Source organism: Edaphosphingomonas fennica (assembly GCF_003034225.1).
Lineage (GTDB): Bacteria > Pseudomonadota > Alphaproteobacteria > Sphingomonadales > Sphingomonadaceae > Sphingomonas_E > Sphingomonas_E fennica.
In genome coordinates this window covers 56,068-110,239 of record NZ_PHHF01000065.1, presented here as the reverse complement: position 1 = coordinate 110,239, position 54,172 = coordinate 56,068, and the positions used below count along the sequence as shown (strand labels likewise).

Genomic DNA, 54,172 nt, shown 5'->3' with positions numbered 1-54,172 from the left:
AGAATTCACCAACCGGCGCGGCCACCTATCGGCCATCAAAATTGACGCCGACCGGACTCCGTAATCGTCGCGCTACAATCGGGGCTCGCCTCGACGATGCGGCCGGATGCCGGCAATTCCAGCGAGGCGACGAAATAGGATGCGGGATCGTAGCGCAGCACGCGATCGCCGATCAGCACCTGCTTGGCGCCTTGCAGGACCAGGCACAGCATCGGCCGGTAGAGCGTGGCCGTGGAGCATGTCTGCCCGCTGCAGGCATAGAGGGCGAGGCGGGGGAGGGCGGCTTCCCGGTGCGGGTTGTGGAGGTGGCGCTCGGCAAGGGCGAGCATCTGATCGAGCTGATGGCGCATGGCCTCGAAGATTGGCGCGCGCCGATCCGGTGGCAAGGGCGGGCCTGCATCCCGGCCCGTGCTTTGATAGGATCAGGCAAGAGATCGACACGATCGGGCGCCCGGAAGTGGGGACTGCCATCCATATCGGCCCCGGCTTCGAGGGGGCGATGGGCCTCCTCCACGGAAATGGAGAACAGCCATGACCATATTCGGCGCGGAATCGACGACCGACGAGGTGCTGGAAGGCGTCGATCTTTCCGGCCGGCGCATCCTGGTGACCGGCGTTTCCGCCGGGCTGGGCGTGGAGACGGCGCGGGCGCTGGCGGCGCACGGCGCGGACGTGGTGGGCGCGGCGCGCGACCTCGCCAAGGCGGAAGCCGCGACCGCAAGCGTGCGCGCGGCGGCGCGGGACGGCGGCGGCAGCCTGGAGCTGATCCGGCTCGACCTCGCATCGCTGGCGAGCGTGCGGGCGGCGGCCGACGCGCTGATCGCCGATGGCCGGCCGCTGGACATCATCATCGCCAATGCCGGCGTGATGGCCTGCCCCAAGGGGGTGACGGCCGACGGCTTCGAAACGCAGTTCGGCACCAACCATCTGGGGCATTTCGTGCTGGTCAACCGGATCGCCCCGCTGCTGAAACCGGGCGGCCGGCTGGTGAACCTTTCGTCCGCCGGCCACCGATATTCGGACGTCGACCTGGACGACCCCAATTTCGATCATACCGCTTACGAAGAGTTCGTGGCCTATGGCCGATCGAAGACCGCCAACATCCTGTTCGCGGTGGAGTTCGACCGGCGCCATCGCGACCGGGGCATCCGCGCGGCGGCCGTGCATCCGGGCGTGATCCGCACCGAGCTGAGCCGCCACATGACCCAGGAGGCGCAGGACGCGCTGATCGCATCCATTACGGCGAACCAGCCCGAGGGCGCGCCCGCCTTCCACTGGAAGACGGTGCCACAGGGCGCCGCCACCTCGATCTGGGCGGCGATCGTGGCCGCGCCGGACGAGATCGGCGGACGTTATGCCGAGGATTGCCATGTGGCCGAGATCGCCACCGGCACTTCGCGGCGCGACGGCGTGCAGCCCTACGCCCTCGATCCCGAGCGGGCGAAGGCGCTGTGGGCCAAAAGCGAGGAAATGGTCGGCGAGCGTTTCTGACCGACCCGCAATTCAACACCACACATCCACCATCACCCGAGGAGTGAAGATGAAGACCACCGGCTATGCGGCGCTGAACGCCGAGACCCCGCTTGCTCCCTACAGCTTCGACCGTCGCGAGCTTCGTTCCGATGACGTGGCGATCGAGATCCTCTATTGCGGCGTATGCCATTCCGACCTGCACCAGACGCGCAGCGACTGGCCGGGCACCATATACCCCTGCGTTCCGGGCCACGAGATCGTCGGCCGGGTGATCGAGGTGGGCGGCGACGTGACCCGGCACAAGGTGGGCGATGCCGTCGCGGTCGGATGCCTGGTCGACAGCTGCGGCCATTGCGACCAGTGCCTCGCCCATGAGGAGCAGATGTGCCGCGAGGGCGTGACGCTGACCTATAATGGCCGCGACCGGATCACCGGCGACGTGACCTATGGCGGCTATTCCAAGCATGTCGTGGTGCGCGAGGAATTCGTGCTTTCCATCCCGGAAGGGCTGGACCTGGCGCGCGCCGCGCCGCTGCTCTGCGCCGGCATCACCACCTATTCCCCGCTGCGCACCTGGAATGTGGGGCCGGGTAGCCGGGTGGGCGTGATCGGCCTGGGCGGGCTAGGCCATATGGCGGTGAAGCTGGCCGCGGGCCTTGGCGCCGACGTGACTGTCATCAGCCGCAGCGACGCCAAGACCGCCGACGCGCTGGCGCTGGGCGCGGACAGGGTGCTGGTTTCGACCGACGCGGAAGCGATGGCGGCCGCCGCCAACGCCTTCGACCTGATCATCGATACCGTGCCGGTGCGGCATGACCTCCGCCCCTATATGCCGCTGCTCGATATCGATGCGACGCTGGTGATCGTGGGCCAGCTGGGGCTGGTGGACGAGATCAGCACCCTGCCGCTGCTGATGGGACGGCGGCGGATATCGGGATCGCCCGTGGGCGGCATCGCCGAGACGCAGGAGATGCTGAACTTCTGCGCGAAGAAGAACATCCTGCCCGAATGCGAGATGATCGCCATCCAGGAGATCAACGGCGCGTTCGAACGGATGGAGAAGGCCGACGTGCGCTACCGCTTCGTCATCGACATGGCGACGCTGGAAGGGCCGGCGGCGGCATAGGTTCGCCAATGCGGCGCCGCGCAACCTTGGGGTGCGCGGCGCCGCATTCGTGATGCCCGCCCGGAAGGACGGGTGCCGCGCCAATCGATCTTGCGGCTGGAGCGGCACGATCTTCGAGGGGGATCACCGCTTTCCGGTGGTGATCCACCTTGGGGAGGACGGGAGGCCCCGCCGGCTGACATGACGATCCCTGGGGGGCCGGATTATGGCGCTATCGGCGGGTCGGGCGTGATCGCCGGCTGGCGATGGCGCTTGCGGCGGATCATAATCCGGCCATGACCGATCCGCTCTTTTCGCCGCTGGCGCTGGGTTCGCTGGCGCTGCCCAACCGCATCGTCATGGCGCCGATGGGGCAGGGCAAGGCGCCCGGCGGCCTGCCGCATCCCGATTATCCCGCTTATTTCCGGCGGCGGGCCGAAGGCGGCACCGGCCTTATCATCAGCGGCGCGACGGCCGTTGGGCACGACAATGCCGCCTTCGACGAGAATGAGCCGCGCTTCCACGGGGCCGCGCTGGCGATCTGGCAGAAGGCGGCGGAGGCCGTGCACGGGGCCGGCGGGCGGATGATGCCGCAGCTTGCCCATGCCGGCCTGCAGGGCATCGCGCAGGTGCCGCCGCCCTGGCGCGGCATCGGCCCGTCCGGCATCTGGCTGGCGGGGGCCGAGGTGGGCCGGCCGCCAGCGCCGGAGCGGATCGAAGGCCCGCCGATGACCTTGGCGGAGATCGACGCCGTGATCGCGGCCTTTGCCGAGGCCGCCGCCGCCGCCCGGCGCATCGGCTTCGACGGCATCGAGATCCACGGCGCGCACGGCTTCCTGATCGATCAGTTCCTGTGGCACCGCACCAACCGCCGCGACGATGCCTATGGCGCCGATCGCGTGCGCTTCGCGGCCGAGATCGTCGCCGCCTGCCGCAAGGCCGTGGGGCCGGATTTCCCGATCGCGCTGCGCTTTTCCCAGTTCAAGATGACGGATTATGCCGCGAAGCTGGCGGAAAGCCCGGCCGATCTGGAGGCGCTGGTGGTGCCGCTGGCCGATGCCGGCGTCGACATGTTCGATTGTTCGCTGCGCCGTTTCTGGCGGCCGGAATTCGCAGGCAGCGGCCTGAACCTTGCCGGCTGGATCAAGCATATCACCGGCCGCGCCACCATCGCCGGCGGCGGCATCGGCCTGGCGGCGACCGCGCTCGAATATGGGCAGGGGGACGTCTATGGCCGCGTCGCCGAGCCTTCGGACCATTATCTCGACGACGTGCGCGGCCGCATCGATCGCGGCGAATTCGATCTGGTGGCGCTCGGCCGATCGCTGCTGGGCGATCCGGCCTGGCCGGCCAAGGTGCGCGCCGGGGACCATGAATCGCTGCAGCCTTATCGGCCGGAGCTGCTGGCCGGGCTCAACTGAACCCGGCCGGGAAGGCGATCAGTAGGCCAGCGCCACGCCGTCGGCGCGCATCTCGCTTGCCGCCGCATAGACGCGCTCGCCGTTGCGGTCGATCCGCTCGACGCACTGGTAGCGGCCGAAGCCGCCGTCCGACGCCCCGATCTTCCAGCCCATCGCGGCAAGCCGGGTGCGGGTGGCCTCGGGCACGCCCTTTTCCAGCCGCAGCGTGCCGGTGGGGCCTTCGTCGCCCGAATCCTCGCCCATGCTTTCGGACGACCCTTCATGGTGCCAGCGCGGGCTGTCTCCGGCGGCCTGCGCGTCGAGGCCGTAATCGGTGCGGTTGAGGATGATCTGCGTCTGCCCCTGCGGCTGCATGTCGCCGCCCATCACGCCGAAGCTGAGCCAGGGCTTGCCGTCCTTCGTCGCGAAGCCGGGGATGATCGTCTGGAACGGGCGCTTGCCCGGCGCATAGATGTTGGGATGGCCCGGCTGGAAGGAGAAGAGCTGGCCGCGATCCTGGAACATGAAGCCGAGGCCGTCGGCCACCAGCCCCGATCCCATGCCGCGGAAGTTGGACTGGATCATGGAGATCATCAGCCCGTCCTTGTCGGCGCAGGTGAAATAGGTGGTGTCGCCGCGCGACGGCGCCTTGCCGGGCTGCACGTCCGTCATCAGCCGGTCCGGGCGGATCAGCCGCGCGCGCTCCGCCGCATATTCCTTGGAGGCGAGCCACTCCATCGGGACCTTGGCATATTCCGGGTCGGCGTAATAACGGGCGCGATCCTCATAAGCGAGGCGCTTGGCCTCCGCCTGCAGGTGGATCGACAGCGCCGACTGGAAGCCCGCGCCGGCCATGTCGAAATGCTCGAGGATGTTGAGCATCTGCAGGGTGGCGAGGCCCTGGGTATTCTCGCCGATCGCCTGCACGCCGATGCCGCGATAGGTGGTTTCCAGCGGCCTGGTCCATTTCGCCTGATGGGCGGCGAGGTCCGCGCGGGTCATCCAGCCGCCGATGCGCCGGAAATAACGCTCGATCGTGTCGGCGATCGGGCCGTCATAGAAAGCGTCGCGCCCGCCCTGGGCGATCAGGCGATAGGTGCGGGCGAGATCGGGGTTGCGGAAGGGATCGCCCTCCTTCGGCGCGGCGCCGTTCGGCATCCACACCTTGCGGGCATTGTCCACTTCCTCGATGCCGGCGCCGGGCTTGGTGAAATTGGCCATGGCCCGGCCGATATAATAAGCGATCATCGGCGCCACCGGCACGCCGCCTTCCGCCATCGCGATCGCGGGCTCGAACAGCTCCGCCCATTTCAGCTTGCCGTGGCGCTGGTGGAGCGCCCACCAGCCGGCGACCGTGCCGGGCACCGAGACCGAGGCGGCGCCATAAGCCGGCAGGTGGCCGTTCTTCGTGCGCGACTGGGCGATATCGAAGGTCAGCGCGCGGGGCGACCGGCCGGAGCTGGCGAGGCCATCGACCTTGCCCTGCTTCGGGTCCCACAGCAGCGCGTAGAGATCGCCGCCCACGCCGCAGGCGGTCGGCTCCAGGAAGCCTAGGCAGGCGTTGATCGCGATGGCGGCATCGACGGCGGAGCCGCCCTTCTTCAGGATTTCGATGCCCGCCTGCGTGGCCAGCGGCTGCGCGGAGCCGGCGGCGCCCGAAAGCCCGTAGACCACCGAGCGCGAGGCGAAGCTCGCCCCGACCGGGCGATCGCCGCCATGCACGTCCGGCCGATCGAACCGCACCTCGCCCGGCGTCCAGATCGGCGCGGGGGCGGGGGAGGGCGCTTGCGCCCGCAGCATGGCGGGGGCAGCGGCGGCGGCGGGAATGGCGGCAAGGAATGTGCGGCGGCGCATGGACGGCTTTCCTGAAAGGGCTTGGACCCGAATGGGATAGCCGAGCGCTTGCCGGGAATCGACTCCCCTCCGCATGTCGGCAGGCGGTTTGCCGATCAGGAGGGGGGCCGCCGGTGCCGTTCTGCCGGCGGCAGCCGTTCTTGTCCGTCAGATATCCTGGGCGAGGCGGCCGTAAAGGTCCGGCCGGCGATCGCGGAAGAAGCCGAAGGCGGCGCGGTGGCGCTTCACGCGATCGAGATCGAGCGTGGCGGTGAGCACGCCGGTTTCGCTCGCGCCGAATTCGGCCACCAGATCGCCGCGCTCGTCGGCGATGAAGCTGTGGCCGTAGAAGGTCATCGTCCCTTCGGTGCCGATGCGGTTGGATGCGATCACCGGCACCACGTTCGACACGGCATGGCCGATCATCGCCCGGCGCCAGAGGCGGCTGGTGTCGAGATCGGGATCGTGCGGCTCGTTGCCGATCGCGGTGGGGTAGAAGAGCAGCTCCGCCCCCATCAGCATCATCGTGCGCGCGGTTTCGGGATACCATTGGTCCCAGCAGATGCCGACGCCCAGCGTGGCATGATCGGTCGGCCACACCTTGAAGCCGGTGTTGCCGGGCCGGAAGTAGAATTTCTCCTCATAGCCCGGCCCGTCGGGGATGTGGCTCTTGCGATAGACGCCGGCCACCTTGCCGTCCGGCCCGATCATGGCGAGGCTGTTATAATGGTGCGGGCCGTCCGCCTCGAAGAAGCTGGTCGGGATATGGACCTTCAGCTCCTCCGCCAGCTTGCGCATCGCCAGCACCGCGGGATGGCGATCGGTGGGCCTGGCGCGGGCGAACAGGCCCTCATCCTCGATCTGGCAGAAATAATAGCCCTCGAACAGCTCGGGCGGAAGGATGACCTGCGCGCCCTCGGCCGCCGCCTCGCGCACGAGTTCGGACACGGCGGCGATGTTGGTATCGACATCGTCGCTGAGCGCGAGCTGGAGGGCGGCAACGGTCACTTCGGTCATCAAAGGGTCTCCACGGGCGGCGGGCTCAGATAAGGATGCGGGGCCGCGAAGCCAAGGCCGGGGCCGCCGCGCCCATTTTAGGGGCTGGGCACCTGCTGGCTGATGCAGTGCAGGCTGCCGCCGCCGGTCAGCACATGATCGGCGCGGATGCCGATCGCCCTGCGGCCGGGGAAGAGCGCGCCGAAGGCGGCCACGGCGGCATCGTCATTGGCGGCGCCGTAGACGGGAACCACCACGGCGGCATTGCCGACATAGAAGTTCATATAGGATGCCGGCACGATCGCCCCGTCCCGCTCGACCTTGCCGGGGGAGGGGACGCCGACCACCTCGAGCCCGAAGGCGCGGGCGCGGGCGGCGGCATCGCGATAGACCGCCTCGTTCGGATCGTCCGCCGTCGGCTCCGGTATGGCGATCCGCCCTTCGCCCACGAAGCGGGCGAGGTTGTCGACATGGCCGTCGGTATGATCGTTGAGCAGGCCGCTGCCCAGCCACAGCACCCGATCGAGCCCGAGATCGGCCTTCAGCCGCGCCTCGATATCGCCGCGCGACAGATAGGGGTTGCGGTTGGGATTGAGCAGGCACTGCTCGGTCGTCACGACCAGCCCGGTGCCATCCACGTCGATGGCCCCGCCCTCGAAGATCCAGTCGCACGCCTTCACCGGGAAGCGCGCGGCCTCCGCCAGCGTGCGGCCCACGGTATCGTCGTTCGGCAGGTCATATTTGCCGCCCCAGCCGTTGAAGCGGAAATCGAGCGCGGTCGGCACGCCGCCGGCGCTGTCGTGCACGATGATCGGCCCGGTATCGCGCAGCCAGATATCCCCGAACGGGGCCACCACCACATCGACATTGGGGCCGGCCGAAGCCAGCGCCGCCTTGGCGGCCGTCTTGTCCGCCGCGACCAGCACGACGCGTTCGCCCGCGCCATCGGCGTCCACCGCGCGGGCGAAGGCGATCACCTCCTCCCGCGCCGGCTCCAGATCGTCCTCCCAAAGCTCCGGATGGCTGGGAAAGCCGATCCAGACGCGGTCGTGGCGGGCCCATTCGGGCGGTTGACGATAGGTCATCGGTTCTGCCCTGCCTTACTTGCCGGCGCGAGACTTGTCGCGGACGGCGCGGAACTCCGCCGTGGGATACCAGTTGGGCCAGGCATCCGAATCCGCCAGCTCGCGACCGATAGTATAGAAAAGCTTCAGGTCGGAGACCGCGCCGGACCAATCCCAATTGGGATCATATTCGTCCTTCGGCCCGTGATAGCGGTTGGTGATATAATCGGCCGCCAGCTTGCTGCCGCGCTCGCGCCCGCCATTCACCAGATCCTCGCCGCTTTCGAAATAGATCATCGGCACGCCGAGCTTGGCGAAGCTGAAATGATCCGAACGGTAATAATAGCCCTTTTCCGGCGTCGGCTCGGGCACCAGCACGCGGTTCTCGCCCACGGCGGCGCGCTTCAGATAATCCTCCAGCTCGGACTTGCCGGGGCCGACGACGACGATGTCGTTGGTCTTGCCGATCACGTTCAGCGAATCCATGTTCACGCCGCCCACCGTCCGGGCCAGCGGGTAGATGGGATTGGCGGCATAATATTCGGAGCCGAGCAGGCCCGATTCCTCCGCCGTCACCGCCAGGAACACCACCGACCGATCCGGCTGGCCGCCCGCCTTATAGGCTTCGGCCAGCGCGACGAGGCCGGCGGTGCCGGAGGCGTTGTCCACCGCGCCGTTGCAGATATTGTCGCCGTCCACCGGCTCGCAGATGCCGAGATGGTCCCAGTGCGCCGAATAGAGCACATATTCGCCGGGGCGCTTCTTGCCGGGGATGATGCCGACGACATTCTTCGATTTCTGGCGGCGGATCGACTGGTCGAACGACAGCGACGCCTTCATCCCCGTGAAGGGGACGGCGTGGAAGCCCTTTTGCCCGGCGGCGGCGACCAGCGCGTCATAATCCTGGCCGGCGGACGCGAAGATGCGGCGCGCGGCATCGTTGGTGATCCAGCCGGCGGCGGCCGACTGGTCCATATGGTTGCCCGGCTCGTCGAAGCCGAGCTTGCCGCCGCTGTTGGAGGAGACGACGACGTTGAAGCCGTAGGCCGCGGGCTCGGTATCGTGGATGATGATCGCGGCCGCCGCGCCCTGACGGGCGGCCTCCTCATATTTGTAGGTCCAGCGGCCATAATAGGTCATCGCCCGGCCGCCGAAGGGGCCATCCAGCGACTGCATCTTCCAGTCCGGATCGTTGATCAGGATCAGGACGGTCTTTCCCTTGACGTCCAGCCCGGCATAGTCGTTCCAGCCGCGTTCCGGCGCGTTGATGCCATAGCCCACGAACACGATATCGCTGCCCGCGACGTCGATCCGGGGCTGCACCTGGTAGGACCAGGTGATGTGATCGGTCTTGTAATCCAGCGTGATCGGCGTCTTGCCGCCGGTGATGCTGATCGGGAAGGCCGCGTTGGGCGTCAGCTCCACCAGCGGCACGTCCTGATACCAGCTTCCCTTGTTGCCCGGCTTCAGCCCCGCCCTGGCGAAGCGATCGGCGATATAGGCCACCGTCTTGTCCTCCGCCGGCGTCGCGGGCGCGCGGCCCTGGAAGCTGTCGTCGGAAAGCGTCCTGGTGATGTCCTTCAGCGTCTCGACATTGATGGCCGGCACGGGGGCGGCGGCAGCGGCCGTGGCGACCGACAGGGCAAGGAGCGAAGCGGCAAGGGCGAAGCGCATATCGTTATCCCGGGTAATGATGTTGCGTGCCTCATGGCAGCGCTACGGCCGGCGGGCAAGGGTGGGGCGGGAAAGGGAAAAGCGAACCAGATGGCGGCTTGTTTCTTTACCGAGAGGAGATAAATGCGAAGAGGGGAATATATACGGGGGGATCGATGCTGCGTTGTTCTGCGCCTATACTTGGCGCCATGTTCTTTTGTGGGGTTGCGTCGGCGCAGACGCTGCCGCCGGAAGCGGCTTTCGGCGCGCGCGAAGGGGTAAGCGGCGCGTCGCTTTCCCCGAATGGGGAGCGTGTCGCTTTTCTTGCCCCCGGTAAGGGGCAGAGCAATGCGCTCTTTACCGTGCCGATAGATGGAAGCGCACCGCCCACGCGCGCGCTGCTTGCCAGCGGCAATCCCGAACGGATTTCACGCTGCGATTGGGTTTCGGACAAGCGGTTGGCGTGCCAGATATATTCGGTTCAGCGCGGCGCCGGCCAGGTCGTCAACACCAGTTCCATGATAGCCATCAACATCGACGGCAGCGATCCCAAGCTGCTTTCGCGTCGGACAAACGGAGATGCGCTATATTTCAATGGGTTCGGTGGAACGATCGTGGACTTGCTGCCGGGGCAGGACGGAGCGGTGCTGATAGGCCGCGCCTATGTTCCCGAAGCTAGGATCGGAAAGCTCGTCGAAAGCCGCCTCGAAGGCTTCGGTGTCGATCGGGTGGATACGACCACCCTGGCTTCGAAGAGGGTCGTCAATCCCATGCGGGATGCCTCGGAATTCATCACGGACGGCCTCGGCACGGTACGGATAAAGGGTGCATGGGAACTCAAGGGTGATGGCTACACCACGGGCGTCACGCGCTATTCCTACCGGTTGGCAGGCCAGGATGGGTGGAAGGATCTGGGGGAGTATAATTCCCTGACCCGCCAGGGCTTCAACCCCTATGCCGTCGATCCCGAGGAAAATGCCGCTTATGGCTTCATGAAGAATAACGGTCGACTGGCCCTATACAAGCGATCGCTGGACGGTTCTCTACGTGACCAACTGGTTTTCAGCCATCCAGAGGTGGATGTGGATGGTCTGATCCGGCTCGGTCGGAAGAGGCGGATCGTGGGTGTGTCCTTCGCAACCGACCATCGCCAGGCGGTTTATTTTGACGAAAACCTTAATAAGCTCGCCGACGGCTTGAGCAAGGTTTTGCCAAAACAACCAAAAATCAATTTCGAAAGCGAAAGCGCCGATGGACGGAAGCTGCTGATCTGGGCCGGCGGCGATACCGATCCAGGCCAATATTACCTGTTCGATCGAGGCACCAAGCAGCTGCGGCCCTTGATCCTGAGCCGGCCCGAACTGGCGGATTATCCGTTGGCGCCCATGCGATCGGTTCAGGTGCGGGCTGCCGACGGGACGTTGATACCGGCCTATCTGACGCTGCCGGTCGGATCTTCGGGCAAGGGCGTGTCGGCCATCGTGATGCCGCATGGAGGGCCGGGCGCGCGTGACGAATGGGGCTTCGATTGGATGGCGCAATATTACGCCAATCGCGGCTATGCCGTTCTTCAGCCCAATTTCCGCGGCTCGACCGGCTATGGCGATGAATGGTTTCGTAATAACGGCTTCCAATCCTGGAAGATTGCCATTGGCGACGTGGTGGACAGCGGGCGATGGCTGGTATCCGAAGGTATCGCCGACCCGAAGAAGCTTGCGGTGCTCGGCTGGTCCTATGGCGGCTATGCCGCGCTCCAGTCCGGCGTGCTCGCGCCGGATCTCTACAAGGCGATCGTGGCCATTGCGCCGGTCACCGACCTTAACGGTCTGAAGGAGCAGTATCGCAACACCGCAACCTTTGTGGAGATACAGCGATTTGTCGGAAACGGCCCTCATATCCGCGAGGGATCGCCTGCCCAGAACGCTGCGGCGATCCGTGCGCCGGTGATGCTGTTTCATGGAGATGTGGACAGCAATGTGGAGGTGCAGGCTTCCAGGCTGATGGCGGACCGGCTGACGGACGCCGGAAAGAAGCCTGAGCTCGTAATCTATCCGGCGCTCGACCATGATCTCGAAGACTCGGCGGTTCGTGCCGATATGCTCGGGAAGAGCGATGCATTCCTCCGAAAAGCGATGGGAATGTAAATATGGGCGGCGATCACGGCATCAGAACGAAACGGTCAGTCCGGCGTGGGTGGTCTCTGTTGGCGCTGCTGGCGGCGGGGCTTTCCTCCGGCACGGCCCATGCCGCCTGGCTGAAGGCCGAGACGGAGCATTTCCGCATCTACAGCGAAGGCGGCGAGGCTCAGTTGCGGACCTTTGCCTCGAAGCTGGAGGATTATGACCGTATCCTCAGGCTGGTAACGGGAACGAAGCTGCCGCCGGCGCCGGGCAAGCTCGACATCTATCTGGTCGGCAGCAACGCGGACCTGCGCCAGGTCCGCCCGGTCAGCGCCAGCGTGGCCGGCTTCTATTCGGCGACACCGGGCGCGATCGCGGCCTTCGCGATCCGCAGGGATCGTGGGGGGCTGGATGGCGACGAAGTGCTGCAGCACGAATATACACACCATTTCATGCTGCAATATTATCCGATGGGTTATCCCGCCTGGTATGTCGAAGGCTTTGCCGAATATATGATGACGGCCGACATATTGGAGAAGGAGTTCCATGTCGGCCGTTACAATGCGGGGCGCGGCTATATGCTGGTGAACGCCCCATGGCTGCCGGTCCAGCGCATTCTGGACGGCAATGCGGAGGGCCTGAACAGTCTCCAGATGGCGCAATTCTATGCGCAGAGCTGGCTGATAACCCACTGGATGTTCGGGCAGAAAAAGCATCTGCAGTTGAAGCGTTATCTGGCGGCCCGCAACAGCGGCGAAGACAGCCAGGCGGTCTTCCAGCGCGAATTCGGCATGAACTATGCCGAATTCACCAAGGCCCTGAAGACATATGTGTCGAGGCCGCTCACCTATTTGAAAATAGGTCGGCCGGAGGATTGGGGGCCTGCCTCCGTCACGATCACGGCCCTGCCCAAATCGGCGGACGACCTGCTGTTGCCCGGCGCGGGCATATCGCTGGGGATCGATGAGGAGCGCGGCAGGCCGATGCTGGCGCGGGTGCGCAAGGCGGCCGCCGCTTTTCCGGGCGATCGGCTGGCGATGGCGACGCAGGCGGAGATCGAGCTGGACGTCGGCGATGTCGCCACCGGCCGGACGCTTGCGGAAAAGCTGGTGGCCGGCGAGGGCGCGCAGGATGCGCGTGCGCTGTTCCTGCGGGGCTATGCCGATCTCTCCGCCGCCCGGAAGCTGGAAGGGCAGGCGCGCGCGCCGCTTTACGATAGCGCCCGGAAATGGTTCGTCCGGGCCTTCAAGGCGGACAAATATTATGTGCCGGCGCTCTGGGCCTATGTGGAAACCCGATCGCTGGAGCCATTGTCCGATAATGACCTGAACGTCCTGCTCGAAGCGCAGCGGCTTGCCCCGCAGGTGGACGAACTGCGCGGGAGCGCGGCCGTCGCCCTGATGCAGAAACGCTATTTCGACGAGGCGGCGCGCATGATCGAGCCGCTGGCCGCCGATCCGCACGGCGGCGGCTCGGCAGCGCGGGCGCGTGCGTTGCTCGCCATGGCGAAGAAGCGCGAGCCCTTGTCCGGCGCGGTGCAGTCCTGGGAAGGGCTGGCCACGACGGCGGAGGCCGATGCCGGCGATGAGGGGACGGACAAGAGCCCCGCGCCGCAGGACAAGGCCAAGGCGCCGCCGGCCGGTTGAGAGAGGCGGCGGGCGGGAGCCGCCTGCTCGCGGCCGTCCATCACCAGCAAACAAAAAGGGCGGCCCCGATCGGGACCGCCCTTTTTGCTCGAGCGATGGAACGCCGGATCAGCGCGAATAGAATTCGACGACCAGGTTCGGTTCCATCTTCACCGGATAGGGCACTTCGTCGAGCGAGGGCACGCGGACGAAGGTGACCTTGGCGGCGCCGTCGGCGGCCACATATTCCGGGATGTCACGCTCGGACAGGCTCTGCGCTTCGAGCACGAGGGCCATTTCCTGCGCCTTCTTGCCCAGCGTGATCTCGTCGCCCGGCTTCACGAGGCGCGAGGCGATGTTGCACTTCACGCCGTTCACATAGACGTGGCCGTGGCTGACGAGCTGGCGGGCCGAGAAGATGGTCGGCGCGAACTTGGCGCGATAGACCAGCGCGTCCAGGCGGCGCTCCAGCAGGCCGATCAGGTTCTGACCGGTGTCGCCCTTCATGCGCGACGCCTCGATATAGGCCTTCTTGAACTGCTTTTCGGTGACTTCGCCGTAATAGCCCTTCAGCTTCTGCTTGGCCTTGAGCTGGATGCCATAGTCGGACATCTTGCCCTTGCGGCGCTGGCCGTGCTGGCCGGGGCCGTATTCGCGGCGGTTCACCGGGCTCTTCGGGCGGCCCCAGATGTTCTCGCCCATGCGGCGATCGATCTTGTACTTGGCGCTGTTGCGCTTCGACATGTCACTTCCTTCAATTGCTACAGGGTCGGCCATCCGCTTGGGGACGGCCTCGTTCCCGGTATCGCCTGCACGGATCGGATCCGGCAGGGCCACCGCTTCACCGGGATGCGGGGCCAATCGCGAAGCGGCGCCTATGGCGGGATGGTGCCGGCGAGTCAAGTTCGGCGGGGCGGGGCAGCGCCCCGCGCGTTCCGCACCGGCGGATTTCCCTCCGCCCCCAAATCGATCTAGGGAGGCGGCATGACCGACATACTCGCTCCCGAAGACTGCACGACCATGATCGAGGTCCGCGCCGGCGTCGATGCGCTCGACGAACAGATCGTCACGCTGCTCGGCCGGCGCATGCGCTACATGGACGCCGCCGCCCGCATCAAGACGACGCGCGGCGCCGTGCGCGACGAAGCCCGCAAGGCGCAGGTGATCGACAATGCCGCCGCCGTGGCCGCGCGCGTGGGCGTGCCGCCCGCTCTGGTGCGCGCGCTCTACGAACAGCTCGTCGAAGGATCGATCGCCTACGAATTCGACAAGTTCGACGCGCGCTGAGCGTCAGCGCGGCCGGGGCTTGGCGAGCGCGCTGAGCACGCCGCGCATGGTGCGCACCTCCTGCGCGGTCCAGGCCGGCTTGGTCAGCATGGTGCGCAGCGTGCGCCTGGTCGCGGGCACGCGATCGGGCGGGAAGAAATAGCCCGCCCCGTCCAGCATGGCTTCGAGCTGGCCGATCATGCCGTCGAGGTCGCCCTGCGGGGCTGGGGGATCGAGGTCCGTCGCGGGCGGGGAGGCGAGCGCCTGGCCCTTCGACCATTCATAGGCGACCAGGATCACCGCCTGGGCGAGGTTCAGGCTGCCGAATTCCGGGTTGATCGGCACCGTCAGGATCGTGCGGGCGACCGCCACGTCATCGGTTTCCAGCCCCGAACGTTCCGGCCCGAACAGGATCGCGGACCGGCCGGGCTCGCCATGGATGGCGCGGGCGGCTTCCTCCGGCGTCACCACCGGCTTGGTCACGCCGCGCTTGCGCACGGTGGTGGCATAGACATGCGCGCAATCCGCCACCGCATCGGCGACGCTCTCATAGACCTTCGCATCGGCCAGCACGATATCCGCGCCGGACGCGGCCGGGCCGGCATCGGGATTGGGCCACCCGTCGCGCGGGGAGACCAGCCGCATCTCGGCTAGCCCGAAGTTCAGCATGGCGCGCGCCGCCTTGCCGATATTTTCGCCAAGCTGCGGGCGGACGAGGACGATGACGGGGGGCGGAGCGGATTCCCTGCCATTTTCCCGCTCATCCTGAGGAGAGGCTGAGCCTGGCGAAGCCTCGTCTCGAAGGGGCGTTCCGCCGCGCGCCAGCATGCGGATCGCTTCCCAGTCGCCCCGGATCAGGGCTTCCTTCTTCGCGCGCGACCATCCCTTGATCTGCTGTTCGACCGCGAAGGCCTGATCGCGATCGGCAAAGCTTTCCGACCAGACCAGTTCCACGGGACGCCGGTTCGCGGTGTAGCCGGGGATCCCGCCCGATTGGTGCTGCGCGAGGCGGGTGTCCAGATCGTCGGTATGGCCGACATAATAGCTGCCGTCCGAGCAGCGGAGGAGATAGGTGTGGAAGGTCAAGGCATGTCCTTCGATACGGGCCTTCGCCGAGGCTCAGTCCCTACTCAGGATGAGCGGGTGGGGGAAGCGGGCGATCCTTCGAGACGAGGCTTCGACAGGTCGGCCTCCCGCTCGGGATGGGCGAAGCAAGGGATGGGCGGGCGGCAAGGGGGAAGCGAAAGAAACCCCCTATCCGTCCTTGCCCGCCTCCGCCACCGCGCCGGCGAAATCCTCGAAGTCCTTGGCCTCGGTGAAGTCCTTATAGACGCTGGCGAAGCGGATATAGGCCACGCTGTCCATCGCCTTCAGCCCGTTCATCACCATCCCGCCGACCTGGGCGGCGGCGACTTCGCTTTCGCCGCTGGTTTCGATCTGGCGCTGGATGGCGGAGACCAGCCGGTCGATCCGGGCGGGATCGATCGGGCGCTTGCGGCAGGCGACGCTGATCGACTGGGCCAGCTTGTCGCGATCGAACGGTTCGCGGCGGCCGTCGCTTTTTATCAGCGTCAGCTCGCGTAGCTGGATGCGCTCGAACGTGGTGAAGCGCGCGCCGCAGCCTTCGCACTGGCGCCGGCGACGGATCGCCGCCCCATCTTCGCTGGGGCGGCTGTCCTTCACCTGGCTGTCTTCATGGCCGCAGAACGGGCAGCGCATTATCGCGCCCTCCGGGCGAGCGGCACCAGCCCGCACCCCCACCCGCGAGAGCGGATCGAACTCACTGGGCGGGGTAGATCGGGAAGCGGGCGCAGAGCGCCTCGACCCGGGCCTTGACCGCGGCTTCCACGGCCGGATCGCCATGCTCGCCCTTGGTGCGCAGGCCTTCGAGCACGTCGGCGATCATGTCGGCGATCTCGCGGAATTCGGCCGGGCCGAAGCCGCGCGTGGTGCCGGCCGGCGTGCCGACGCGGATGCCCGAGGTCTTGACCGGGGGCAGCGGATCGAAGGGGATGCCGTTCTTGTTGCAGGTGATCGACGAACGCTCCAGCGCCTCGTCCGCATCGCGGCCGGTGACGCCCAGCGGGGTCAGATCGACCAGCGCCAGATGCGTGTCGGTGCCGCCGGAGACGATCTCCGCGCCGCGTTCCTTCAGGCGGGCGGCCAGCACCTTGGCGTTTTCGACCACCGCCTTGGCATAGCTCTTGAATTCGGGCTGGAGCGCCTCGCCGAACGCCACCGCCTTGGCGGCGATCACGTGCATCAGCGGGCCGCCCTGCAGGCCGGGGAAGACGGCCGAGTTGATCTTCTTGGCGATCGCCTCGTCATCGGTCAGCACCATGCCGCCGCGCGGTCCGCGCAGCGTCTTGTGCGTGGTGGTGGTGACGACATGGGCGTGGCCGAAGGGCGTGGGGTGCACGCCGCCCGCCACCAGGCCGGCGAAGTGCGCCATGTCGACCATGAAATAGGCGCCCACCTCGTCCGCGATCGCGCGGAAGCGGGCGAAATCGATGTGGCGCGGATAAGCGGAGCCGCCGGCGATGATCAGCTTCGGCTGATGCTCCCTGGCCAGCGCCTCGACCTGATCGAAATCGATGAGGTGATCGTCGCGGCGCACGCCATATTGCACGGCATTATACCATTTGCCCGAAAGCGCCGCCTTGGCGCCGTGGGTCAGGTGGCCGCCGGCATCGAGGCTGAGGCCCATGATCGTGTCGCCCGGCTTGGTGAGCGCCAGCATCACCGCGCCATTGGCCTGGGCGCCCGAATGGGGCTGCACATTGGCGAAGCCGCAGTTGAAGAGCTGCTTGGCGCGCTCGATCGCCAGCGTTTCCACCACGTCGGAGGGCGCGCAGCCCTGATAATAGCGCTTGCCCGGATAGCCTTCGGCATATTTGTTGGTGAAGACGGAGCCCTGCGCTTCCAGCACCGCGCGGGACACGATGTTTTCCGAAGCGATCAGCTCGATCTGGTTCTGCTCGCGCGACAGTTCCTGGCGGACGCCGCCGAACACGGCCGGATCGGCATCGGCGAGGCCACGGGTGAAGAAGCCGTCGGGCTGGACCTCCGACAGGGATGCGGGGTTCGTGCTCATGCTGGCTCCTTGGCGAATGCGGGGTTGGAAAGCTTGTCGATGCGGCGCTGGTGGCGGCCGCCTTCGAACGGGGTGGCGAGGAAGGCGGATACGCAATCCTTGGCGGTATCGACGCCGATCAGCCGCGCCCCCATGGCGATGATGTTCGCATCATTATGCTGGCGCGAAAGGCGGGCGGAAAGATTGTCCGAAACGAGCGCGCAACGCACCGCGGGGTTGCGGTTCACCGCGATCGAGATGCCGATGCCCGATCCGCAGAGCGCGATGCCCCGCGCGGCGCGGCCGCCGGCCACGGCTTCGGCCAGGGCGTAGCCATAATCGGGATAGTCGACCGAATCCGCCGTTGCGGGGCCGAGGTCGATCACCTCATGGCCCTGCTCGCGCAGCCATTGGGCGAGCGTGGCCTTCAGGTCGATGGCGGCGTGATCGGATGCGATGGCGATTGTCTCGGCCATGATACGGGTTCCGGATTGAGTCGAATGGCGGCTATCTAGGGGCTCGGGCGGCGAAACGCCACCTGCCATGTTGCCAAGTCGCGATCCGTGCGTTGGAAGGGCATCCACCATCAAGGGAGCTTGCCGATGAAGCCCACCATCATGATTCTTGCCTGCGCCATGCTTGCCGCCTGCGGACCGGCGACCAAGCCGGCGGATGTCGATGCCGGCGGGGCGGACGCGGCCGGCAATGCGATCCTGCCGGCGGAACCGGACATGGCCCCCGGCAATGCCGTGGCGGACCCCGGCATCGGCAATTCCGCCGTCGCCTCGACGCTGCCGACCGCCGCGTGGATCGGCAAATGGGTGGGCGTGGAAGGGCTGGCGCTGGAGATCGAGCCGGGACCGGAGGAGGGGATATATGCCCTCAAGGTCACGCTGCTGGACGGCACCAACAATTATGTCGGCACCGGCGCCGGCGAGACGATCCACTTCACCCGCGACGGCAAGGAGGAAGTGATCCGCAAGGCGACCGGGGATGAGACCGGCCTCAAATATCTGGCCGGCAAGAAGGATTGCCTGATGATCCGGCAGGGCGAAGGCTTCTGCCGCGATTGACGATCGCGGCCGGAGGGAGAAGCGGGCCGGCGCGCCGGCCGCTTGCCCCGATGCGTCAGGCCGCGAGCCGAAGTTCGATCCGGTCCCAGATTTCGAGCAGCGCGGACGTCAGGTCGCGCATCATCGCCTCGTCATGCTGCGGGCCGGGCGTGAAGCGCAGCCGTTCCGTGCCGCGCGGCACGGTGGGATAATTGATCGGCTGCACATAGACGCCATATTCGGCGAGCAGGATGTCGCTCACCCGCTTGGCCTTCACCGGATCGCCCACCATCAGCGGCACGATATGGGTGGTGGATTCCATCACCGGCAGGCCGGCTTCGCGGAACATCGCCTTCAGCATCGCGGCGGCGGCCTGCTGGCCGTCGCGCTCCTCCGAGGAGGATTTGAGATGGCGGATGCTGGCGAGCGCGCCGGCCACCAGCACGGGCGAGAGCGAGGTGGTGAAGATGAAGCCCGGCGCATAGCTGCGGATCACGTCGATGATCGTGCGATCGGCCGCGATATAGCCGCCCATCACGCCGATCGCCTTGGCCAGCGTGCCTTCGACGATCGTCAGCCGGTGGGCCGCGCCCTCGCGATCGGCGATGCCGCCGCCGCGCGGGCCATACATGCCGACGGCGTGCACCTCGTCCAGATAGGTCAGCGCGTTATACTTGTCCGCCAGATCGCAGATCGCATGGATGGGGGCGACGTCGCCTTCCATCGAATAGACGCTTTCGAAGGCGATCAGCTTGGGGGCCTCGGGGTCTTCGGCGGCCAGCAGCTCTTCCAGATGGGCGAGATCGTTGTGGCGGAAGACCCGCTTCTCGCAGCCCGAATTGCGGATGCCCGCGATCATCGAGGCGTGGTTCAGCTCGTCCGAGAAGATGATGCAGCCGGGCAGCACCTTGCCCAGCGTCGAAAGCGTGGCATCGTTGGAAACATAGCCGGAGGTGAAGAGCAGCGCGGCTTCCTTGCCGTGCCAGTCCGCCAGCTCATTCTCCAGATCGATATGGTAATGCGTGTTGCCGCCGATATTGCGGGTGCCGCCCGAACCGGCGCCGACATCGTGCAGCGCCTCTTCCATGGCGGTGATCACCTTGGGGTGCTGCCCCATGGCGAGATAATCGTTGGAGCACCAGACGGTGATCGGCTTCGGCCCATTATGGCCGGCGAAGCAGCGCGCGTTGGGAAAAGCGCCCTTGTTGCGCAGGATATCGATGAAAACCCGGTAGCGGCCCTCCGCATGGAGCCTGTCGATCGCATCCGCAAAAACGCGCTGATAGTCCAAGGAACCTACTCCCCCGGGGGCCATCGCCCTCGAAATATGCGGGCGCTTCTAGGGAAGCTCGCCCACTTTTTCCAGCGCGAACGGTTCGCAACTGGCGGCCATATGTGCAGCGATGCTGCGCACATGGCGGTTAACATCCCGCGACCGGGCACGCGATCATGGCCGAAACATAGGATGGCGGGGCCGGGATGTGTAGCGCAAAGCCCCGTTTTCGCTGATCGTTTCCCCCGATAAGCGGCGAGATCAGAGGAAGCGGATATCCTCCAGCCCATGGGCGGCGAGGCCGGCGACGAGGCCGGCCGGAACCTCGAACAGGGCGGTGAACAGGGCGATGCCCGGCGGGGGCGATTGCGGCCATTCCTGCCCCTCGGTCAGGTGGGCGATGCGCCGGGCGATGCCGTCGCCGCCATGGACGAAGGCCAGCGGGCGCGGCGATGCGGCCGCAAGCTCCGCCTCCACCAGCGGGAAGTGCGTGCAGGCCAGCACCACGGTATCGATCCGGTCGCCGCCCGGCTGATCGACGAGGCCGGCCATCACCTCGGCATAGTCGGCCGCTGCCGTGGGCTCGCCGCGCAGCTTCGCCTCGGCCAGCTCGACCAGCCGGGCCGATCCGTGGCGCAGCACCAGGCAATCGCCCGCGAAGCGCGCGGAAAGATCGTCGACATAAGGCTGGCGCACCGTGGCATTGGTGCCGAGCACGCCGATCGCGCGGGTGCGGGATTGTTCGGCGGCGGGCTTTATCGCCGGGACCGTGCCGACCACGGGCAGGTCGAGCGCGGCGCGCACCGCGCCCAATGCGATGGTGGAGGCCGTGTTGCAGGCGATCACCACCAGCCGGGGATTGTAACGCTCCACCAGCCGGCCCAGCAGGGCGGGCACGCGCGCGGCGATCTCCGCCTCGCTCTTCGTGCCATAGGGGAAGCCGCCATTGTCAGCGGCATAGACGATGGGCGCGCGGGGCAGCAGCCGGCGCGTGGGCGCGAGGACGGATAGCCCGCCCACGCCCGAATCGAAGAAGAGGAGGGGGCGGTCGTCGCTCATGCCCGCCTCATAAGGACAAAGGGCGCGATGGGGAATCGTCCCTCGCCCGAGGGAGGGAATGTGACGGAAATCTTGCGTAAGGCACGGCAGCGCTTATTGTCGCCGCACAACGACAGGGTGGTGTGTGCTTTCTGAAACCTGGCTTTGGCCGCTGATTGCCCTGCTGGGCGGATATCTGCTGGGGTCCATCCCGTTCGGCGTGCTGCTGACGCGCGCGGCGGGCGCTGGCGACCTGCGCCAGATCGGATCGGGCAATATCGGCGCCACGAACGTGCTGCGCACCGGCCGGAAGGGGCTGGCGGCGCTCACCTTGCTGCTGGATGGCGCCAAGGGCGCGGCGGCGGTGCTGATCGCGGCCGCGATCTCGCCCGATCTCGGCGCGCCGGCGGCGGCGGGCGCTTTTTTCGGCCATCTCTATCCGGTGTGGCTCGGCTTCCGGGGCGGCAAGGGCGTGGCGACGCTGCTGGGCATCGCGCTGGCGCTGCTGTGGCCGGCGGGCATCGCCTTCGCGGTGGTGTGGATCGGCGCGGCGCTGATCAGCCGTTATTCCTCCGTCGGCGGCATGGCGGCGGCCTGCATGCCGCCGGTGGTCGCCGCGGTGATGGGGCAGTTTCCGCTGGTGCTGCTGTTCCTGGCCTTCGCGCTGATGGTGCTGTGGAAGCATCGCGGCAATCTGGAACGGCTGCTGGCGGGCACCGAACCGCGCATCGGCGCCAAATCCGCCGGCTGAAGCGATGGCGGACGGCGCCGATCCCGCGATCGAGGAAGATCGCATCGCCCGGCTCCGGCTGATCCGTTCCGCCAATGTCGGCCCCGTCACCTACCATCAACTGCTCCAGCGTTTCCGCCGGCCGCAGGATGCGCTGGATGCCTTGCCCGATCTCGCCCGGCGCGGGGGCGGGCGGGAAATCCGCGTGGCGGGCCGCGCCGAGGTGGAGCGCGAGGTGCAGCGCGTCGCCGCGCTCGGCGCGCGATACCTGTTCCGGGGCATCGGCCTCTATCCGCGCCACCTGGCGGAGATCGAGGCCGCGCCGCCGGCCCTGATCGTGAAGGGGCGGCTGGCGCTGCTCGACCGGCCGATGGTGGCGATGGTGGGCGCGCGCAATGCCAGCGCGCTCGCCATCCGCTTCGCCCGCCAGCTTGGCCATGAGCTGGCCGATGCCGGTGCCACGGTGGTTTCGGGGCTGGCGCGCGGGATCGATGCCGCCGCCCATGCCGGGGCGCTGGAAGGCGGCACGGTGGCGGTGATCGCGGGCGGCATCGACATCACCTATCCGCCGGAAAATGCCGCATTGCAGGCGGATATCGCCGAACGCGGCCTGCTGGTGGCCGAACAGCCGCCGGGGCTGGAGCCGCGCGCCCGGCATTTCCCCTATCGCAACCGGATCATCGCCGGGCTCGCCGCCGGCACGGTGGTGGTGGAGGCCGCGCCCAAATCGGGATCGCTGATCACCGCGCGCTATGCCGCCGATTATGGCCGCGAGGTGATGGCCGTGCCCGGCTTCCCCCTCGATCCGCGCGCGCAGGGCTGCAATTTGCTGATCCGGGAAGGAGCGATTTTAGTCCAGAACGCCGAAGACATTCTGGAGCAAATCCGCCCGATTGACCCTCGTGCCGTCCGCTCGCCGGTCAGTCGCTTCGAGGGGCCAGCGCCTCAGGATGCGAGGAATGCGGAGCGCACGACGATCATCAACCTGCTTGGTCCGGTGCCGGTATCGACCGACGAAATCATTCGTCAGTCTGGAATACCGTGTGCCATCGTTCAAACCGTGCTGCTGGAACTTGAGCTCGCGGGGCGTTTGGATCGCCACGCGGGAGCGCAAGTGAGCCTTACCTAATCATGGATCGCGCCCAGTTGCGGACGTTCACTCTTCTTCACCAAACACAGATGTTTCGAGGTCCATGGTAGCACCGGCCATGCGATCCATAGCGCAGCGGGAATGAACGTAGATGTTCTGGTATGGGGCATCTTTTCGGCGTGTGCCTTCTGCCCATCGCCAAAGGCTTTCGATACCGATCATCAGCGCATCACCGTCGCTGCGCTCGATGCCTTCCCCGCAGAACCAGCATTGAAATTCTAGCATGCCACAGATGGTGCGGTAGATTGTCGTTGTATGCAATGTCCGCTTCCTATCCAACTGGAGGCGCCAGTCCCGGCCTTGGTACGAAAAACGTGTGCAACTGTGGATAGACTAATCCGCGAGGGCGCGACCCTCGTTCAGTCCGCCGCCGATATCATGGAGGCGCTTCGCCCGATCGCGGATGGCGTGGCGGCTCCGCGCCAGCCTTATGCCGCGCCGCCGGCCGCGATCGATGCCGACGATCGCGATCGTCGCGCGATCACCGGCCTGCTCGGCCCGTCGGCGGTTCCGGTGGACGAGCTGATCCGCCTGTCCGGCCTCGCGCCCGCCGTCGTCCAGCTGGTGCTGCTGGAACTGGAGCTGGCGGGCAGCCTGCAACGCCATGCCGGCGGACGGGTGAGCCTGGGCTGAGGCCGGCCCGCGCGCTTTCAGCCGCGCTTGTCCTTTGCCGCCTGCGCCTTCCTGGTCGCCTGCGATGTGCTGCCGATACGGCTGCCGGCGATATGCGATTTGCCGCGCTTGCTGGGGATGGCGCGCGCGCCCTTGCCGGCGGTGGGGCTGTTGGCGGGGCGAGCGAACTCTTCACCCGATTTGCGCAGCGCCAGGGCCCGCTTGGCCGATTCCGTCATGGCCTGGCGTCCCTCGATCTTGCGCAGCCGGCTGAATTCGCTGTTCACCCGCTTCAGCGCGTTGGCGAACACCTGCTTGCGCTTGGCCGGCTGATCGGCCGTGCCGGGAAAGCTCGTGCCGCGCGCTTCGGCCTTGCCGCGTATCTCGCGCAGCTTCTGGCGGAGCAGCGTGCGTTCCCGATCGCGCAGGGCCCGCAATCGCGTCCGCATATCCTGCAGCTCCTCCCGCGTCAGATCGTGGATGGCGGGATGGTGCGTCTTCGCGATCAGCTGGCCATCCTCATGGTCGAGCAGGCTGAGCTCGGCCTTGTGCGGTACGGACATGAATCCCTCCGGTGCCATGGCTTCCGGGAGGCGTAACCCTTCGGCGCCGGAAACGATCCGGGGTCAGCCCGGCGCGTCCAGCCGCAGATAGATGCTGTCGCACCAGCCGATATGGGTGTGATAGGTCCGTTCCGCGCGGCCCGCCTCGTAGAAGCCGAGGCCGGCGAGCATCCTGAGCGAGCCGATGTTGCGCGGATCGACGTCCGCGACCAGATGGTCCACGTCCGGCCGGCGGAAGACATGGGCGACAAACCCGCCCAGCGCCTCCCGGCCGAGGCCCAGCCCCCAATGATCGGGGTGGAGGATATAGCCGATCTCCGGCAGCCGGAACGCGCCCGCCTTGCCGATCACCCGGCCGTCGCGCACGACCACGAAATCCTCGCTTTCCTCCGCCGGTGACTCGATCATCGCGGCCAGCCATGCCTCGGTTTCCCCGCGCGTGGCATGGGGCGGCGTCGACCAGTAGCGCATGGCCCGATCGTTGGAGAGAATGGCGTGCAGGGCATCGACATCCTCCGGGCGGGCGCGGCGCAGCAGCAGGCGTTCGGTGGCGATCTCCATGAGGCGGTCATATCCCTGGGCTGAAACTGCGTGCTTGACGAAGGGCAAGGCGGGTCTCCACCTTTACGCGTACACATACGAGGAACAACCAGAACCCATGAAGCTCGTCGTCGTTGAATCGCCCGCCAAGGCGAAGACCATCGAGAAATATCTCGGCCCCGGCCATCGCGTGCTGGCATCCTATGGCCATGTCCGCGATCTGCCGGCGAAGGACGGATCGGTCGATCCGGACAACGGCTTCGCGATGGAGTGGGAGGCCTATGCCGACAAGACCCGCCAGCTGAAGGCGATCGCGGACGAGGCGAAGGATGCCGATACCCTGATCCTCGCGACCGACCCCGATCGCGAGGGCGAGGCGATTTCGTGGCATGTGCAGGAGGTGCTGAGGAAGCGCCGGGCGCTGCCGCAGGATGTGCGCCGCGTCACCTTCAACGCCATCACCAAGCCGGCCGTGCTGGATGCGATGGCGCATCCCCGCGCGCTGGATGAGGATCTGATCGACGCCTATCGCGCGCGGCGCGCGCTGGATTATCTGGTCGGCTTCACGCTTTCGCCGGTGCTGTGGCGCAAGCTGCCGGGCGCGAAATCGGCGGGCCGCGTGCAATCGGTGGCGCTGCGCCTCGTCGTCGATCGCGAACGCGAGATCGAGGCGTTCAAGCCGCAGGAATATTGGTCCGTCACCGCCGACATGGAGCAGGACGGCGTGCCCTTCGTCACGCGCCTCGTGCGCTGGAAGGGCGAGAAGATCGATCGGTTGACGATCGGCAACCAGGGCGATGCCGAGGCGGCGAAGAAGGATGTCGAGGCCGGCCGCTTCGCCGTCGCCTCGGTCGAGACCAAGCCGCTCACCCGCAATCCCCCGCCGCCCTTCACCACCTCCACCCTCCAGCAGGAGGCGGCGCGCAAGCTGGGCTTTTCCGCCAGCCACACCATGCGGGTGGCGCAGAACCTCTATGAGGACGGCGCCATCACCTACATGCGAACCGACGGCGTGCAGATGGACGGCGGCGCGATCTCGGCCGCGCGCGGCGCGATCGCCGATCGCTACGATGCGTCCTACGTGCCGGACAAGCCCCGCCAGTATCAGGCGAAGGCCAAGAACGCGCAGGAAGCGCACGAGGCGATCCGGCCCACCGATTTCAGCAAGGATCGCGTGGGCACGGGCGATCACGCGCGGCTGTACGATCTGATCTTCAAGCGCGCGCTGGCGAGCCAGATGGCGTCCGCGCGGCTGGAACGGACCACGGTGGAGCTGGTGGACGGCAGCGGCAGCCACGGGCTTCGCGCGACCGGGCAGGTCGTGCTCTTCCCCGGCTATCTCGCGCTCTACGAGGAAGGCCGCGATGACGAGGGCGACGAGGACAGCAAGCGCCTGCCGCGCATGAAGGAAGGCGATGCGCCGGCCAAGAAGGCGGTGCAGGCCGAACAGCATTTCACCCAGCCGCCGCCGCGTTATTCGGAGGCGAGCCTCGTCAAGAAGATGGAGGAACTCGGCATCGGCCGGCCTTCCACCTATGCCTCGATCCTGCAGACGCTGAAGGATCGCGAATATGTGACGCTGGAGAAGAATCGCTTCATCCCGCAGGAAAGCGGCCGGCTGGTCACGTCCTTCCTGGAACGCTTCTTCGATCGCTATGTCAGCTACGATTATACCGCCGGGCTGGAGGAGAGCCTGGACGATATCTCCGGGGGCCGGGCGGAATGGCAGAAGGTGCTGGAAGCCTTCTGGCGCGATTTCAAGCCCAAGACCGTCGAGGTGATGGAGCAGAAGCCGTCCGAGGTGACGGCGGCGCTGGACGAGTTCCTCGGGCCGTATCTGTTCCCCGACAAGGGCGACGGCAGCGATCCCCGGCTGTGCCCGGCCTGCCATGAGGGCCGGCTCAGCCTGCGCGGTGGCCGCTTCGGCGCGTTCATCGCCTGCTCCAACTATCCCGAATGCAAATATACCCGCCGTTTCGCGCAGAAGGGCGGGGCGGACGAGGGCGAGGATAGCGGCCCCGTCACCCTCGGCACCGATCCCGCGACCGGGCTGGAGGTGACGAAGCGCAGCGGCCGGTTCGGGCCTTATGTCCAGCTCGGCGACGGCAAGGACGCCAAGCGCGGATCGATCCCCAAGGATATCCCGGCCGAGGATTTCGGGCTCGACTGGGCGTTGAAGCTGCTGTCGCTGCCGCGCGAGATCGGCCTGCACCCGGAGACCGGCAAGCCGATCACCGCCTCGATCGGCCGTTACGGCCCCTATCTGGCGCATGACGGCAAATATGGCCGGCTGTCGTCCACCGCCGAGGTGTTCGAAACCGGCATGAACGCGGCCGTCGTGAAGCTGGCGGAAGCGGCGGCCGGCGGCGGCCGTTCGCGCGGCGCCTCCCGCGAGCCGCTGAAGGTGTTCGGCGCGAACCCGGAAACGGGGGCGGAGGTGAAGCTGATGGAAGGCCGCTTCGGCCCCTATGTGACCGACGGCACCACCAACGCCACCCTGCCCAAGAGCGCCGATCCCGCGACGCTCACGCTGGAAGGGGCCCTGGCCCTTCTCGCCGAACGCGCGGCCAAGGGGCCGGCCAAGGGCAAGAAGAAGGCGGCGCCGAAGAAGGCGGCCGCCAAGACGGCCGCGCCCAAGAAGGCGGCGGCGAAAAAGGCGCCGGCGAAGAAGAAGGTAGAAAAAGCCTAGGCTGCGGGTTGGGATTGGCGGCAGCGTCGGCAGGGATGCCGGCAATGCTGCCATTGCCGCACACAAGCTCCATCGTCACCCCGGCCCAGGTCCGGGGTGACGATGGGGGATCTGTGCCACTCCGTCCGAATCCCTCGCGCAGCCTGGCGGCGACGCGATCCGTCCGCAGGCAGGCCTCGGGATGCAGGGCGAAATTTCCCTCGCATCCCGGCCCGTCCACGGGCATTCCTTTGCCGCCGCCGTGGAAGAGGGCCGGAAATGACGATCACCGTCCATCATCTCGAAAATTCAAGGTCGCAGCGCGTGCTCTGGCTGCTGGAGGAACTGGATCTGCCTTATGAGGTGATCCGCTATGCCCGCGATCGCAAGACGATGCTGGCGCCGCCCGAATTGCGGCGGGTGCATCCGCTGGGCAAATCCCCGCTGATCGAGGATGAAGGCCGCGTCGTCGCGGAAACGGGCGCGATCGCCGAATATCTGGTGGAGAAGGCCGATGGCCGCCTTGGGCCTCCCGGCAATCGCGAGGCCGCGCTGCGCTACCGCCATTTCCTCCATTATGCCGAAGGATCGATGATGCCGCCCCTGCTGGCGATCCTGGTGGTGAACCGGCTGGGCCTGCTGGGCCGGCCGGCGCGCAAGCCCTTGCGGGCGATGCTGGACCGGCATCTCGACTGGCTGAACCTCGAACTTGCCGATCGCCCCTGGTTCGCCGGGGACATGTTCACCGCGGCGGACGTGATGATGAGCTTTCCCGTCGAGATATCGCGCCATCGCGGCGGGCTGGACCACGACCGCCCGCACCTGATGGACTGGCTGGAGCGCATCCACGCCCGCCCGGCATACGGCCGCGCGCTCCTTGCCGGGGGCGCTTATGCCTATGCCTGAATGGCTGTTGCTGGCGGCGGCGCTGCCGGCGATGGCGGGCGACGCGGTCCCCGGCGAGGCCGTGCAGCGGGCGGTGGTCGATCGCACCCAGGCTTATTTCGCGGCCAAGGATGGCGGGGATTATCACCGCGCCTATGCGCTGATCGCGGCCTCGATGCGCGGCTATCTGACCGAGGATTTCTATACCGCCGAAGCCCGGCGCTTCAATGCGGAGGCGGGCAGGGCGGAGGCGCGCGATGTCGTTCGCCTCACCTGGTATCGCGATCCGCCGGATGCGCCGGAGCCGGGCCTTTATGTCGCGGCCGATTTCCGCAGCCGCTTTCCCAACATCCACGCGCATTGCGGCTATCTGATGTGGCACCAGGGTGCCGACGGGCAGTTCCGCATCGTGCGGGAGGAGCAGAGCTTCATCGACAAGGCGACGGCCGCGCAGCTGCCGCCGGAAAGGCTGGCTTCCGCCGACCGCCAGCTCGGCTGCGTCGATCCCTGATGGCGGCATGAAATGGCCGGCGGACCCATGGGATCCGCCGGCCGAAGGTCGATCGAAAGGGCGTTCAGGCCGTGGCGGCGGCCGCCTTTTCCCGGCGGGCACGGCGGATGGCGCCGCCGATGACGCCGAAGCCCAGCAGCATCTGCGCCCAGGTGGCCGGTTCCGGCAGGGCCGGCATCTGCGCCGTGCTGTAGCTGCGCGGGCGGGCCAATATGTCGAAGTTGAGCTGGTAGCCCATGGCATCGAACGCGGCGAGATCGAGCGCCTCGACGATGTCCTGGTGGCCGTAGGCGACCGTCGGGTCCATCACGCCGATCTGCGGCACGCCGGGCAGATTATCCTTCCAGTGCGATGCCTGCTGGCCGTCGCCATTGTAGCGCCCGGTGGAATAGCGCGAATCCCCGAACAGCTGGGTCAGGCCGCCGTCGATCGAGAAATAGGGATTGCCCCCGGCGGCGATATAGGCGGCATCGGCGACCGACCAGTCGAGCACCGGCCCGCCATCGGGCGAAAGGCCGGAAGGATCGTTGCTGAAGCGGAACAGGTCCAGCACGCTCATCAGGCCGCCGTCGGGATTGTCGAAGTCGAACCCGCCCTGCTGCCAGGCCGGCCCCTTGGAATAGCCATAGACGTCATAGAGATCGACGCCGCTGACGAAGCCGAGCGCATGGCCGATCTCGTGCACCGCGACGCCGACGAAATCGATCGCGTCGGCATCGATGCCGTCCTCGGGGTGGAAATCGAACTTGAACTGCGAGCTGAAGGTGATGCTGCCGTCGGTCGTGTTCGTAAAATCGTTGCCGCGAATGTCGGTGGTAAGGCCCAGCGCCTTCAGATTGGCGGTGTTGCCCCAGATGTAGCTGTTGTTCTCGCTGGAATCATTGTCCCATTCGCGGAAGCGGGTATCCACGCCGAGCGTGCCCTGCAGGGGCGTGTTGGTGATGGCGTTCACCGATCCGCTGTTGGTGAGCTGGGCCTTGACCGCAGCGACGGCGCTGGCGTCCAGCGCGGAAGTGGCCTTGGCTTCCAGCGCCGCCACCACGTCGGTCAGGTTGACGTCGGCACGCGTGCTGCTCGTCGATCCCAGAACATTCGGGGCCAGCACCGCATAGCTGACGTTCAGATTCACCGTGGAATCGCCGACGAGCATGTTTTCCCAGAATTTCGCCGCCGTCAGGAAACCCATATAGGCGGCGGAATCATTGGCGCTGCCGGCGCCTGTATAGTTGAGGTTGATGACGATCGCCGATGCCGGTGTCGAAGCGATTGCCGCAACGGCCAAAGCTGCGCCAGCCAGAAGCTTGCATACTTGCATGAGAAGTCCCCGTTCCAAAGGGCGACCACGCCACGCCCCCGTGGCGCGATTCGATAGGGGATGGTATCTTTTTGTTGCGGCGCCGAAAACTTGTTTTTAACCAAATATTAACGATTATTACGTGTGCGTTATATTCGCGTTAACTATATGGCTTGATAGGATATTACGTTTATCTGGCCTTTTCAGTGGGATCGGCTTGCCCCAGGCCATTGGTCGTACCTATTCCGAGACATGCGCCGCAGGCCGTGCCGCTGCCGCCTTGCCTTCGACTCCGCTTGAGAAGAGACGCGCGCTCCACTAAGTCGCGCGCATGACATCGACGAACGACATCCGCCGCTCCTTCCTCGACTATTTCGGAGGCGAGGGGCATCAGATCGTGCCTTCCGCGCCGCTGGTGCCGCACAACGATCCCACGCTGATGTTCGTCAACGCGGGCATGGTGCCGTTCAAGAACGTCTTCACCGGCCTCGAAACCCGGCCCTATTCCACGGCGACCTCCTCGCAGAAATGCGTGCGCGCCGGCGGCAAGCATAACGATCTCGACAATGTCGGCTATACGGCGCGGCACCACACCTTCTTTGAAATGCTGGGGAATTTCTCCTTCGGCGATTATTTCAAGGAACGTGCGATCTCGCTCGCGTGGAACCTCATCACCCGCGAATGGGGCCTCGACAAGAACCGGCTGACCGTCACCGTCTATCACACGGACGACGAGGCCTATGACCTCTGGCGCAAGATCGCCGGCCTGCCGGAAAGCCGCATCATCCGCATCCCGACCTCGGACAATTTCTGGGCGATGGGCGATACCGGCCCGTGCGGCCCCTGTTCCGAGATCTTCTGGGATCATGGCGACCATATCTATGGCGGCCCCCCCGGCAGCCCCGAGGAGGATGGCGACCGTTTCGTCGAGATCTGGAACCTCGTCTTCATGCAATATGAGCAGGTGACGAAGGAGGAGCGGGTCAACCTGCCGCGCCCCTCGATCGACACCGGCATGGGGCTGGAGCGGATCGCCGCCGTGCTGCAGGGCGTGCACGACAATTACGATACCGACACCTTCAAGGCGCTGATCGCGGCTTCCGGCGAGCTGACGCGCACCGACACCGCCGGGCCGGCGAAGGCCTCGCACCGCGTGATCGCCGATCACCTCCGCGCCTCGGGCTTCCTGGTGGCGGATGGCGTGCTGCCGGCCAATGAGGGCCGCGGCTATGTGCTCCGCCGCATCATGCGCCGCGCCATGCGCCACGCGCATCTGCTGGGCGCTGCGGAGCCGCTGATGTATCGCCTCGTCCCGGCCCTGGTCGCCGAGATGGGCGCCGCTTATCCCGAGCTGGTCCGCGCCCAGCCGCTGATCGAGGAAACGCTGAAGCAGGAGGAGACCCGCTTCCGCCAGACGCTCGCCAACGGCCTGCGGCTGCTGGACGAGGCGACCGGATCGATGAAGGCGGGCGAAACCCTGCCGGGCGCGGTGGCCTTCAAGCTCTACGACACGTTCGGCTTCCCTTATGATCTGACCGAAGATGCGCTCCGCGCCCAGGGCTTCGGCGTCGATCGCGCCGGTTTCGATGCGGCGATGGCCGAACAGAAGGCCGCCGCCCGCGCCGCCTGGAAGGGATCGGGCGAGAAGGCGTCCGACGACGTCTGGTTCGACATTGCCGAGGAAGCCGGCGGCACCGAGTTCACGGGCTATAGCAGCAATGTCGGCGAAGGCAGCGTGATCGCCATCGTCCGCGACGGCGAGCGGGTGAAGGCCGCCCAGACGGGCGACGAGGTGATGATCGTCACCAACCAGACGCCCTTCTACGGCGAAAGCGGCGGCCAGATGGGCGATGTCGGCGAGATTAGGGGCGAGGGCGGCTTCTTCGCCACCGTCACCGATACGCTGAAGCCGCTGGGCCGCATCCACGCCCACAAGGCCGTGATCGAGGGCGGCGAGGTGCAGGTGGGCGATGCCGTCCAGCTTGCCATCGACGTCGAATATCGCGCCCGCGTCCGCGCCAACCATTCGGCCACCCATCTGCTGCACGCCGCGCTGCGCAAGCATCTGGGCGGGCATGTGACGCAGAAGGGCAGCCTGGTGGCGGCCGATCGCTTCCGCTTCGATTTCTCGCACCCCAAGGCGCTGACCGCGCAGCAGATCGCCGAGGTCGAGGCCGAGGTGAACCGTCACATCCGCGAGAATGGCGACGTCATGACCCGGCTGATGACGCCGGACGATGCGATCGCGGCCGGCGCCATGGCGCTGTTCGGCGAGAAATATGGCGATGAGGTGCGCGTGCTTTCGATGGGCGCGGCCGATGGCGCCAGCTATTCGGTCGAGCTGTGCGGCGGCACCCATGTCGCCGCGCTGGGCGATATCGCGCTCTTCAAGATCGTGTCGGAAAGCGCGGTCTCGTCGGGCGTCCGCCGTATCGAGGCGCTGACCGGCGAGGCCGCCCGCGCCTGGCTCACCGGCCGCGAGGACCGGCTGAAGGAAGCCGCCGCCACGCTCAAGACCGCGCCGGAAGACGTGCCCGCCCGCGTTCTCTCGCTGGTCGAGGAGCGCAAGCGGCTGGAGCGCGAGCTGGCCGATGCGAAGAAGGCGCTGGCGCTTTCCGGCGGCGCAAGCGTGACGCCGGAGGCTGCCCGGTCCGAAACCATCGCCGGCCGCGCCTTCGTCGGCAAGGTGATCGAGGGGCTGGACCCCAAGGGCCTGCGCGGCCTGATCGACGAGGAGAAGGCCCGGATCGGCTCCGGCGTCGCCGCTTTGGTGGCGGTGAACGAAGGGCGCGCCTCGGTGGCCGTCGGCGTCACCGACGATCTGAAGGGCGAGGTGAGCGCCGTCGATCTCGTCAAGGCGGCGGTGGCGACGCTGGGCGGGCAGGGCGGCGGCGGCCGGCCGGACATGGCCCAGGGCGGCGGACCGGACGGCGCCAAGGCGGCCGATGCGCTGGCCGCGATCCGCGCCGCGATGGAGGCGGCGCCGGTCGCCGCCTGATCGCGCGACCGGCGGGCGGAGCGGCTGAGGGCTCCGGCCACGCGCTATTGCGCGCCGGCGCTCCCGAGCAGGCTGACCACCGTCTTGCCGCCTTCGCGATTGGCGGTGAGGGTGAAGCCGCCCTCCTTGCCGTGCTTGCCGTTCAGCATCTCCATCGTGCCGGCCTTCACCTCGGCATCGACGGCATAGCCCGCTTTCCGGGCGCCGGCCTTGTAATAAGCGATCACCTGCGCCGGCATGTCCGGCGTGTCGAAGCTCAATATCGTGCTCCTGGCGGCCGCTTCGCCGGTGATCCGGGTGCTGCTGGTCACGGTGGCGCCGGGATAGAGCGAAAGGCCGGCCGGCAGGGCCGCGTCGCCGGTGCCGCTCACGATCCGGGCCGTGCCCTTGTCCGAACGCACGGTCAGCGTGCTCTGCCCGTTGCTCTCGCTGAGCTGGTAGCTCGCATCCCCCCCGGCACTGTCCTTGCCGGCCGTGCCGCTCTTGCCGCAACCGGACAGGGCGGCGGCCAGAGCCAGCGCCAGGATCGGGGGGTGGGGCCTGTTCTTGGTCGATCCGGTCATCTGGCCGCCTTTCAATCCAGGATCGTCAGCGCGCCCTTGCTGCCCGTGCCCGCCGGCTCGATGGCGATCCGCACCTTCTTGCCCTTGGCGTTGGTCAGGTTCAGCACGTCGGCCGCGCCTTCGCGGGTGGAAGGCGCGGACGTGAAGCCCTTGTCCTTGGCCGCCGCCTCATAATAGGCCTTCAGCTTGTCCGGCGCGTCGGCGCTGGCGTAGCTGATGCGCACGCTGTTCGCGCTCGCATCGCCCGCGGCCTTCACGTCCACGCCCGTCACCCTGGTGCCGGGATAGAGGCGCAGGCCGTCTATATCCATGTCGTCGCTGCCGAGGCTGGTCGCCGGCACGTCCACCTTGGCGCTGAAGCCCGGTATGTCGAGCGACACCTGCCCGCCATTGTCGGCCGAGGAAGCCGCCGCCCCATTGCCGGCGTCGGCCTTGTCGTCCTGGCCCACCTTCACCTCGCAGGCGGTGAGCAGCAACAGGCCTGAAACCGCTACGGCAAGGCCGATCGGCAGGGTGGTGCGACGCATTTTCTTCTCCCCAGTTTTCCGGTCGGTTTCCCTTATCGCATGTGTATTATATGGGCAATACAGTTTCCGCTTGCATCGCGGAGCGGAGAAGGCGATCATCCTGCCATGCTGAACGTCATCTCCCTGTTTATCGGCGTCATCGCGGCGGTCCTCGCGATCTTCGCCTTCATTCCCTTCCTGGGCTGGGCCAACTGGCTGATCCTGCCCGTGGCGGTGGTGGGGCTGATCGTCGGCCTGTTGTCCCGATCGAAGGAAGGGCAGACGCTCAACCTCGTCGTGATCGCGATCGGCTGCCTGCGCCTGTTCCTGGGCGGCGGCATCATCTGATTGAAATCATATCGGGTTGACGGCGGCCATGGGACGGCCGAAGGGCCGCGATCATGAGCCGGCAATCTCCCTCCGCATCCCAGGATGAAGCCCGCAGCGGCGTGCTCCTGGCCTTATCGGCCTATCTGATCTGGGGGCTGCTGCCGCTCTACCTGAAGCAGATCATGCATGTGCCGCCGGTGCAGATCGTCGCGCACCGCACCGTCTGGTCCTTCGTGCTGGTCGCGATCATCGTCCTCGCCTTCGGCCGGCTGAAGGGCATCCGCGCGGCGCTGCGCACGCGCGGCACCTTCGGCCTGCTGATGGTCAGCGCCACGCTGATCGCGCTCAACTGGCTGTTCTACACCTGGGCGATCCTGCACGAACATGTGCTGGAGGCGAGCCTCGGCTATTTCATCAACCCGCTGGTCAATGTCGCGCTCGGCATGATCTTCCTCAAGGAAAGGCTGCGGCCGGTGCAATGGCTGGCGGTGGGGCTGGCGGGCGCGGGCGTCATCGTCATGGCGGTGGCGCAGGGCGGGGCGGTGTGGATATCGCTCGCCCTCGCGATCACCTTCGGGCTCTACGGCCTTGTCCGCAAGGTGGTGGCGATCGATGCGCTGGGTGGCCTCGCCGTGGAGACGACCCTGCTCGCGCCGGTCGCGCTCGGCTGGCTCATGTGGTGCGCGCATACGGGGGAGGGCGCCTTCGGCGTGGATCGCGATACCGATCTGCTGCTGATCGCCGGCGGCCTGCTCACCACCACGCCCTTGCTGCTGTTCGCGGCGGCGGCGCGGCGGATGCGCTACACGGCGATGGGGCTGATCCAGTATCTCACGCCCACGCTGGTCTTCTTCCAGGGCATATTGCTGTTCGGGGAGCCGCTGACGACGGTCCACATCATCACCTTCGGGCTGATCTGGGCGGGGCTTGCCGTCTATGTCGCCGATATGCTCCGCGCGCATCGCGCCATGCCCGTTACGCTGCCGGAATAGGCTTTCCTCGGCGATTGGTTATGATATCCTGTATCCTCCAGAAAAGGAGGATGCCATGGCCCGTTCCCGCTATCGTCCGATTCCCTTCACCGATCCCCGCCCGATGGTGGAGATGAACACCACGCCGCTGATCGACGTGCTGCTCGTCCTCCTCATCATGATGATCCTCACGGTGCCCGTGGTGACGCACAAGGTCGCGATCGATCTGCCGGGCGACGGGCGGCGGGATGCCGCGCCGCCGCCGGTGCATCGCCTGGATATCGCGGCTTCGGGCGCGCTTTCCTGGGATGGGGCGCCGGTGGCGGTTGCGGCCTTGCCCGCGCGGCTGGCGGGCCACCGCGCCGATCCGGCCGGACCCATCCTCCATGTCCGCGCCGATGGGGAGGCGCCCTACGGCGTCGTCGATCAGACGCTGGCCGCGATCAAGCGGGCGCGGATCGACCGGATCGGGCTGGTCGACAATGCGCGCTATGCCGGGCTCGACTGATCGGGCCTCGCGGATGCAATGGCCCTGTAACATCGCCGAGTCATAAGATGCCTGCACGCTTCCGGAGCCGCGTTTCCGACCCCTAGGGCGGCTCCCCCTCCCGGACGCGCGGCGGCCCCTACCCCCGAACCGCCGCGCGTCCCCCTGGAGGTCCCTAGAAATCCACCGCTATGCCTTTGCTTTCCCAGTCGCCGTAGCGGACGGGATCGTGGCCGCGCGCCTCCGCCTCCTCCGGGTCGGGTACATATTCGGCCGGCTCCGGCACGGGCGGGCTGGGCGAAAGATGAGCGGGCGGCTTCACATGGGGCGGGCGCTTGCCGGACATGGCGTTGGTTCCGATTGAAGATTGCGGGGCTGCGCCCCACATTGCGCTCTGGAGGTAGAAGCGCAAGATGAACGGTATGAAGACGACCATGCTGCTCGCGGCGATGACCGCGCTGTTCATGGGCCTGGGTTATGCGATCGGCGGTTCGGGCGGGGCGATCATCGCCCTTCTGGTGGCGGGGGGCATGAACCTCTTCACCTTCTGGAATGCGGACAAGATCGTGCTGCGCATGCACGATGCGCGCGAAGTGAACGCCGGCAACTGCCCCGAATTCGTCGGGCTGGTGCAGGGCCTCGCGCGGCGCGCGGGCCTGCCGATGCCGAAGGTCTACATCATCGATTCGCCGCACCCCAACGCCTTCGCCACCGGCCGGAACCCGGAAAATGCCGCCGTCGCCGCGACGACGGGCCTGCTCGCCATCCTCGATCGCGACGAGATCGAAGGGGTGATGGCGCATGAGCTGGCCCATGTGCGCAACCGCGATACCCTGATCATGACGATGACGGCCACGATCGCCGGTGCGATATCGATGATCGCGAATTTCGGCCTGTTCTTCGGCGGCCATGGCGAAAACCGGCCGAACATGCTCGTCACGCTCGCCGCCGTCATCATGGCGCCCTTTGCGGCCATGATCGTCCAGATGGCGATCAGCCGCACCCGCGAATATGGCGCGGACCGGGGCGGGGCCGAGATTTCCGGCAAGCCGCGCGCGCTGGCTTCCGCGCTCGCCAAGCTGGCCAAGGGCGCGGCCCGCATCCCCAATCCGGTGGTGGACCGCAACCCGGCGGCCGCCCAGCTCTATATCGTGCCGGCGCTGTCGGGCAGGGGCGGGGACAATCTCTTCTCCACCCACCCGGATACCGGCAACCGCATCGCCCGGCTGGATGCGATCGCGGCGGAAATGGGCGATCTGCCCCGCCAGCGGCCGGCCGCGCCGCGCGTCGCCTCGGTGCCCGCTTCGCGCCGCCGCGCCAGCGCGCTCGATCCCAACGGGCGCCGCTGATCCGCCTGGCGCGCGATTTCCGCCCGGCCTGGAAATGCTCTATGGCCGCGCGGAAACGACCGATGGGAAGATGATTTGAGCGATAACGAACCCGCCGGCGTCGCCGCGCGCCGCGCCGCGATGCGCCTGCTCGATGCCGTGCTGCGGCAGGGCCTGCCGCTGGAAGCGGCGCTGGGCAATGCCACGGCGGGCATCGACCGCGCGGACGATCGCGCCTTCGCCCGCGCCATCGCGGCGGAAGTGCTGCGCCGCCTGCCCGATCTCGATGCCCTGATCGATTCCCACACGGCCAAGAAGCTTCCCCACGATGCCAAGGCCCGCTTCGCGCTGCGCATCGCGCTCGCCCAGGCGCTGGCGCTCGGCACGCCGCCCCATGCCGCCATCGCCACCGTGCTGCCGCTGATGGATGGCGGCCCGCGCCGGCTGGTTCATGGCGTGTTCGGCGCGGCGATGCGGGCCGGCGCCACGCTGCCGGGTCAGCCCGCGCTCCCGCGTCCGGTGGAGAAGCGCTGGCGCAAGGCCTGGAAGCAGGACATGGTCGATGCCGCCCGCGCTGCGATCGCCGCGCCGCCGCCGGTCGATCTCACGCTCCGCGATCCCGCCGCCACCGCCGAATGGACGGAACGGCTGGGCGGCGTCAGCCTCGCCCCCGGCCATGTCCGCCTGGCCCGTGGCGGCGCGATCGCCGATCTGCCGGGCTTCGCGGATGGACAATGGTGGGTGCAGGATATCGCCGCCTCGCTGCCCGCGCGGGTGGCGGGCGCGGGGGAGGGGCGCAGCGCGCTCGATCTCTGCGCCGCGCCCGGCGGCAAGACGATGCAGCTCGCCGCCGCCGGCTGGCAGGTTACGGCGACGGACCTGTCCGCGCCCAGGCTGGAACGGCTCCGCGAAAATCTCGCCCGCACCGGCCTTGCCGCCGAGGTCCGGCAGGCGGACGTGATGGCGGAGGAGCCGCGCCCGGTTTTCGATGCGGTGCTGCTCGATGCGCCCTGCTCGGCCACCGGCATCTTCCGCCGCCATCCCGATGTGCTCCACCGCGCCACCGATCGCGCCATCGCCGGCTTCGCCGAACAGCAGGCGGCGATGCTCCGCCAGGCGGCCGGCTGGGTGAAGCCGGGCGGCACGCTGATCTATGCCGTCTGCTCGCTGGAACCCGCCGAAGGCGAGATGGTGGCCGATGGCTTCGCGGCCGAACAGGGCTTCACCCGCGATCCGATCCGGCCCGAGGAACTGCCCGAAGGCATCGTGCCGGGCGGCGCGGGCCGCGTCCGCGTGCTGCCCGGCGCGCTGGCGGAGCAGGGCGGCGCGGACGGCTTCTTCGTGGCGCGGTTCCGGCGAGGGTGACGCTGGCGGCCTTAAACCGATTTCCCCGCCCGCCCGGCCAGCTCCACCACATATTGCCAGGCGATGCGGCCCGATCGGCCGCCGCGCTGCGTCGCCCAGGCGATGGCGTCCTGCGGTTCGAATGTCAGCCCCAGCTTCGCCGCATAGCCTGAAACCATCGCGACATAGGTATCCTGGTCGCACACATGGAAGCCCAGGCTGAGGCCGAAGCGGTCGGCCAGCGCCATGCGATCGTCCACCACGTCGCGCGGGTTGATCGGGCTGTCCTGCTCCCGCATGTCGCGGTGGACGATGTGGCGGCGGTTGGAGGTGACGTAGAGCCGCGCATTGGCCGGCCGCGCCTCCGCGCCGCCTTCCAGCAGCGATCGCAGGATGCGGGGCGCGTCGCTCCCTTCCTCGAAGCCCAGATCGTCGATGAACAGCACATAGGCGCGCGGCACGTCCGCGATGCGGGCGAACAGGCGCGGCAGCGTGCCGATCGCGTCGCCCGCGACCTCGATCAGCGCGATATCCAGCGCTTCCTGCTGGAGGGTGCCGACGCTCGCCTTCACCAGCGCGGATTTGCCCGCCCCGCGCGATCCCCACAGCAGCACGTCGTGCGCGGCATGGCCGTGCGCCAGCCGGCGGCTGTTCTCGATCAGCGCGGTCTTCTGTGGGTCGATCCCGGTCAGCAGGTCGAGCGCGATCGGCCTGAACGCGCGGGTCGGCTGCAGCGCCCCCATGTGCCACACATAGGCCGGATGCGCGGCGGGATCGCCATCGGGCGGCGGCGGCGGCGCGATCCGTTCCAGCGCGGCGGCGATGCGGGCAAGGGCTTCACTGTCGGTCACGGGCGTCCTCCGCTACGGTCCGGGCGGCCATAACCGACTGTGGCGCAAGATTGAATCCCTTTCCCTCGGATAACCTTCCTGCCAGAAAAACCGCCGGATACTGAATTTTCGGAGTCGCCATGAAGAAAGCGCTGCCCGCCCTGGCCCTGATCGGCCTTCTTTCCACCCCCGCGGCGGCCGACACGCTGTCCGATGCGGTGCGCGCCGACATGCCGTCGCTGCTCACCATCTATCGCGATCTGCACGCCAATCCGGAACTGAGCTTCCAGGAGGTGAAGAGCGCGGCGAAGCTCGCGGCCGAGGCGAAGAAGGCCGGCTTCGAGGTGACGACCGGCGTCGGCAAGACGGGCGTCGTCGCGGTGATGAAGAACGGCCCCGGCCCGGTCGTGCTGCTCCGCGCCGATATGGACGCGCTTCCCCTCGTCGAGCAGACGGGCGTGCCCTATGCCAGCAAGGTGAAGGCGCTCACCCGCGAGGGCGCCGAAACCGGCGTGATGCACGCCTGCGGCCACGATACGCACATGACGGCCTGGATCGCCACCGCCCGGCGGATGGCGGCGATGAAGGATCAGTGGTCCGGCACGCTCGTCATGGTCGGCCAGCCGGCGGAGGAGATCGGCTCCGGCGCCAAGGCGATGCTGGACGACGGGCTCTATACCCGCTTTCCCAAGCCCTCCACCGTCATCGCCTTCCATGATTCGGCCGCGCTGCCGGCCGGCGTGATCGGCTATGCCGATGGCTATACGATGGCCAATGTCGACACCGTCGACCTGACGGTGAAGGGCATCGGCGGCCACGGCGCCTATCCCCAGCTTGCCAAGGACCCGATCGTGCTGGCCGCCCGCATCGTCACCGCGCTGCAGACGCTGGTCTCGCGGGAGATCGATCCGCTGGAATCGGGCGTGGTCACGGTCGGCAGCTTCATCGGCGGCACCAAGCACAACATCATCCCGGATGAGGTGAAGCTGCAGCTCACGGTCCGCAGCTACACGCCGGAAGTGCGCAAGACCCTGCTGGACGGCATCATCCGCATCGCCAAAGGCGAGGCGATCGCCGCCGGCATGCCGGAGGATCGCATGCCGGTGATGGCGCTGAAGGACGGCATCACGCCCGCCACCTTCAACACCCAGCCGCTCACCAACACCATCACCACCGCCTTCGCCGATCGTTTCGGCAAGGATCGCGTCCGCCTGCTCCGCGCGCAGATGGGGGGCGAGGATTTCAGCCAGTTCTACCTGGCGGACAAGGATAATATCCAGTCGCTGCTCTTCTGGGTGGGCGGCGTATCGAAGGCGAGCTGGGACAAGGCCGGCGGCGACGTGACCAAGCTCCCCTCGATCCACAGCCCCTTCTGGGCGCCCGATCCCGACATCACCATCTCCACCGCCACCGAAGCGATGGTGACGGCGGCCCTGACGGCGCTGGGGAAGAAGTGAGGCATAAGGGGGTGGTGTCGCTCCCCGCCATGCGCGGGGGGCTGGCGGCCGGCGAATCCACCCCCTATACGTTCCGCCATGGCTGACGATCTCTTCGCTTCCACTCCCTCCACCAGCTCCGGAAATTACGATGCCTCGGCGATCGAGGTGCTGGAAGGGCTGGAGCCGGTTCGCCGTCGCCCCGGCATGTATATCGGCGGCACGGACGAGCGCGCCTTCCATCACCTCGCCGCCGAGGTGCTGGACAATGCGATGGACGAGGCCGTCGCCGGCCATGCGACGCGGATCGAGGTGACGCTGGCGGCCGGCAACCGCATCACCATCGCCGATAACGGCCGGGGCATCCCGGTCGATCCGCATCCGAAATTTCCGGGCAAGTCGGCGCTGGAGGTGATCCTCACCACGCTCCATTCCGGCGGCAAGTTCAGCGACAAGGCCTATGCCACCTCGGGCGGCCTGCACGGCGTGGGCGTCAGCGTCGTCAACGCGCTGTCGGTGGATACGGTGATCGAGGTCGCCCGCAATCGGGAGCTTTTCCGCCAGACCTTCTCCAAGGGGCATCCGACCTCGAAGCTGGAAACCGTGGGCGCCGCCCCCAACCGGCGCGGCACCAGCGTGTCCTTCACGCCGGACCCGGAGATATTCGGCCCGGCCGCCCATTTCCGGCCCGGCCGGCTCTATCGGCTCGCCCGGTCCAAGGCCTATCTCTATGCCGGGGTTGAGATACGCTGGCGCTGCGATCCCTCGCTGATCGGGGACGATACGCCGGCCGAGGCCGTCTTCCAGTTTCCCGGCGGGCTGGCCGATCACTTGCAGGAACAGATTGCCGGCCGCGAGTGCGCGACCGCGAATTTCTTTTCGGGCAAGCAGGATTTCCCGAACGCGCAAGGATCGGTGGAATGGGCGGTCGCCTGGCCGCTCTGGTCCGAAGGCAGCTATTCCTATTATTGCAACACCATCCCCACGCCCGATGGCGGCACCCATGAAAACGGCCTGCGCGCCGGGCTGGTGAAGGGGATGCGCGCCTTCGCCGAGCTGGTCGGCCAGAAGAAGGCGAAGGACCTGACGGCGGACGACGTGATGACCGGATCGGAGCTGATGCTCTCCGTCTTCATCCGCGATCCGCAGTTCCAGAGCCAGACGAAGGACCGGCTGACCAGCCCCGAGGCCGCCGGCCTCGTGGAGAAGGCGATCCGCGACCATTTCGATCATTTCCTCGCGGACAATATGGAACGCGGCAAGGCGCTGCTCGCCTTCGTGCTGGATCGGATGGACGAACGCCTGCGCCGCAAGGCCGAACGCGAGGTCAAGCGCAAGACGGCGACGGCCGGGCGCAAGCTGCGCCTGCCGGGCAAGCTCACCGATTGCGCGAACGACGATCCCGCCGGCACCGAATTGTTCATCGTCGAAGGCGATTCGGCCGGCGGATCGGCCAAGCAGGCGCGCGATCGCAAGACGCAGGCGATCCTGCCGATCCGGGGCAAGATATTGAACGTGGCCTCGGCCTCGTCCGCCAAGATCCTCGCCAATCAGGAAATCGCCGATCTCATCCAGGCGCTGGGCTGCGGCGTGCGCGACAAGTGCAATCCCGATCTGCTGCGCTACGAGCGCATCGTGGTGATGAGCGACGCCGACGTCGACGGAGCCCATATCGCCACGCTGCTGATGACCTTCTTCTTCCAGGAAATGCCGGAAGTCGTGCGGCGCGGGCATCTCTATCTCGCCCAGCCGCCGCTCTACCGGATCGTGGCCGGCGCCAAGAGCGCCTACGCCCGCGACGATGCGCACCGCGCCGAGCTGGAGGCGACCGAGTTCAAGGGCAAGAAGGTCGAGGTCAGCCGCTTCAAGGGCCTGGGCGAGATGAACCCCCAGCAGCTTCGCGAAACGACGATGGACCCGGCGAAGCGCAGCCTGATCCGCGTCGTCCTGCCGCAGGAATATGAGGAGCGGCAGAGCGTGCGCGATCTGGTCGACCGGCTGATGGGCAAGAATCCCGAGCACCGCTTCGCCTTCATCCAGGCCAATGCCGCCCAGTTCGACGAGGAAGCGATCGACGCCTGAGGCGCCCCTGCCATCCTTTCCCGCTACCCTGAAGGGAAAGGCGGGACATGGCGGCCCAGCCGGCCAAGGACATTTCTTGTCCTCAAGGGCGGGTGAAGCGTCGCCTTGATGCGAAGGATGGAAACGATCGATAGGCCATCGTTTCCTGTTGCCCTGATATGGTCCCGGATCGGGCCGGACGACATCAATGGAAAGCGGTGATGGCAGCAGCCGCAACAAAAACTGTCCCGAATGGCGCCGCGGGCGGTTGCCCCGTGCGTCCCATGGGTCTAAGCGGACGCCGTTTCACGGGCGGACGCTCGCCGCGGCCGCCTTCCTAAGCCAACTCGAACCCTTGAAGGCACGCGCATGTCCAGGAAGAAGATCGCGCTTATCGGCGCAGGCAATATCGGCGGCACGCTCGCTCATCTCGCGGCGATCAAGGAACTGGGCGACATCGTCCTGTTCGACGTCGTCGAGGGCGTTCCCCAGGGCAAGGCGCTCGATCTCAGCCAGTGCGGTCCCATCGAGGGTTTCGACGCGAAGATCACCGGCACGAACGACTATGCCGATATCGCGGGCGCGGACGTCATCATCGTCACCGCCGGCGTCGCCCGCAAGCCGGGCATGAGCCGCGATGACCTGCTGGGCATCAACCTCAAGGTCATGAAGGCCGTGGGCGAGGGCATCAAGGCCAATGCGCCGGATGCGTTCGTGATCTGCATCACCAACCCGCTGGACGCGATGGTGTGGGCGCTGCGCGAATTCTCCGGCCTGCCGCACAACAAGGTGGTCGGCATGGCCGGCGTGCTCGATTCGGCGCGCTTCAGCCACTTCCTTGCCGAGGAATTCCAGGTCTCCGTTCGCGACGTGAACAGCTTCGTGCTCGGCGGCCATGGCGACACCATGGTGCCGGTGGTCGAATATTCCACCGTCGCGGGCATCCCGATCCCCGACCTGATCGAGCAGGGCCGTTCCACCAAGGAGCGCATCGACGCGATCGTGCAGCGCACCCGCTCGGGCGGCGGCGAGATCGTCGGCCTGCTCAAGACCGGATCGGCTTATTATGCGCCGGCCACCAGCGGCATCGCGATGGCCGAGGCCTATCTGAACGATCAGAAGCGCCTGCTGCCCTGCGCCGCCTATGTCGAAGGCAAGTACGGCGTGGACGGCCTCTATGTCGGCGTGCCGGTGGTGATCGGCGCCGGCGGCGTCGAGCAGATCGTCGAGATCAAGCTCGATGACGAGGCGAAGGCCAACCTCCAGGTCTCCGTCGATGCGGTCAAGGAACTGCTGGTCGCCTGCAAGGGCATCGATCCGAGCCTCGCTTAATCTTTCCGCTTCCCCAGCAAAGGGCGAACAAAACCGATGTCGATTCTCGTCAACAAGAACACCAAGGTCATCACCCAGGGGATGACCGGCAACACCGGCAGCTTCCATACGGAACAGGCGCTGGCCTATGGCACGCAGATGGTGGCGGGCGTCACCCCCGGCAAGGGCGGCACCACCCATCTCGGCCTGCCCAATTATGACACGGTTCACGAGGCCGTCGCCGCCACCGGCGCCGATGCCAGCGTGATCTACGTTCCGCCGCCCTTCGCCGCGGATTCGATCCTGGAGGCGATCGACGCGGAAGTGCCGCTGATCGTCTGCATCACCGAGGGCATTCCGGTGCTGGACATGGTGCGCGTGAAGCGTGCGCTCCAGGGTTCCAAGTCGCGCCTGATCGGCCCGAACTGCCCCGGCGTTCTCACCCCGAACGAATGCAAGATCGGCATCATGCCCGGCTCGATCTTCCGCCAGGGTTCGGTGGGTGTTGTCTCGCGCTCCGGCACGCTTACCTATGAAGCCGTGTTCCAGACCTCCAACGCCGGCCTCGGCCAGACCACCGCTGTCGGTATCGGCGGCGATCCGGTGAACGGCACCAACTTCATCGACGTGCTCGAGCTGTTCCTGGCCGATGAAGCGACGAAATCGATCATCATGATCGGGGAAATTGGCGGTTCGGCCGAGGAAGAAGCCGCGCAATTCCTGCGGGATGAGGCTAAGAAGGGCCGCAAGAAGCCGATGGTCGGCTTCATCGCCGGCCGCACGGCGCCTCCGGGCCGCCGCATGGGCCATGCCGGCGCGATCGTCTCCGGTGGCCAGGGCGGCGCCGAGGACAAGATCGCGGCGATGGAAGCGGCGGGCATCCGCGTCGCGGCCAGCCCGTCGGAGCTGGGCACGACGCTGGTGGAGGTCCTGAAGGGCTGAAGCGGGCGATCTTCCGCCTCCCCGTGGGAAAGGGAGGCGAAAGGTGCTGGACAATAAAGTGGGGCGGGAAGCGGTTTGGCGGGACTGCTTTCCGTCCTAAATACTGTGAACAAGTCGGCGCATCCGCTGCCGGCATCGTGTAAAAGCCACTGGCCGGTGCGTTCGGCGCCGGTGCGTGCAAACCAAGGCGCGGCATCCGCGCAAGGACGGCAAAATGGGTATCGAGGGTCTGGGTTTCGACGAGTTGGAGGGAGTTAGTCCTTCCTTCGTGGAGGCGCTGTACCGGCGCTTCGAGGCCGATCCGGCATCGGTCGAACCGAGCTGGCGGACATATTTCGAAGGCTTGGCGGCGACGGTTTCTTCCCCCTCCTGGGCGCGATCGAACTGGCCCCCCACCGATACCGATGCGCTGACCGCCGGCCTCGACCCCACCCAGTCGGCCCTGCCGCCCAAGCCCGCCAAGGGCGGCGCCCCCGTTCCGGCCGCATCCGCCCCGGCCAAGCCGTCCATCTCGTCCGAGGATATCGTTGCCGCCGCCTCCGACTCGATCCGCGCGGTGATGCTGATCCGCTCCTATCGGGTGCGCGGCCATCTGGGCGCCGATCTCGATCCGCTGGGCCTTTCCAAGCGCGATCTGCCCGCCGATCTGACGCCGGAATTCCACGGCTTCTTCGGCGCGGACCTCGATCGTCCGATCTACCTCGGCGGCACGCTGGGGCTGGAGCGCGGCACGATCCGCGAGGTCGTGGCGATCCTCCAGCGCAATTATTGCGGCCATGTCGGCCTCGAATATATGCACATCTCCGACATTGAGGAGCGCCGCTTCCTGCAGGAGCGGATGGAAGGCCGCGACAAGGAGATCCAGTTCACCGAGCTGGGCAAGAAGGCCATCCTTTCCAAGGTGATCCACGCCGAGCAGTGGGAGAAGTTCCTGGGCCGCAAATATGTCGGCACCAAGCGCTTCGGCCTCGACGGCGGCGAATCCATGGTGCCGGCGCTGGAAAGCGTCATCAAATATAGCGGCGCCGGCGGCGTGCGCGAGGTGGTGATCGGCATGGCCCATCGCGGCCGCCTGAACGTCCTCGCGAACGTGATGGAAAAGCCCTATCGCGCCATCTTCAGCGAATTCGCCGGCGGTTCCGCCAATCCGGAGGATGTCGGCGGATCGGGCGACGTGAAATATCACCTCGGCACCTCCACCGACCGCGAGTTCGACGGCAATCTCGTCCACCTGAGCCTCGCGCCCAACCCCTCGCACCTCGAGGCGGTCGATCCCGTGGTGCTGGGCAAGGCGCGCGCCAAGCAGACCAAGCTCGACGATCTCGAGCGCGGCAAGGTGGTGCCGATCCTGCTCCATGGCGACGCGGCCTTTGCGGGCCAGGGCATCATCATGGAATGCTTCGGCTTTTCGGGCCTCGCCGGCTATAATACCGGCGGCACGATCCATTTCGTCATCAACAACCAGGTCGGCTTCACCACCAGCCCGCAATTCGCGCGCTCCTCGCCCTATCCGTCGGATATCGCGAAGATGGTGCAGGCGCCGATCATCCATGTGAACGGCGACGATCCCGAAGCCGTCACCTTCGCCTGCAAGCTGGCCACCGAATTCCGCGTCGCCTTCAAGCGCGACGTGGTGATCGACATGTGGTGCTATCGCCGCTTCGGCCACAATGAGAGCGACGAGCCCGGCTTCACCCAGCCGCTGATGTATGATGCGATCCGCAAGCATCCGCCGGTGTCCGAGCTCTACGCCGCCCGGCTGAAGGCGGAAGGCGTGATCGATCAGGCCTGGCTCGACAGCCAGGTCGAGGAATTCGTCAAGATGCTCGAGGGCGAGTTCGATGCCGCCAAGGGCTTCCGCGTCAACAAGGCGGACTGGTTCGAGGGCGACTGGAGCGGCTTCGCCGCCCCGCGCGAGGCGATCACCGAGCGCCGTGCCGCCAATACCGGCATCAGCCGCGAGACGCTGGACCGCGTGGCCGGCGTGCTGACGACCGTCCCGGAAGGCTTCAACATCCACAAGACGTTGAACCGCATCCTCGATGCCAAGAAGGCGATGTTCGAGACGGGCGAAGGCTTCGACTGGGCGACCGGCGAGGCGCTGGCCTTCGGTTCGCTGCTGGTGGAAGGCTATCCGGTCCGCCTGTCGGGCCAGGATTCGGGCCGCGGCACCTTCAGCCAGCGCCATGCGGCCTGGACGGACCAGAAGGACGGGCACAAATATGTCCCGCTCTCCACGCTCGACCGCCGCTTCCAGGTGCTGGACAGCCCGCTCAGCGAGTTCGGCGTGCTCGGCTTCGAATATGGCTATGCCTCCACCGCGCCCAACACGCTGGTGCTGTGGGAAGCGCAGTTCGGCGATTTCGCCAATGGCGCGCAGGTGATGATCGACCAGTTCATCGCCGCGGGCGAGGCGAAGTGGCTGCGCGCCAACGGCCTCGTCATGCTGCTGCCGCACGGCTATGAAGGGCAGGGGCCGGAGCACAGCTCCGCCCGCCTGGAACGCTATCTGCAGCTTTGCGCGGAAGATAATATGCAGGTGTGCAACATCACGACGCCGGCCAATTACTTCCACGTGCTGCGCCGGCAGATGCACCGCAATTTCCGCAAGCCGCTGATCATCATGACGCCGAAGTCGCTGCTCCGCCACAAGGCGGCGGTGTCGACGATCGACGAATTCATGGGCGACAGCCACTTCAAGCGCATCCTTTCCGATCCGAACGCACCGGCGGACCAGGATGTGAAGCGCGTCGTGCTCTGCTCGGGCAAGGTCTTCTACGACCTCGCCGAGGCGCGCGACGCCGCGGGCGACAAGAACACCACGATCATCCGGATCGAGCAGATCTATCCGTTCCCGGCCGAGGCGCTCGTCAAGCGGCTGGCGCGGATGCCCAATCTCGAAACGGTGGTGTGGGCCCAGGAAGAACCCAAGAATAACGGGGCATGGTTCTTCGTCGAACCGATCCTGGAGGAGTGTCTGAAGGAAGCGGGCGTCGGCCCGGTCCGCGCGATCTACGCGGGCCGCAAGGCATCCGCGGCGACGGCCACCGGCCTCGCACGCAAGCATGTGGAACAGCAGGCGGCGCTCGTTGCGGAAGCGCTTGGCCATGAAGTGAAGGCGAACTGAGACATGGCGACCGAAGTCAAGGTGCCCACGCTGGGCGAATCCATCACCGAAGCGACGCTCGGCCAGTGGCTGAAGGCGCCGGGCGAGGCGGTGAAGGCCGATGAGCCGATCGCCAGCCTCGAAACCGATAAGGTTGCGGTGGAAGTCAATTCGCCGGTCGATGGCGTGATGGGCGAGCAGGTGGTGGCCGAGGGCGATACCGTCCTCGTCGATGCCGTGATCGCGATCATCAACGAAGGCGCCGCCGCTTCGACCGCGGCCACCCCGGCCGTGGCCGATCGCAACGCCGTGGGCCAGGCCGAGGCCGCCGCCCCGGCGGAGCCGGCCTCCGCGCCGGTCGAGGAGGATGACGGCGATCCCAAGACGCTGTCGCCCGCCGTTCGCCGCGTCGTGCTGGAATACGGGCTCGATCCTTCGAAGATCAAGGGCACCGGCAAGGACGGCCGCCTGACGAAGGACGACGTGCTTCTCGCCGCCAAGACGCAGAAGCCGGCGGCGGCGCCCGCCGCTGCGGCGCCCGCGCCCGCCGTCTCGGCCCCGGCCGCCAGCTTCGCCGTTTCCGGCGAGCGCAAGGAAGAGCGCGTGCGCATGACGCGCCTGCGCAAGACGGTCGCCGCTCGCCTCAAGGACGCGCAGAACACCGCCGCGATGCTCACCACCTATAACGACGTCGACATGACGGCCGTTATCGATGCGCGCAACCGCTACAAGGACCTGTTCGAGAAGAAGCACGGCATCCGCCTCGGCTTCATGAGCTTCTTCGCCAAGGCGGCGGTGCTGGCGGCGCGCGACGTGCCGGCGGTCAACGCCTCGATCGAGGGCGATGAGATCGTCTATCGCGATTATGTCGATATCTCGGTCGCGGTCTCGGCCCCGCAGGGCCTGGTCGTGCCGGTGGTGCGCGATGCCGACAAGCTGAGCTTCGCCGGCATCGAGAAGACGATCGCCGATTTCGGCCGGCGCGCCAAGGACGGCACGCTGAAGATGGAGGAGATGAAGGGCGGCACCTTCACCATCTCCAACGGCGGCGTGTTCGGATCGCTCCTGTCCAGCCCGATCATCAACCCGCCGCAGTCGGCGGTGCTGGGCCTGCACCGCATCGAGGAACGCCCGGTCGTCCGCGACGGCCAGATCGTCGCGCGCCCGATGATGTATCTGGCGCTCAGCTACGATCACCGCCTGATCGACGGTCGCGAAGCGGTCACCTTCCTCGTCCGCATCAAGGAAGCGATCGAGGATCCGACCCGCCTCCTCATCGACCTCTGATCCTTGCCCCTTTGACCGTCATTCCCGCGCAGGCGGGAATCCATATCGCCGCCTTTCTGGGCTATATGGACCCCCGCTCCGGCGGGGGTGACGAGGAGAAAACGAATGTCCGATTATGATTTCGACGTTCTCGTCATCGGTTCCGGCCCGGGCGGCTATGTCGCCGCGATCCGCGCCGCGCAGCTCGGCCTGAAGACGGCCTGCGCGGAAAGCCGCGAAACGCTGGGCGGCACCTGCCTCAACGTCGGCTGCATCCCCTCCAAGGCGCTGCTCCACTCCTCGCACCTCTATGAGGAAGCCCATTCGGGCGCGCTCGCCAAGTTCGGCGTGAAGATCGACGGCGCCAGCCTCGATCTCGATGCCATGCACGGCCAGCGGCTGAAGGCCGTGAAGGGCCTGACCGGCGGCATCGAATTCCTGTTCAAGAAGAACAAGGTGGAATGGCTGAAGGGCCGCGCCGCCTTCACCGGCAAGGATACGGTGGAAGTCGCCGGCAAGACCTACCGGGCGAAGAACATCGTCATCGCCACCGGATCGTCCGTCACCCCGCTGCCGGGCGTCACGGTCGATAACGAGGTGATCGTCGATTCCACCGGCGCGCTGGAACTGGCCAAGGTGCCGGGCCACATGGTCGTCATCGGCGGCGGCGTGATCGGCCTGGAGCTGGGATCGGTGTGGCGCCGCCTCGGCGCGCAGGTCACCGTCGTCGAATATCTCGACCAGATCCTGCCGGGCATGGATGGCGAAGTCCGCAAGGAAGCCGCCAAGCTGTTCAAGAAGCAGGGCTTCGACATCAAGACCTCGACCAAGGTCACCAAGGTCGAGCGCAAGGGCGACGGCGCCGTGCTGACGGTGGAGCCCGCCGCGGGCGGCGAAGCGCAGACGATCGAGGCGGACGTCGTCCTGGTCGCCATCGGCCGCCGCCCCAACACCGACGGGCTGGCGCTCGACAAGGCGGGGCTTGCCGTCAACCAGCGCGGCCAGGTCGATATCGACCATGATTTCGCCACCGCCGTTCCCGGCATCTGGGCGATCGGCGATGTCGTCCCCGGCCCGATGCTCGCGCACAAGGCCGAGGATGAAGGCATTGCCGTGGCCGAGAATATCGCGGGCCTCACCGGCATCGTGAACCATGACGTGATTCCGTCGGTCGTCTACACCAGCCCGGAAATCGCCGGCGTCGGCCTCACCGAGGAACAGGCGAAGGAACGCGGCGAGGTGAAGGTCGGCAAGTTCCCGATGCTCGCCAACAGCCGCGCCAAGACGATCGACGACACGGCCGGCTTCGTGAAGGTGATCGCGGACGCCAAGAGCGATCGCGTGCTCGGCGTGTGGATCGTCGCGTCGGTCGCCGGCACGATGATCGCGCAGGCGGCGCAGGCGATGGAATTCGGCGCCACGTCCGAAGATATCGCCTACACCTGCCACGCGCACCCGACCCACCCCGAGGCGCTCAAGGAAGCGGCGATGGCGGTGCAGGGGCTGCCGATCCACATCTGACGAAGCGGCGGGGAGCCGGCCCGGTGCTGGCTCCCTGTCGTCCTTCTCGCTCAACCCCTCGTCATTCCGCGAAGGCGGGAGCCCTAGGCCAGCGTAGCTAATCCATGGATGCGGCTGGCCCGATTGAGCCGATAGCTCCCGACACAATGGCTTCCCGCCTGCGCGGGAATGACGAGGTTGGAGAAGGGTGGCGGGATCAGCGCCCGACCTCGCGCCGCCTCATCCCGCCGCCACCAGCAGGGCGGCGAGCAAACCGGTTTCCACCAGCTCTATTCCCGCGCCGTGGCAGTCGCCGCTGGCGCCGCCCAGCCGCCAGCGCAGCCACAGGCCCCAGCCGGCCACCAGCGGCAGCGCCATCGCCAGCGGCGGGAACAGGGCGAAGGCGGCCAGCGCCGCGATCGACCAGATCAGGATGTCCGCCGGGCGCACCGCCCAGGCGAATCGCTCGGCCAGGCCGCTGCCCAGCGGGGGCAGCCAGCGGGTCCAGGCGAGCGGGCCGATCCGCGCCAGCGCCGGCACCAGCAGCAGCGGCCACGGCCCGATCCGGCTGGCGAGCAATGCCAGCAGCACCAGCTTCGCCGCGCATTGCAGGATCAGCGCGATCGCGCCGAAGCTGCCGACATGCGGGTCCTTCATCACCGCCAGCAGCCGTTCGGGATCGCGGTGGCTTGCGCCCAGCGCGTCGGCAAGGTCGCCCAGCCCGTCGAGGTGGAGCGCGCCCGTCACCAGCACCCAGGCGACGAGGCCGGCGAGGCCGGCGGCCCAGGGGTCGATCCGTGCCCCCAGCCACCAGGCGCCCGCCACGATCGCGCCCACCAGCAGGCCCACGGCGGGAAACCAGCGGATCGCGGCCGCCATCTCGGCAGGGTCGAAATCCCGGATCTGCGGTGTCGGGATGCGCGTCAGGAACTGGATGGCGATGATCGGCCCGCGCAACATCAGCAAAGCCCCACGATCTGGCCCTGCGGCCGTTCGCCCGGCCATATGCGGATCGAAAGCAGCGCCGCGTAAGGAAGGTCCAGCGCCCATGTCTGCCGCTGGTCGAACCCGCACAAACAGGAAACCGCAGCCCGCATCGCGCCGCCATGGGTGACGACCAGCGTGTCGACGGGATCGAGCGCCCCGATCGCTGCCGCCACGCGCGCCACCAGTGCCGACCAGCTTTCGCCCCCCGGCGGCGGATCGCGATCGGGGTCCGCCCAGAATGCCGCCATCGCCGCGGGATCGATCTCCACCGTGGTCAGGCCATCCCAATCCCCAAAATCCAGTTCCCGCCAGCGCGGATCGACGATCGCGCCGCGATCGATCGCCATCGCCGTATCGCGGCATCGGACCAGATCGGAACTGACCAGCCGGTCGAACGGCAGCCCCTCCACCTGTTCCCGGCAGGCGGCGATGCCTTCGGACGTCGCCGCGCAGTCGGTGCGGCCCAGCAGCCGGCCGGGCAGGGCCGGCGCGCCGTGGCGCAGCAGATGGAGCAGGAAGCCCGTCACCCGCTGCCGATCCCGGCTTCGGCGAAGGTCGCCATTCCGCCATGGGCGGCGAGCGCGGAGCGGATGATGTTGATCGCCACCGCCGCGCCACTGCCTTCCCCCAGCCGCATGTCGAGCGAGAGGAGGGGCGAGAGGCCGATCCGGTCGAGCAGGCGCCGGTGGCCGGGCTCCGCCGAAACATGCCCGGCGACGATATGGTCGACGATGGCCGGCTGGCTCGCGGCGATGGGCGCGATGGCGGCGGTGGCGATGAAGCCGTCCATCGCCACTGGCACCCGCGCCAGCCGCGCGGCCACCACCGCGCCCGCGATCGCGGCCAGTTCCCGTCCGCCCAGCCGGCGCAGCGTCTCGAACGGAGAGGTGAGGGCGCCGCGATGGAACGCCAGCGCCGCATCGATCACGGCGGCTTTCCGGGCAAGGCCGGCCGCGTCGACGCCGGTGCCGGGGCCGGCCCAATCCACGGCCTCGCCACCGAAGCTGGCGGCGCAGAGCGCGGCGGCGGCGGTGGAGTTGGCGATGCCCATCTCCCCCACCGCCAGCAGGTCGATCCCGGCCTCCGCCACGGCCGCGCCGGCATTCAGCGCGGCGAGGCATTCCGCCTCCGTCATCGCCGCCGCCATGGTGAAATCGGCGGTCGGCCGGTCGAGATCGATCGGCACCACGACGAGCTCGGCGCCGGCCGCGGCGGACAAGGCGTTGATCGCCGCCCCGCCGCGCGCGAAATTCTCCACCATCTGCGCGGTGACGGACGCCGGAAACGCGCTCACCCCGCGCGCCGCAACCCCATGGTTGCCCGCGAAGACCGCCACGCGCGCGCGCCCTATTTCCGGCCGCTCGCGCCCCTGCCAGCCGGCGATCAGGATCGCCAGATCTTCCAGCCGACCCAGCGAGCCCGGCGGTTTGGTAAGCTGCGCCTGCCGCGCGGCGGCGGCGGATCGCGCGCCGGAATCGGGAGACGGCAAGGCGGAAAGGGCGGCGGAGAAATCGGCGGCGCTCGCGAACATGCCTGCGGCCATAAAGGCTGGCGCCGGCCTGTCCAGCCCGTCGCCCCGCCGCCGATGGCCCGTCCTCGCGCCTTCCGGATGGAAAATTTTTGTCGAAGATGGTTGCATGTCTGCCGAACATGGGCCGTAAGCCGCTTGGCGACACAAAAGGGGCAGGCTAGAAGCGCTTGTCGTCTTTAGTGTATTGCATGCGTAAGACAGTTGTGCGACGAGGCAGAAGTGACCGAGCAGAATTTTGAATCGATGCGCGAAGCGATGGTTTCGAACCAGCTCCGCACCACCGCCGTCAACGACGTGCGCGTGGTCGACGCGATGCGCGCCGTTCCGCGGGAGGCGTTCGTTCCCGCAAATCGGGCCGAGGTCGCCTATGTCGATACGCTGGTGCCGCTGGGCGGCGGGCGTTCGCTGAATTCGCCGATGGCGACCGGGCGGCTGCTGACCGAGGCCCAGCCGCGCGCCACCGATCGCGCGCTGATCGTCGGATCGGCCACCGGCTATGCCGCGGCGCTGCTGTCCGGCCTCGTGGCGCATGTCGTGGCCCTGGAGGAGGACGTGGCGCTGGTGACGGCTGCCCGCTCCGCCGGCCTGCCCGCGAATGTCGAGCTGGTGCAGGGGCCGCTGGCGGCCGGATGGGCGCAGGGCGCGCCTTATGACCTGATCCTTGTGGACGGCGCGATCGAGACGCTGCCACAGGCGCTGGTCGATCAGCTTGGCGAGGAAGGCCGGCTGGCCGCCGCCGTCGTGGAACGCG

At 67.3% G+C, this 54,172-nt stretch carries 49 protein-coding genes and 1 pseudogene (1 of these 50 cut by a window edge); 27 read left to right on the top strand and 23 right to left on the bottom strand.

All coding sequences use genetic code 11. The annotated features are described in order from the left end of the window. Positions 1-35: 35 nt before the first annotated feature. Entirely contained in the window at positions 36-350 is a 315-nt protein-coding gene (locus CV103_RS15600; RefSeq protein WP_245896890.1) for an AraC family transcriptional regulator, read from the bottom strand. Positions 351-531: 181 nt separating this feature from the next. Here CV103_RS15600 and CV103_RS15595 point away from each other — a divergent pair, with 181 nt between their 5' ends. The 3 genes from CV103_RS15595 to CV103_RS15585 all read left to right on the top strand — a co-directional run bounded on the left by CV103_RS15595 (position 532) and on the right by CV103_RS15585 (position 3,999). Further along, complete coding sequence (locus tag CV103_RS15595) at positions 532-1,491, top strand: SDR family NAD(P)-dependent oxidoreductase (protein ID WP_070934341.1); 960 nt, start codon at positions 532-534, stop codon at positions 1,489-1,491. Between the two features lie 49 nt (positions 1,492-1,540). Next, the gene (locus tag CV103_RS15590) at positions 1,541-2,599 is read left to right on the top strand and encodes an NAD(P)-dependent alcohol dehydrogenase (RefSeq protein WP_107395467.1); all 1,059 of its coding nucleotides are present in this window, start codon (positions 1,541-1,543) and stop codon (positions 2,597-2,599) included. A 275-nt stretch (positions 2,600-2,874) separates the two neighbouring features. Then, positions 2,875-3,999, top strand: coding sequence for an oxidoreductase (locus CV103_RS15585; RefSeq protein ID WP_107395479.1), 1,125 nt, complete (start codon positions 2,875-2,877; stop codon positions 3,997-3,999). An 18-nt stretch (positions 4,000-4,017) separates the two neighbouring features. Here CV103_RS15585 and ggt read toward each other — a convergent pair whose 3' ends face one another. The 4 genes from ggt to CV103_RS15565 all read right to left on the bottom strand — a co-directional run bounded on the left by ggt (position 4,018) and on the right by CV103_RS15565 (position 9,545). Further along, entirely contained in the window at positions 4,018-5,832 is a 1,815-nt protein-coding gene (gene ggt, locus CV103_RS15580; RefSeq protein ID WP_107395466.1) for a gamma-glutamyltransferase, read from the bottom strand. 147 nt (positions 5,833-5,979) lie between these two features. Continuing rightward, a complete protein-coding gene (gene aguB / locus CV103_RS15575; RefSeq protein WP_107395465.1) occupies positions 5,980-6,828 on the bottom strand; it encodes an N-carbamoylputrescine amidase in 849 nt (282 codons plus the stop codon). A 77-nt stretch (positions 6,829-6,905) separates the two neighbouring features. After that, the gene (locus tag CV103_RS15570) at positions 6,906-7,892 is read right to left on the bottom strand and encodes an agmatine deiminase family protein (protein ID WP_015457568.1); all 987 of its coding nucleotides are present in this window, start codon (positions 7,890-7,892) and stop codon (positions 6,906-6,908) included. Between the two features lie 15 nt (positions 7,893-7,907). Then, positions 7,908-9,545: a M28 family metallopeptidase gene (locus CV103_RS15565; RefSeq protein WP_070934334.1), complete on the bottom strand. Its 1,638-nt coding sequence runs from the start codon at positions 9,543-9,545 to the stop codon at positions 7,908-7,910. 155 nt (positions 9,546-9,700) lie between these two features. On the opposite strand from CV103_RS15565, the gene CV103_RS15560 reads away from it, so the two are divergent. Together CV103_RS15560 and CV103_RS15555 are read left to right on the top strand one after the other, a co-directional pair. Further along, positions 9,701-11,668, top strand: coding sequence for an alpha/beta hydrolase family protein (locus tag CV103_RS15560; protein WP_107395464.1), 1,968 nt, complete (start codon positions 9,701-9,703; stop codon positions 11,666-11,668). A gap of 59 nt (positions 11,669-11,727) precedes the next feature. After that, a complete protein-coding gene (locus tag CV103_RS15555; protein WP_107395463.1) occupies positions 11,728-13,290 on the top strand; it encodes a hypothetical protein in 1,563 nt (520 codons plus the stop codon). 108 nt (positions 13,291-13,398) lie between these two features. Here CV103_RS15555 and rpsD read toward each other — a convergent pair whose 3' ends face one another. Continuing rightward, positions 13,399-14,013, bottom strand: a complete 615-nt coding sequence (gene rpsD, locus CV103_RS15550; protein ID WP_015457564.1) for a 30S ribosomal protein S4 — start codon at positions 14,011-14,013, stop codon at positions 13,399-13,401. A gap of 240 nt (positions 14,014-14,253) precedes the next feature. Here rpsD and CV103_RS15545 point away from each other — a divergent pair, with 240 nt between their 5' ends. Continuing rightward, positions 14,254-14,556, top strand: coding sequence for a chorismate mutase (locus CV103_RS15545; protein ID WP_015457563.1), 303 nt, complete (start codon positions 14,254-14,256; stop codon positions 14,554-14,556). Positions 14,557-14,559: 3 nt separating this feature from the next. On the opposite strand, the gene CV103_RS15540 is transcribed toward CV103_RS15545, so the two are convergent. The 4 genes from CV103_RS15540 to rpiB form a co-directional block, all read right to left on the bottom strand. Further along, complete coding sequence (locus tag CV103_RS15540; protein ID WP_107395462.1) at positions 14,560-15,621, bottom strand: TrmH family RNA methyltransferase; 1,062 nt, start codon at positions 15,619-15,621, stop codon at positions 14,560-14,562. A gap of 168 nt (positions 15,622-15,789) precedes the next feature. Beyond that, positions 15,790-16,254 (bottom strand): transcriptional regulator NrdR, encoded by a 465-nt coding sequence (gene nrdR, locus CV103_RS15535; protein WP_015457561.1) that lies wholly within the window; start codon positions 16,252-16,254, stop codon positions 15,790-15,792. 61 nt (positions 16,255-16,315) lie between these two features. Continuing rightward, positions 16,316-17,629 carry a serine hydroxymethyltransferase gene (glyA, locus tag CV103_RS15530; protein WP_070934331.1) on the bottom strand — a complete coding sequence of 438 codons (1,314 nt, stop codon included), beginning with the start codon at positions 17,627-17,629 and terminating at the stop codon, positions 16,316-16,318. Next, positions 17,626-18,084 (bottom strand): ribose 5-phosphate isomerase B, encoded by a 459-nt coding sequence (rpiB, locus tag CV103_RS15525; RefSeq protein ID WP_107395461.1) that lies wholly within the window; start codon positions 18,082-18,084, stop codon positions 17,626-17,628. The genes glyA and rpiB overlap by 4 nt, the downstream gene beginning before the upstream one ends. 126 nt (positions 18,085-18,210) lie before the next feature. Here rpiB and CV103_RS15520 point away from each other — a divergent pair, with 126 nt between their 5' ends. Further along, positions 18,211-18,681, top strand: coding sequence for a hypothetical protein (locus CV103_RS15520; RefSeq protein ID WP_107395460.1), 471 nt, complete (start codon positions 18,211-18,213; stop codon positions 18,679-18,681). A gap of 55 nt (positions 18,682-18,736) precedes the next feature. On the opposite strand, the gene hemA is transcribed toward CV103_RS15520, so the two are convergent. Further along, positions 18,737-19,975: a 5-aminolevulinate synthase gene (gene hemA, locus CV103_RS15515; protein WP_413818411.1), complete on the bottom strand. Its 1,239-nt coding sequence runs from the start codon at positions 19,973-19,975 to the stop codon at positions 18,737-18,739. A 219-nt stretch (positions 19,976-20,194) separates the two neighbouring features. After that, entirely contained in the window at positions 20,195-20,992 is a 798-nt protein-coding gene (gene murI / locus CV103_RS15510) for a glutamate racemase (protein WP_107395459.1), read from the bottom strand. A gap of 124 nt (positions 20,993-21,116) precedes the next feature. Here murI and plsY point away from each other — a divergent pair, with 124 nt between their 5' ends. Together plsY and dprA are read left to right on the top strand one after the other, a co-directional pair. Then, positions 21,117-21,722: a glycerol-3-phosphate 1-O-acyltransferase PlsY gene (gene plsY, locus CV103_RS15505; protein WP_015457555.1), complete on the top strand. Its 606-nt coding sequence runs from the start codon at positions 21,117-21,119 to the stop codon at positions 21,720-21,722. Between the two features lie 4 nt (positions 21,723-21,726). Next, entirely contained in the window at positions 21,727-22,830 is a 1,104-nt protein-coding gene (gene dprA / locus CV103_RS15500) for a DNA-processing protein DprA (RefSeq protein WP_107395458.1), read from the top strand. Between the two features lie 27 nt (positions 22,831-22,857). Here dprA and CV103_RS15495 read toward each other — a convergent pair whose 3' ends face one another. After that, a complete protein-coding gene (locus CV103_RS15495) occupies positions 22,858-23,112 on the bottom strand; it encodes a hypothetical protein (RefSeq protein ID WP_245896888.1) in 255 nt (84 codons plus the stop codon). Between the two features lie 72 nt (positions 23,113-23,184). Between CV103_RS15495 and CV103_RS15490 the strand changes: the two are divergent. Continuing rightward, positions 23,185-23,484, top strand: a pseudogene (locus CV103_RS15490) (DprA-like winged helix domain-containing protein); the annotation flags it as partial. 17 nt (positions 23,485-23,501) lie between these two features. Here the strand turns inward: CV103_RS15490 and CV103_RS15485 are convergent. Next, the gene (locus CV103_RS15485; protein WP_107395478.1) at positions 23,502-24,026 is read right to left on the bottom strand and encodes a hypothetical protein; all 525 of its coding nucleotides are present in this window, start codon (positions 24,024-24,026) and stop codon (positions 23,502-23,504) included. A gap of 63 nt (positions 24,027-24,089) precedes the next feature. After that, entirely contained in the window at positions 24,090-24,587 is a 498-nt protein-coding gene (locus tag CV103_RS15480; RefSeq protein ID WP_107395456.1) for a GNAT family N-acetyltransferase, read from the bottom strand. A 97-nt stretch (positions 24,588-24,684) separates the two neighbouring features. On the opposite strand from CV103_RS15480, the gene topA reads away from it, so the two are divergent. The 3 genes from topA to CV103_RS15465 all read left to right on the top strand — a co-directional run bounded on the left by topA (position 24,685) and on the right by CV103_RS15465 (position 28,630). After that, on the top strand, positions 24,685-27,255 hold the full coding sequence (gene topA, locus CV103_RS15475; RefSeq protein ID WP_107395455.1) for a type I DNA topoisomerase: 2,571 nt from the start codon (positions 24,685-24,687) through the stop codon (positions 27,253-27,255). A 258-nt stretch (positions 27,256-27,513) separates the two neighbouring features. Continuing rightward, positions 27,514-28,140 carry a glutathione S-transferase family protein gene (locus CV103_RS15470; RefSeq protein ID WP_107395454.1) on the top strand — a complete coding sequence of 209 codons (627 nt, stop codon included), beginning with the start codon at positions 27,514-27,516 and terminating at the stop codon, positions 28,138-28,140. Next, positions 28,133-28,630, top strand: a complete 498-nt coding sequence (locus CV103_RS15465; RefSeq protein ID WP_107395453.1) for a DUF4019 domain-containing protein — start codon at positions 28,133-28,135, stop codon at positions 28,628-28,630. Before CV103_RS15470 ends, CV103_RS15465 begins: the two co-directional genes overlap by 8 nt. Positions 28,631-28,694: 64 nt before the next feature. Here CV103_RS15465 and CV103_RS22920 read toward each other — a convergent pair whose 3' ends face one another. Further along, the gene (locus CV103_RS22920; protein ID WP_051128695.1) at positions 28,695-29,912 is read right to left on the bottom strand and encodes an NF038122 family metalloprotease; all 1,218 of its coding nucleotides are present in this window, start codon (positions 29,910-29,912) and stop codon (positions 28,695-28,697) included. 343 nt (positions 29,913-30,255) lie between these two features. Between CV103_RS22920 and alaS the strand changes: the two genes are divergently transcribed. Next, a complete protein-coding gene (alaS, locus tag CV103_RS15455) occupies positions 30,256-32,922 on the top strand; it encodes an alanine--tRNA ligase (RefSeq protein WP_107395452.1) in 2,667 nt (888 codons plus the stop codon). A 44-nt stretch (positions 32,923-32,966) separates the two neighbouring features. On the opposite strand, the gene CV103_RS15450 is transcribed toward alaS, so the two are convergent. After that, the gene (locus CV103_RS15450) at positions 32,967-33,485 is read right to left on the bottom strand and encodes a hypothetical protein (protein WP_107395477.1); all 519 of its coding nucleotides are present in this window, start codon (positions 33,483-33,485) and stop codon (positions 32,967-32,969) included. Between the two features lie 11 nt (positions 33,486-33,496). Further along, complete coding sequence (locus tag CV103_RS15445; protein WP_146163443.1) at positions 33,497-34,012, bottom strand: hypothetical protein; 516 nt, start codon at positions 34,010-34,012, stop codon at positions 33,497-33,499. Between the two features lie 105 nt (positions 34,013-34,117). Between CV103_RS15445 and CV103_RS15440 the strand changes: the two genes are divergently transcribed. Genes CV103_RS15440 through CV103_RS15430 form a run of 3 tightly spaced genes read left to right on the top strand, consistent with a single transcriptional unit; the run spans position 34,118 to position 35,800 of the window. Continuing rightward, positions 34,118-34,339: a hypothetical protein gene (locus CV103_RS15440; RefSeq protein ID WP_015457544.1), complete on the top strand. Its 222-nt coding sequence runs from the start codon at positions 34,118-34,120 to the stop codon at positions 34,337-34,339. A 53-nt stretch (positions 34,340-34,392) separates the two neighbouring features. After that, positions 34,393-35,313, top strand: coding sequence for an EamA family transporter RarD (gene rarD / locus CV103_RS15435; RefSeq protein ID WP_107395450.1), 921 nt, complete (start codon positions 34,393-34,395; stop codon positions 35,311-35,313). A gap of 55 nt (positions 35,314-35,368) precedes the next feature. Then, positions 35,369-35,800: an ExbD/TolR family protein gene (locus tag CV103_RS15430; RefSeq protein WP_107395449.1), complete on the top strand. Its 432-nt coding sequence runs from the start codon at positions 35,369-35,371 to the stop codon at positions 35,798-35,800. Positions 35,801-35,954: 154 nt separating this feature from the next. Here CV103_RS15430 and CV103_RS15425 read toward each other — a convergent pair whose 3' ends face one another. Then, positions 35,955-36,125, bottom strand: a complete 171-nt coding sequence (locus CV103_RS15425) for a DUF1674 domain-containing protein (protein ID WP_070934319.1) — start codon at positions 36,123-36,125, stop codon at positions 35,955-35,957. A gap of 67 nt (positions 36,126-36,192) precedes the next feature. Between CV103_RS15425 and htpX the strand changes: the two genes are divergently transcribed. Both htpX and CV103_RS15415 read left to right on the top strand, forming a co-directional pair. Further along, positions 36,193-37,128 carry a zinc metalloprotease HtpX gene (gene htpX, locus CV103_RS15420; protein WP_015457540.1) on the top strand — a complete coding sequence of 312 codons (936 nt, stop codon included), beginning with the start codon at positions 36,193-36,195 and terminating at the stop codon, positions 37,126-37,128. Between the two features lie 75 nt (positions 37,129-37,203). After that, the gene (locus CV103_RS15415; protein WP_107395448.1) at positions 37,204-38,472 is read left to right on the top strand and encodes an RsmB/NOP family class I SAM-dependent RNA methyltransferase; all 1,269 of its coding nucleotides are present in this window, start codon (positions 37,204-37,206) and stop codon (positions 38,470-38,472) included. Positions 38,473-38,483: 11 nt separating this feature from the next. On the opposite strand, the gene CV103_RS15410 is transcribed toward CV103_RS15415, so the two are convergent. Next, the gene (locus CV103_RS15410; protein ID WP_107395447.1) at positions 38,484-39,302 is read right to left on the bottom strand and encodes an ATP-binding protein; all 819 of its coding nucleotides are present in this window, start codon (positions 39,300-39,302) and stop codon (positions 38,484-38,486) included. A gap of 119 nt (positions 39,303-39,421) precedes the next feature. On the opposite strand from CV103_RS15410, the gene CV103_RS15405 reads away from it, so the two are divergent. From CV103_RS15405 to lpdA, 7 genes are all read left to right on the top strand, one after another. Beyond that, positions 39,422-40,738 (top strand): amidohydrolase, encoded by a 1,317-nt coding sequence (locus CV103_RS15405; protein ID WP_015457537.1) that lies wholly within the window; start codon positions 39,422-39,424, stop codon positions 40,736-40,738. Positions 40,739-40,816: 78 nt separating this feature from the next. Beyond that, on the top strand, positions 40,817-42,799 hold the full coding sequence (parE, locus tag CV103_RS15400) for a DNA topoisomerase IV subunit B (protein ID WP_015457536.1): 1,983 nt from the start codon (positions 40,817-40,819) through the stop codon (positions 42,797-42,799). A 348-nt stretch (positions 42,800-43,147) separates the two neighbouring features. Then, positions 43,148-44,110 carry a malate dehydrogenase gene (gene mdh / locus CV103_RS15395; protein ID WP_015457535.1) on the top strand — a complete coding sequence of 321 codons (963 nt, stop codon included), beginning with the start codon at positions 43,148-43,150 and terminating at the stop codon, positions 44,108-44,110. Between the two features lie 36 nt (positions 44,111-44,146). After that, a complete protein-coding gene (gene sucD, locus CV103_RS15390; RefSeq protein WP_015457534.1) occupies positions 44,147-45,031 on the top strand; it encodes a succinate--CoA ligase subunit alpha in 885 nt (294 codons plus the stop codon). A 214-nt stretch (positions 45,032-45,245) separates the two neighbouring features. After that, positions 45,246-48,158: a 2-oxoglutarate dehydrogenase E1 component gene (locus tag CV103_RS15385; protein WP_107395476.1), complete on the top strand. Its 2,913-nt coding sequence runs from the start codon at positions 45,246-45,248 to the stop codon at positions 48,156-48,158. Between the two features lie 3 nt (positions 48,159-48,161). Then, the gene (gene odhB / locus CV103_RS15380; protein WP_015457532.1) at positions 48,162-49,424 is read left to right on the top strand and encodes a 2-oxoglutarate dehydrogenase complex dihydrolipoyllysine-residue succinyltransferase; all 1,263 of its coding nucleotides are present in this window, start codon (positions 48,162-48,164) and stop codon (positions 49,422-49,424) included. Positions 49,425-49,529: 105 nt separating this feature from the next. Continuing rightward, the gene (gene lpdA, locus CV103_RS15375; RefSeq protein WP_107395446.1) at positions 49,530-50,924 is read left to right on the top strand and encodes a dihydrolipoyl dehydrogenase; all 1,395 of its coding nucleotides are present in this window, start codon (positions 49,530-49,532) and stop codon (positions 50,922-50,924) included. Positions 50,925-51,143: 219 nt separating this feature from the next. Here lpdA and cobS read toward each other — a convergent pair whose 3' ends face one another. Genes cobS through cobT form a run of 3 tightly spaced genes read right to left on the bottom strand, consistent with a single transcriptional unit; the run spans position 51,144 to position 53,421 of the window. Next, positions 51,144-51,860: an adenosylcobinamide-GDP ribazoletransferase gene (gene cobS / locus CV103_RS15370; RefSeq protein ID WP_070935941.1), complete on the bottom strand. Its 717-nt coding sequence runs from the start codon at positions 51,858-51,860 to the stop codon at positions 51,144-51,146. A gap of 2 nt (positions 51,861-51,862) precedes the next feature. Beyond that, positions 51,863-52,417 carry a histidine phosphatase family protein gene (locus tag CV103_RS15365; protein ID WP_107395445.1) on the bottom strand — a complete coding sequence of 185 codons (555 nt, stop codon included), beginning with the start codon at positions 52,415-52,417 and terminating at the stop codon, positions 51,863-51,865. Next, positions 52,414-53,421 (bottom strand): nicotinate-nucleotide--dimethylbenzimidazole phosphoribosyltransferase, encoded by a 1,008-nt coding sequence (cobT, locus tag CV103_RS15360; RefSeq protein WP_107395444.1) that lies wholly within the window; start codon positions 53,419-53,421, stop codon positions 52,414-52,416. The genes CV103_RS15365 and cobT overlap by 4 nt, the downstream gene beginning before the upstream one ends. Positions 53,422-53,622: 201 nt before the next feature. On the opposite strand from cobT, the gene CV103_RS15355 reads away from it, so the two are divergent. Continuing rightward, on the top strand, positions 53,623-54,172 hold the 5' portion of the coding sequence (locus CV103_RS15355) for a protein-L-isoaspartate O-methyltransferase family protein (protein ID WP_084653236.1). Its footprint extends 119 nt past the window's final position; the window shows 550 of its 669 coding nt (coding positions 1-550); it begins with the start codon at positions 53,623-53,625; the stop codon falls past the right edge of the window.

What these genes read in the sequence shown, in the direction of transcription:
- CV103_RS15600 (WP_245896890.1), bottom strand. Translation starts at nt 350, where the DNA reads ATGCGCCATCAGCTCGATCAGATGCTCGCCCTTGCCGAGCGCCACCTC.
- CV103_RS15595 (WP_070934341.1), top strand. Translation starts at nt 532, where the DNA reads ATGACCATATTCGGCGCGGAATCGACGACCGACGAGGTGCTGGAAGGC.
- CV103_RS15590 (WP_107395467.1), top strand. Translation starts at nt 1,541, where the DNA reads ATGAAGACCACCGGCTATGCGGCGCTGAACGCCGAGACCCCGCTTGCT.
- CV103_RS15585 (WP_107395479.1), top strand. Translation starts at nt 2,875, where the DNA reads ATGACCGATCCGCTCTTTTCGCCGCTGGCGCTGGGTTCGCTGGCGCTG.
- ggt (WP_107395466.1), bottom strand. Translation starts at nt 5,832, where the DNA reads ATGCGCCGCCGCACATTCCTTGCCGCCATTCCCGCCGCCGCCGCTGCC.
- aguB (WP_107395465.1), bottom strand. Translation starts at nt 6,828, where the DNA reads ATGACCGAAGTGACCGTTGCCGCCCTCCAGCTCGCGCTCAGCGACGAT.
- CV103_RS15570 (WP_015457568.1), bottom strand. Translation starts at nt 7,892, where the DNA reads ATGACCTATCGTCAACCGCCCGAATGGGCCCGCCACGACCGCGTCTGG.
- CV103_RS15565 (WP_070934334.1), bottom strand. Translation starts at nt 9,545, where the DNA reads ATGCGCTTCGCCCTTGCCGCTTCGCTCCTTGCCCTGTCGGTCGCCACG.
- CV103_RS15560 (WP_107395464.1), top strand. Translation starts at nt 9,701, where the DNA reads ATGCTGCGTTGTTCTGCGCCTATACTTGGCGCCATGTTCTTTTGTGGG.
- rpsD (WP_015457564.1), bottom strand. Translation starts at nt 14,013, where the DNA reads ATGTCGAAGCGCAACAGCGCCAAGTACAAGATCGATCGCCGCATGGGC.
- CV103_RS15545 (WP_015457563.1), top strand. Translation starts at nt 14,254, where the DNA reads ATGACCGACATACTCGCTCCCGAAGACTGCACGACCATGATCGAGGTC.
- nrdR (WP_015457561.1), bottom strand. Translation starts at nt 16,254, where the DNA reads ATGCGCTGCCCGTTCTGCGGCCATGAAGACAGCCAGGTGAAGGACAGC.
- glyA (WP_070934331.1), bottom strand. Translation starts at nt 17,629, where the DNA reads ATGAGCACGAACCCCGCATCCCTGTCGGAGGTCCAGCCCGACGGCTTC.
- rpiB (WP_107395461.1), bottom strand. Translation starts at nt 18,084, where the DNA reads ATGGCCGAGACAATCGCCATCGCATCCGATCACGCCGCCATCGACCTG.
- CV103_RS15520 (WP_107395460.1), top strand. Translation starts at nt 18,211, where the DNA reads ATGAAGCCCACCATCATGATTCTTGCCTGCGCCATGCTTGCCGCCTGC.
- hemA (WP_413818411.1), bottom strand. Translation starts at nt 19,975, where the DNA reads ATGGCCCCCGGGGGAGTAGGTTCCTTGGACTATCAGCGCGTTTTTGCG.
- murI (WP_107395459.1), bottom strand. Translation starts at nt 20,992, where the DNA reads ATGAGCGACGACCGCCCCCTCCTCTTCTTCGATTCGGGCGTGGGCGGG.
- dprA (WP_107395458.1), top strand. Translation starts at nt 21,727, where the DNA reads ATGGCGGACGGCGCCGATCCCGCGATCGAGGAAGATCGCATCGCCCGG.
- CV103_RS15485 (WP_107395478.1), bottom strand. Translation starts at nt 24,026, where the DNA reads ATGTCCGTACCGCACAAGGCCGAGCTCAGCCTGCTCGACCATGAGGAT.
- CV103_RS15480 (WP_107395456.1), bottom strand. Translation starts at nt 24,587, where the DNA reads ATGGAGATCGCCACCGAACGCCTGCTGCTGCGCCGCGCCCGCCCGGAG.
- topA (WP_107395455.1), top strand. Translation starts at nt 24,685, where the DNA reads ATGAAGCTCGTCGTCGTTGAATCGCCCGCCAAGGCGAAGACCATCGAG.
- CV103_RS15470 (WP_107395454.1), top strand. Translation starts at nt 27,514, where the DNA reads ATGACGATCACCGTCCATCATCTCGAAAATTCAAGGTCGCAGCGCGTG.
- CV103_RS15465 (WP_107395453.1), top strand. Translation starts at nt 28,133, where the DNA reads ATGCCTGAATGGCTGTTGCTGGCGGCGGCGCTGCCGGCGATGGCGGGC.
- alaS (WP_107395452.1), top strand. Translation starts at nt 30,256, where the DNA reads ATGACATCGACGAACGACATCCGCCGCTCCTTCCTCGACTATTTCGGA.
- CV103_RS15450 (WP_107395477.1), bottom strand. Translation starts at nt 33,485, where the DNA reads ATGACCGGATCGACCAAGAACAGGCCCCACCCCCCGATCCTGGCGCTG.
- CV103_RS15445 (WP_146163443.1), bottom strand. Translation starts at nt 34,012, where the DNA reads ATGCGTCGCACCACCCTGCCGATCGGCCTTGCCGTAGCGGTTTCAGGC.
- CV103_RS15440 (WP_015457544.1), top strand. Translation starts at nt 34,118, where the DNA reads ATGCTGAACGTCATCTCCCTGTTTATCGGCGTCATCGCGGCGGTCCTC.
- rarD (WP_107395450.1), top strand. Translation starts at nt 34,393, where the DNA reads ATGAGCCGGCAATCTCCCTCCGCATCCCAGGATGAAGCCCGCAGCGGC.
- CV103_RS15430 (WP_107395449.1), top strand. Translation starts at nt 35,369, where the DNA reads ATGGCCCGTTCCCGCTATCGTCCGATTCCCTTCACCGATCCCCGCCCG.
- CV103_RS15425 (WP_070934319.1), bottom strand. Translation starts at nt 36,125, where the DNA reads ATGTCCGGCAAGCGCCCGCCCCATGTGAAGCCGCCCGCTCATCTTTCG.
- htpX (WP_015457540.1), top strand. Translation starts at nt 36,193, where the DNA reads ATGAACGGTATGAAGACGACCATGCTGCTCGCGGCGATGACCGCGCTG.
- CV103_RS15405 (WP_015457537.1), top strand. Translation starts at nt 39,422, where the DNA reads ATGAAGAAAGCGCTGCCCGCCCTGGCCCTGATCGGCCTTCTTTCCACC.
- parE (WP_015457536.1), top strand. Translation starts at nt 40,817, where the DNA reads ATGGCTGACGATCTCTTCGCTTCCACTCCCTCCACCAGCTCCGGAAAT.
- mdh (WP_015457535.1), top strand. Translation starts at nt 43,148, where the DNA reads ATGTCCAGGAAGAAGATCGCGCTTATCGGCGCAGGCAATATCGGCGGC.
- sucD (WP_015457534.1), top strand. Translation starts at nt 44,147, where the DNA reads ATGTCGATTCTCGTCAACAAGAACACCAAGGTCATCACCCAGGGGATG.
- CV103_RS15385 (WP_107395476.1), top strand. Translation starts at nt 45,246, where the DNA reads ATGGGTATCGAGGGTCTGGGTTTCGACGAGTTGGAGGGAGTTAGTCCT.
- odhB (WP_015457532.1), top strand. Translation starts at nt 48,162, where the DNA reads ATGGCGACCGAAGTCAAGGTGCCCACGCTGGGCGAATCCATCACCGAA.
- lpdA (WP_107395446.1), top strand. Translation starts at nt 49,530, where the DNA reads ATGTCCGATTATGATTTCGACGTTCTCGTCATCGGTTCCGGCCCGGGC.
- cobT (WP_107395444.1), bottom strand. Translation starts at nt 53,421, where the DNA reads ATGTTCGCGAGCGCCGCCGATTTCTCCGCCGCCCTTTCCGCCTTGCCG.